The organism is Anabaena subtropica FACHB-260 (assembly GCF_014697105.1).
In the GTDB taxonomy this organism is placed as follows: domain Bacteria; phylum Cyanobacteriota; class Cyanobacteriia; order Cyanobacteriales; family Nostocaceae; genus Trichormus; species Trichormus subtropicus.
This window is the reverse complement of sequence record NZ_JACJRF010000008.1, coordinates 115,344-159,324: the sequence shown is the minus strand read 5'-3', so window position 1 is coordinate 159,324 and position 43,981 is coordinate 115,344. Positions and strand designations below refer to the sequence as shown.

At 41.1% G+C, this 43,981-nt stretch carries 45 protein-coding genes and 1 tRNA gene (1 of these 46 running past the window's edge); 27 read left to right on the top strand and 19 right to left on the bottom strand.

Annotation, left to right across the window (positions count from 1 at the left end; translation table 11 throughout):
• On the top strand, window positions 1-370 hold a 370-nt coding region (locus H6G18_RS07300), incomplete at its 5' end, for a transposase (protein ID WP_190406425.1).
• Between the two features lie 19 nt (window positions 371-389).
• Here the strand turns inward: H6G18_RS07300 and pyrE are convergent.
• Window positions 390-1,010, bottom strand: a complete 621-nt coding sequence (pyrE, locus tag H6G18_RS07295) for an orotate phosphoribosyltransferase (RefSeq protein ID WP_190406424.1) — start codon at window positions 1,008-1,010, stop codon at window positions 390-392.
• Between the two features lie 101 nt (window positions 1,011-1,111).
• On the opposite strand from pyrE, the gene H6G18_RS07290 reads away from it, so the two are divergent.
• A complete protein-coding gene (locus H6G18_RS07290; RefSeq protein WP_190406423.1) occupies window positions 1,112-1,546 on the top strand; it encodes a hypothetical protein in 435 nt (144 codons plus the stop codon).
• Window positions 1,547-1,610: 64 nt separating this feature from the next.
• Here H6G18_RS07290 and H6G18_RS07285 read toward each other — a convergent pair.
• Window positions 1,611-1,683: transfer RNA gene (locus tag H6G18_RS07285), tRNA-Ile, on the bottom strand.
• 204 nt (window positions 1,684-1,887) lie between these two features.
• Between H6G18_RS07285 and H6G18_RS07280 the strand changes: the two genes are divergently transcribed.
• Together H6G18_RS07280 and H6G18_RS07275 are read left to right on the top strand one after the other, a co-directional pair.
• Window positions 1,888-2,592: a hypothetical protein gene (locus H6G18_RS07280; protein ID WP_190406422.1), complete on the top strand. Its 705-nt coding sequence runs from the start codon at window positions 1,888-1,890 to the stop codon at window positions 2,590-2,592.
• Between the two features lie 102 nt (window positions 2,593-2,694).
• Complete coding sequence (locus H6G18_RS07275) at window positions 2,695-4,044, top strand: hemolysin family protein (RefSeq protein WP_190406421.1); 1,350 nt, start codon at window positions 2,695-2,697, stop codon at window positions 4,042-4,044.
• A 16-nt stretch (window positions 4,045-4,060) separates the two neighbouring features.
• Here H6G18_RS07275 and queC read toward each other — a convergent pair whose 3' ends face one another.
• Window positions 4,061-4,735: a 7-cyano-7-deazaguanine synthase QueC gene (queC, locus tag H6G18_RS07270; RefSeq protein ID WP_190406420.1), complete on the bottom strand. Its 675-nt coding sequence runs from the start codon at window positions 4,733-4,735 to the stop codon at window positions 4,061-4,063.
• Window positions 4,736-5,313: 578 nt separating this feature from the next.
• Here queC and H6G18_RS07265 point away from each other — a divergent pair.
• From H6G18_RS07265 to H6G18_RS07235, 7 genes are all read left to right on the top strand, one after another.
• Window positions 5,314-6,390, top strand: coding sequence for a Gfo/Idh/MocA family oxidoreductase (locus tag H6G18_RS07265; protein WP_190406419.1), 1,077 nt, complete (start codon window positions 5,314-5,316; stop codon window positions 6,388-6,390).
• Between the two features lie 142 nt (window positions 6,391-6,532).
• On the top strand, window positions 6,533-7,150 hold the full coding sequence (locus H6G18_RS07260; RefSeq protein ID WP_190406418.1) for a DedA family protein: 618 nt from the start codon (window positions 6,533-6,535) through the stop codon (window positions 7,148-7,150).
• Between the two features lie 244 nt (window positions 7,151-7,394).
• Window positions 7,395-8,543 (top strand): ParM/StbA family protein, encoded by a 1,149-nt coding sequence (locus tag H6G18_RS07255; RefSeq protein ID WP_190406417.1) that lies wholly within the window; start codon window positions 7,395-7,397, stop codon window positions 8,541-8,543.
• Window positions 8,544-8,548: 5 nt separating this feature from the next.
• Window positions 8,549-9,046: a plasmid segregation centromere-binding protein ParR gene (locus tag H6G18_RS07250; RefSeq protein ID WP_190406416.1), complete on the top strand. Its 498-nt coding sequence runs from the start codon at window positions 8,549-8,551 to the stop codon at window positions 9,044-9,046.
• Between the two features lie 428 nt (window positions 9,047-9,474).
• Window positions 9,475-10,911 (top strand): phosphoglucomutase/phosphomannomutase family protein, encoded by a 1,437-nt coding sequence (locus H6G18_RS07245; RefSeq protein WP_190406415.1) that lies wholly within the window; start codon window positions 9,475-9,477, stop codon window positions 10,909-10,911.
• A 73-nt stretch (window positions 10,912-10,984) separates the two neighbouring features.
• Window positions 10,985-11,566, top strand: a complete 582-nt coding sequence (gene rdgB / locus H6G18_RS07240) for an RdgB/HAM1 family non-canonical purine NTP pyrophosphatase (protein ID WP_190406414.1) — start codon at window positions 10,985-10,987, stop codon at window positions 11,564-11,566.
• Window positions 11,567-12,080: 514 nt separating this feature from the next.
• Window positions 12,081-13,253, top strand: a complete 1,173-nt coding sequence (locus tag H6G18_RS07235; RefSeq protein WP_190406413.1) for a homospermidine biosynthesis protein — start codon at window positions 12,081-12,083, stop codon at window positions 13,251-13,253.
• Between the two features lie 79 nt (window positions 13,254-13,332).
• On the opposite strand, the gene H6G18_RS07230 is transcribed toward H6G18_RS07235, so the two are convergent.
• The 4 genes from H6G18_RS07230 to H6G18_RS07215 all read right to left on the bottom strand — a co-directional run bounded on the left by H6G18_RS07230 (window position 13,333) and on the right by H6G18_RS07215 (window position 17,651).
• Window positions 13,333-13,692 (bottom strand): VOC family protein, encoded by a 360-nt coding sequence (locus tag H6G18_RS07230; RefSeq protein ID WP_190406412.1) that lies wholly within the window; start codon window positions 13,690-13,692, stop codon window positions 13,333-13,335.
• 221 nt (window positions 13,693-13,913) lie between these two features.
• Window positions 13,914-14,882, bottom strand: a complete 969-nt coding sequence (locus tag H6G18_RS07225) for a PrsW family intramembrane metalloprotease (protein WP_190406411.1) — start codon at window positions 14,880-14,882, stop codon at window positions 13,914-13,916.
• Window positions 14,875-15,795, bottom strand: a complete 921-nt coding sequence (locus H6G18_RS07220) for a class I SAM-dependent methyltransferase (RefSeq protein ID WP_190406410.1) — start codon at window positions 15,793-15,795, stop codon at window positions 14,875-14,877. Before H6G18_RS07220 ends, H6G18_RS07225 begins: the two co-directional genes overlap by 8 nt.
• Before the next feature lie 161 nt (window positions 15,796-15,956).
• Window positions 15,957-17,651, bottom strand: a complete 1,695-nt coding sequence (locus tag H6G18_RS07215; protein ID WP_190406409.1) for a DUF3352 domain-containing protein — start codon at window positions 17,649-17,651, stop codon at window positions 15,957-15,959.
• A 581-nt stretch (window positions 17,652-18,232) separates the two neighbouring features.
• Between H6G18_RS07215 and H6G18_RS07210 the strand changes: the two genes are divergently transcribed.
• The 3 genes from H6G18_RS07210 (at window position 18,233) to H6G18_RS07200 (ending at window position 19,480) form a co-directional block, all read left to right on the top strand.
• On the top strand, window positions 18,233-18,532 hold the full coding sequence (locus H6G18_RS07210) for an RNA recognition motif domain-containing protein (RefSeq protein WP_190406408.1): 300 nt from the start codon (window positions 18,233-18,235) through the stop codon (window positions 18,530-18,532).
• Window positions 18,533-18,692: 160 nt separating this feature from the next.
• A complete protein-coding gene (locus tag H6G18_RS07205; RefSeq protein ID WP_190406407.1) occupies window positions 18,693-18,998 on the top strand; it encodes a P-II family nitrogen regulator in 306 nt (101 codons plus the stop codon).
• A 179-nt stretch (window positions 18,999-19,177) separates the two neighbouring features.
• Window positions 19,178-19,480 (top strand): hypothetical protein, encoded by a 303-nt coding sequence (locus tag H6G18_RS07200; protein ID WP_190406406.1) that lies wholly within the window; start codon window positions 19,178-19,180, stop codon window positions 19,478-19,480.
• 148 nt (window positions 19,481-19,628) lie between these two features.
• On the opposite strand, the gene trxA is transcribed toward H6G18_RS07200, so the two are convergent.
• Together trxA and infC are read right to left on the bottom strand one after the other, a co-directional pair.
• The gene (gene trxA, locus H6G18_RS07195; protein ID WP_190406405.1) at window positions 19,629-19,955 is read right to left on the bottom strand and encodes a thioredoxin; all 327 of its coding nucleotides are present in this window, start codon (window positions 19,953-19,955) and stop codon (window positions 19,629-19,631) included.
• A gap of 204 nt (window positions 19,956-20,159) precedes the next feature.
• The gene (infC, locus tag H6G18_RS07190; protein ID WP_190406404.1) at window positions 20,160-20,654 is read right to left on the bottom strand and encodes a translation initiation factor IF-3; all 495 of its coding nucleotides are present in this window, start codon (window positions 20,652-20,654) and stop codon (window positions 20,160-20,162) included.
• 237 nt (window positions 20,655-20,891) lie between these two features.
• On the opposite strand from infC, the gene H6G18_RS07185 reads away from it, so the two are divergent.
• Entirely contained in the window at window positions 20,892-21,155 is a 264-nt protein-coding gene (locus tag H6G18_RS07185; protein ID WP_190406403.1) for a hypothetical protein, read from the top strand.
• A 110-nt stretch (window positions 21,156-21,265) separates the two neighbouring features.
• Here the strand turns inward: H6G18_RS07185 and H6G18_RS07180 are convergent, their stop codons facing one another.
• The 5 genes from H6G18_RS07180 to H6G18_RS07160 all read right to left on the bottom strand — a co-directional run bounded on the left by H6G18_RS07180 (window position 21,266) and on the right by H6G18_RS07160 (window position 26,252).
• The gene (locus H6G18_RS07180; RefSeq protein WP_190406434.1) at window positions 21,266-21,448 is read right to left on the bottom strand and encodes a hypothetical protein; all 183 of its coding nucleotides are present in this window, start codon (window positions 21,446-21,448) and stop codon (window positions 21,266-21,268) included.
• A gap of 297 nt (window positions 21,449-21,745) precedes the next feature.
• Window positions 21,746-22,159, bottom strand: coding sequence for a hypothetical protein (locus tag H6G18_RS07175; RefSeq protein WP_190406402.1), 414 nt, complete (start codon window positions 22,157-22,159; stop codon window positions 21,746-21,748).
• Between the two features lie 419 nt (window positions 22,160-22,578).
• Complete coding sequence (gene rpsU / locus H6G18_RS07170; RefSeq protein ID WP_190406401.1) at window positions 22,579-22,767, bottom strand: 30S ribosomal protein S21; 189 nt, start codon at window positions 22,765-22,767, stop codon at window positions 22,579-22,581.
• 118 nt (window positions 22,768-22,885) lie between these two features.
• On the bottom strand, window positions 22,886-23,185 hold the full coding sequence (locus H6G18_RS07165) for an RNA recognition motif domain-containing protein (RefSeq protein ID WP_190406400.1): 300 nt from the start codon (window positions 23,183-23,185) through the stop codon (window positions 22,886-22,888).
• 700 nt (window positions 23,186-23,885) lie between these two features.
• Window positions 23,886-26,252: an ATP-dependent helicase gene (locus H6G18_RS07160; protein ID WP_190406399.1), complete on the bottom strand. Its 2,367-nt coding sequence runs from the start codon at window positions 26,250-26,252 to the stop codon at window positions 23,886-23,888.
• A 65-nt stretch (window positions 26,253-26,317) separates the two neighbouring features.
• On the opposite strand from H6G18_RS07160, the gene H6G18_RS07155 reads away from it, so the two are divergent.
• On the top strand, window positions 26,318-26,857 hold the full coding sequence (locus H6G18_RS07155) for a hypothetical protein (RefSeq protein WP_190406398.1): 540 nt from the start codon (window positions 26,318-26,320) through the stop codon (window positions 26,855-26,857).
• 77 nt (window positions 26,858-26,934) lie between these two features.
• Here the strand turns inward: H6G18_RS07155 and H6G18_RS07150 are convergent, their stop codons facing one another.
• Entirely contained in the window at window positions 26,935-28,020 is a 1,086-nt protein-coding gene (locus H6G18_RS07150; protein ID WP_190406397.1) for a RuBisCO accumulation factor 1, read from the bottom strand.
• A 363-nt stretch (window positions 28,021-28,383) separates the two neighbouring features.
• Between H6G18_RS07150 and H6G18_RS07145 the strand changes: the two genes are divergently transcribed.
• The 4 genes from H6G18_RS07145 to H6G18_RS07130 all read left to right on the top strand — a co-directional run bounded on the left by H6G18_RS07145 (window position 28,384) and on the right by H6G18_RS07130 (window position 32,592).
• Window positions 28,384-29,331 carry a response regulator gene (locus H6G18_RS07145; protein WP_190406396.1) on the top strand — a complete coding sequence of 316 codons (948 nt, stop codon included), beginning with the start codon at window positions 28,384-28,386 and terminating at the stop codon, window positions 29,329-29,331.
• 147 nt (window positions 29,332-29,478) lie between these two features.
• On the top strand, window positions 29,479-30,168 hold the full coding sequence (gene ubiE / locus H6G18_RS07140) for a bifunctional demethylmenaquinone methyltransferase/2-methoxy-6-polyprenyl-1,4-benzoquinol methylase UbiE (RefSeq protein ID WP_190406395.1): 690 nt from the start codon (window positions 29,479-29,481) through the stop codon (window positions 30,166-30,168).
• A 111-nt stretch (window positions 30,169-30,279) separates the two neighbouring features.
• Window positions 30,280-31,515 (top strand): DUF445 domain-containing protein, encoded by a 1,236-nt coding sequence (locus H6G18_RS07135; RefSeq protein WP_190406394.1) that lies wholly within the window; start codon window positions 30,280-30,282, stop codon window positions 31,513-31,515.
• Between the two features lie 180 nt (window positions 31,516-31,695).
• Window positions 31,696-32,592: a bile acid:sodium symporter family protein gene (locus H6G18_RS07130; protein WP_190406393.1), complete on the top strand. Its 897-nt coding sequence runs from the start codon at window positions 31,696-31,698 to the stop codon at window positions 32,590-32,592.
• A 13-nt stretch (window positions 32,593-32,605) separates the two neighbouring features.
• Here H6G18_RS07130 and pgeF read toward each other — a convergent pair whose 3' ends face one another.
• Window positions 32,606-33,385, bottom strand: coding sequence for a peptidoglycan editing factor PgeF (pgeF, locus tag H6G18_RS07125; RefSeq protein ID WP_190406392.1), 780 nt, complete (start codon window positions 33,383-33,385; stop codon window positions 32,606-32,608).
• 72 nt (window positions 33,386-33,457) lie between these two features.
• Between pgeF and H6G18_RS07120 the strand changes: the two genes are divergently transcribed.
• Window positions 33,458-34,282, top strand: coding sequence for a biotin--[acetyl-CoA-carboxylase] ligase (locus H6G18_RS07120; protein WP_190406391.1), 825 nt, complete (start codon window positions 33,458-33,460; stop codon window positions 34,280-34,282).
• Between the two features lie 83 nt (window positions 34,283-34,365).
• Window positions 34,366-36,048: a M23 family metallopeptidase gene (locus tag H6G18_RS07115; RefSeq protein ID WP_190406390.1), complete on the top strand. Its 1,683-nt coding sequence runs from the start codon at window positions 34,366-34,368 to the stop codon at window positions 36,046-36,048.
• Between the two features lie 48 nt (window positions 36,049-36,096).
• On the opposite strand, the gene H6G18_RS07110 is transcribed toward H6G18_RS07115, so the two are convergent.
• Complete coding sequence (locus H6G18_RS07110) at window positions 36,097-36,759, bottom strand: riboflavin synthase (RefSeq protein ID WP_190406389.1); 663 nt, start codon at window positions 36,757-36,759, stop codon at window positions 36,097-36,099.
• 337 nt (window positions 36,760-37,096) lie between these two features.
• On the opposite strand from H6G18_RS07110, the gene H6G18_RS07105 reads away from it, so the two are divergent.
• Complete coding sequence (locus tag H6G18_RS07105; protein WP_011318239.1) at window positions 37,097-37,594, top strand: bifunctional nuclease family protein; 498 nt, start codon at window positions 37,097-37,099, stop codon at window positions 37,592-37,594.
• A gap of 165 nt (window positions 37,595-37,759) precedes the next feature.
• Window positions 37,760-38,890 carry an aldo/keto reductase gene (locus H6G18_RS07100; RefSeq protein WP_190406388.1) on the top strand — a complete coding sequence of 377 codons (1,131 nt, stop codon included), beginning with the start codon at window positions 37,760-37,762 and terminating at the stop codon, window positions 38,888-38,890.
• A gap of 189 nt (window positions 38,891-39,079) precedes the next feature.
• On the opposite strand, the gene H6G18_RS07095 is transcribed toward H6G18_RS07100, so the two are convergent.
• Window positions 39,080-40,162, bottom strand: a complete 1,083-nt coding sequence (locus H6G18_RS07095; protein ID WP_190406387.1) for a class I fructose-bisphosphate aldolase — start codon at window positions 40,160-40,162, stop codon at window positions 39,080-39,082.
• A 66-nt stretch (window positions 40,163-40,228) separates the two neighbouring features.
• On the bottom strand, window positions 40,229-41,557 hold the full coding sequence (locus tag H6G18_RS07090) for a hypothetical protein (protein ID WP_190406386.1): 1,329 nt from the start codon (window positions 41,555-41,557) through the stop codon (window positions 40,229-40,231).
• Window positions 41,558-41,712: 155 nt separating this feature from the next.
• Here H6G18_RS07090 and H6G18_RS07085 point away from each other — a divergent pair, with 155 nt between their 5' ends.
• The 3 genes from H6G18_RS07085 to obgE all read left to right on the top strand — a co-directional run.
• Window positions 41,713-42,297, top strand: a complete 585-nt coding sequence (locus tag H6G18_RS07085) for a Uma2 family endonuclease (protein ID WP_190406385.1) — start codon at window positions 41,713-41,715, stop codon at window positions 42,295-42,297.
• 100 nt (window positions 42,298-42,397) lie between these two features.
• Window positions 42,398-43,075, top strand: coding sequence for a Mo-dependent nitrogenase C-terminal domain-containing protein (locus tag H6G18_RS07080; RefSeq protein WP_190406384.1), 678 nt, complete (start codon window positions 42,398-42,400; stop codon window positions 43,073-43,075).
• 102 nt (window positions 43,076-43,177) lie between these two features.
• Window positions 43,178-43,981, top strand: partial view of a GTPase ObgE gene (obgE, locus tag H6G18_RS07075; protein WP_190406383.1) — the 5' portion only. It continues 225 nt past the right edge of the window; only the first 804 of its 1,029 coding nucleotides appear in the window; its start codon is at window positions 43,178-43,180; its stop codon lies off the right edge, out of view.

Below are 43,981 nucleotides of genomic sequence, written 5' to 3'. Positions count from 1 at the left end.
ATTGTCATCTGAGAAAATAATTGACTACTACAAACTACGCTTTCAAATCGAGTTTAGCTTCCGTGATGCCAAGCAATTTTGGGGATTGGAAGACTTTATGAACCTCGGTCAAACTGCGGTGACTAATGCTGCTAATCTAGCATTCTTTATGGTTAATTTATCTCATCATCTTCTCGCTGATTTCCGCATCCTTAATCCTGAATCTGGCATTATTGACCTTAAGGCTCATTATCGTGGTTTTCGATATGTCCATGAAATCTTAAAAATGCTTCCAGAAATTCCTGAGCCTATTTTATTAAACCAGATTTTTGCCAAGCTTACTTCTTTAGGACGTATTCATCCCGTTTCTACGGGCGTTGAACCCTCGTAATTTGGCAAAGGTATTGTCGTTAACTACCCAATTCTTGATATCTTTCCTGAAGATTCTCAATCGTAAATACCGCTTCAAACTTCAAACCGACAGATTGGTAAAACTCAGCCCCCCCTTGTTGTCTATCTATTAGGGAAATTACTTCATTGACGACATAACCAGCCGCCCTGAGTCTATCAACCGCTTTCATCGCAGATTGTCCAGTAGTAACCACGTCTTCCAAAACTACTACTTTTGCACCTTCTGGTAAATTGGGGCCTTCAATATACGCTTTAGTTCCATGACCTTTAGCTTCTTTGCGAATAATCAAAGCTGGTATCGGGCAATTTTCATACGCAGAAACCACACTCACTGCTGTCACAATTGGATCAGCCCCTAATGTTAAACCAGCTACCGCTTGGGTATCTGATGGTATCAGAGATAAAAGAATGCGACCAATTGCCAAAGCGCCTTGGGGGTGCAGGGTCACCTGTTTGCCATTTATATAGTAAGAACTCGGTTGTCCAGAAGAGAGGACAAAATCACCCTCCTGATAAGCGAGTTGACAAAATAAATCCAGTAGTTTTTGGCGCAGGGTGGTGACATCGGCACTAGCTGCCCAAATATCTGACTGGGTAAGGGTTTCAGTAGAATACGTCATTACAAAACAGTAAAAGTTGTGCTACACCAAAGGTTGAACTCTTTGGAGTTCTAAAATTAAGCATAAGTTAAGATTTGCCCAAAAGTTGAGGAGTAAAAAAGATGGGTATAAAATTTCCACCCCTCAGTGGTTTATTAGTGCTGTTAGCTACAGCTATAGCTTTTCCGACGGTGGCGACAGCCGAATCAGTAGCCCCCAACTATGAAAGCACAAATGATGTATTTGAACGAGCTTATTTTCGTCACGATCGCAACTTTTATGAAAACACCACTCCCAAACGCCAGCTAGACTCGTTATTGGGTTCTGGTTCCGGTTTCCGCAATTCCTTTCCAGAAAATGAAATTGCCCGTGATGCCGAGTTAGTTAACACACTCTACCGGGATGTCCTCACCCAACAGTCTATGAATGACCCCTATCTTCGTACACCAGATTTACCTAACCCTTATGGTACATCTTTGCTTATGTCCCCTCGCATGAATGCCAATAAGTTGAGGACGGGGACAGAATTCCGGTTTGAAACTTCAGTGTCTCGATAATTCGTTAAATTTTATCATCAGTAGTCAAAAGTCAAACCTCTATTGACTTTTGACTAATTTTTAATCCAGGGTGCAGGAGTTGAACCTGCCTTGGGCGAATTATGAGTTCGCTGCCTCAACCGCTCGGCCAACCCTGGTCAAGTTTCAATTGTATCCTACAGTATAAGACTTGTATACCATCTAAAATAGATTATTAGATTTTTATACTACATAATTTAATTATGGAATAGTGGAGACTATGATTAGTTAAGTCATATCAAGGATTGATGTATACAGCTTCAACACTCTTCACATATGCCAGTTAATATAGACCAGCATTCTTCTGCAATAGCTTGTCAGCAATGAGAATAAATTCTACTGTACTTCTTACTTTGGTTTTGTTATTCCTAATGTTAGGCGCAGGCTCTGTGAGTGCGTTTTTAGGATTTGAGTTGGGAAGTTCCGCGCTCAAAGGCGTGACTACACCAGATGCTCGTCCCACAACAGGCAAGTTTGCCAGCAGTAAAGCAAATAGCTCGCAACCAAGCGCCGTAACCTTATTAAAAGAAGAAGAAATATTAAAAATTGTTAAGTCACGCATCGAAGGTAAGGCCAAAGCTGCTAAATCGGAAAAGCTAGATGAAGATGATGAGGATATCAACGGCAAAAAACAGAAGCCAGAAGTAAAACCCCAAGAAGTAGTACAGGAAAAACTCCAACCAGGGTTTCCTGTTAACGCTGAAAATCAAGGGGTATCGTTGGCGGTGCAATCAGCTCGTTACTCTGGTGGTGATTTACTCCTAAGAGTGAAAATGCAGAACAAAGGTGCTGATTCTGTGCGCTTTTTGTATAGCTTTTTGGATGTTACCGATGATAAAGGTAGAACTCTGAGTGCCAGTACAGAGGGTTTACCAGCAGATTTACCTGCAAATGGGCCAGCATTTACTGGTACAATCAGCATCCCCACAGCTTTATTAGATGATGTGAAAAAAGTCTCTCTCGCGCTTACAGATTATCCCGATCAAAAACTGAAGCTAGAGGTGTTGAATATTCCGGTAGATAAGTAGGGTTAAATCAATTCAAAATTCCAGAATTTCTGGGGATGGGAAGGGAGATTAGGGCAAAAATGTCCAATTCCCACAATTATAAGTGTTGTAATAACTTTGGCGGTGAATGGATTTCCTAATTTGAGCTTGACAGATGTAGGGCTGCGGTTGTTATCAGTGCTGCTGCTGATTGTGATCAATGCTTTTTTTGTAACAGCAGAGTTTTCCATAATGACAGTCAGGCGATCGCGTATTCATCAGCTAGTTCAATCTGGTGATATTCAGGCGATCGCTGTTGAGTCACTACAACGCAACATTGATCGAGTGTTATCAACAACCCAATTAGGTATTACCCTTTCTAGCTTGGCTGTGGGTTGGATTGGCGAAAGTTCGATTGCTGTAGTTATACGTTGGTGGGTCAAATCCTGGCCATTACCAACAAATGTCAATAATTTTGTTGCTCATTCTCTATCAATTTCCATTGCCTTTTTCTTAATTGCCTATCTGCAAATCGTTTTAGGAGAACTGTGTCCTAAATCAGTCGCCATGCTGTACCCAGAACAACTAGCTCGTTTTTTGGGGCCTTCAGTAAAAGCGATCGTCCGTTTTTTTCGTCCCTTTATCTGGATTCTCAACCAATCCACCAGTTACCTGCTGCGACTATTTGGCGTTGAGTACACTGGTCAAAGTTGGCGACCACCAGTCACACCAGAAGAGTTACAGTTAATTATCTCTACAGAGAGGGAATCTACTGGTTTACAAATGGCAGAGAGAGAACTGCTAAATAACATCTTTGAGTTTGGGGAAGTGACAGCCCAAGATGTGATGATTCCCCGCAATGGAATTATCGCCTTACCCAAAGATGCCACTTTCCAAATCCTGCTTGAACAAATGACAGTAACTGGACACTCTCGTTATCCCGTCATCGGCGAATCTTTAGATGATATTCGGGGTATCGTTTATTTTAGAGATTTAGCCAAACCCTTAGCAGTTGGTAAGCTATCTCCAGAAACACAAATTCAACCTTGGATGCGTCCGGCGCGATTTGTCCCAGAACATACACCCTTAAGTGAACTATTGCCAATGATGCAGCAAGAAAAGCCAGCAATGGTCATTGTGGTGGATGAATTTGGCGGTACTGTAGGGCTAGTGACAATCCAAGATGTGATTGCAGAAATTATTGGTAACGCAGGCGAACCCTCAACTAGCGAAGACTTATTGATTCAGATGCTAGACCAGGAGACCTTTTTAGTGCAAGCCCAGGTGAATTTAGAAGACCTAAACGAAGTCTTACATCTCAATCTGCCCTTAACAAGACAATATCAAACCCTGGCTGGTTTCTTGCTTTATCAATTGCAGAAAATGCCCATAAAAGGTGAAACGTTTTGCTATGAAAATATCGAATTCACCGTAGTCTCAGTAGACGGGCCAAGGCTGCATCAGATTCAACTACGGCGCTTGAGTGCAACTTAGACACAAGTCATACCATCTAAGCATAGGGAAGTGGGTCTTCTAAGCCTAATTCCGCAAAAGCTGCTAGGCGCAAGCGGCAAGAATCACAGACACCACAGGCTACCTCAGCGCCTGCATAACATGACCAAGTTAGATCCCAGGGAACGCCTAATTGGTTGCCTAGTTGGATGATTTCGGTTTTTTTCAAATTAATCAAGGGGGCCACGATGTTAATCGGTTGTCCCTCTCGTCCTTGTTTGGTTCCTAAGCGGAAAACTTCTTGCATTGCCTCGATATAATCAGGGCGACAGTCAGGATATCCTGAATAATCTAAGGCGTTGACTCCAATGTAAACTCGTTGTGCAGCGATCGCTTCAGCATAAGCCAAAGCAAAACTCAAAAAAATTGTATTCCGTGCTGGTACGTAGGTAATAGGAATATTTTGTGACATTTCCTCCAAGGAACGTTCTTGGGGTAAATCAATCTTTTCGTCTGTTAATGCTGAACCACCCCATAGTCGTAAGTCAAAATTGACAACCTGATGTTGGACTATTCCTGCTGTTTGTGCCACCAGAAAAGCTGACTGCAACTCTCGTCGATGTCGCTGCTGGTAATCAAAGGAAATAGAATAACACTCACAACCATCCGCTTTGGCTTGGTACAGAATTGTGGAAGAGTCTAATCCGCCAGATAATAAAATTACAGCCTTCATTTCAGTTCTAATTTTTGGATAGTTAATCACCAAATCACTCTTCTAGCAACAACTAGACACCCACTGGCAAAAGCCCATCAAAATGGCATAAAAATTTATTTCCCCTACTCCTTACTCTCTACTTACCACTTGCTATTCTCAAGACAATTATTATGCAAAAATTATCCGAGTAAATCTGTTGTGGCAATTTCACATAAATATTTTTTTATTTGTTCATCTCCGTGTATTATTTATATTAATTAGTGATTTTACTAACAATAAAATTATTAATCCCGCATCTAGTTATTTTGATTACCTAGCAGACTTTCGAGCATAGTTATTTAAGTATTGGCGGTTATTTATGAGTAAATAGTAATACATAGCTTATCTTGGATAAAGCCCAGAAAACCGAGAAATTTAGTAATGTCTATACAAAAGACAGCTAGATTACGGGAACTGATTACAAACTTTGAAATTCTTCATAAACAAGCCCTCTATGTTACCATCTGGATGGTTTTAGACGGATCATAACTGGCTGTTCAGTATAAACGCCAACGGCCATAGCGTCTCTAAATTTGGTGGTTGAGGAGAGAACAATAGTGCAAAATAGCATGTCAGTGGCAGAACCAAATTCATATACACAGCGCAATCAGCCACGACCGATTCGCATAGGCGTAATCGGCGTAGGTAACATGGGACAACATCATGCCCGTGTCTTGAGTTCAATGAAAGATGTTGAACTAGTTGGAGTGGCAGATATCAATGTCGAACGAGGCTTAGAAACCGCCAGTAAATACAAGGTGCGTTTTTTTGAAGACTACTGTGACCTGCTTCCTCATGTGGAAGCTGTGTGCGTAGCCGTTCCCACTCGCTTACACTATGCTGTAGGCATCAACTGTCTGTTAGCGGGAATTCACGTTTTAATTGAAAAACCAATCGCTGCTAGCATTTCAGAAGCGGAATCCCTCGTCAACGCTGCCGCCGAGTCTCAATGTATCCTCCAAGTAGGTCATATTGAGCGCTTCAACCCAGCCTTTCGAGAACTGAGCAAAGTACTGAAAACGGAAGAAGTTCTCGCACTAGAAGCTCACCGCATGAGTCCTTACTCAGACAGAGCCAATGATGTTTCTGTGGTGCTGGATTTAATGATCCATGACATTGATTTGCTGTTAGAATTGGCTGCTTCACCAGTAACAAAGTTAACTGCCAGTGGGACTCGCTCTTTAGATTCCGGTTATTTGGATTACGTGACTGCTACCTTAGGGTTTGCCAATGGAATTGTGGCAACTCTAACCGCTAGTAAAGTCACTCACCGAAAAATCCGTCGCATTGTTTCCCACTGTAAAAACTCCTTTACTGAAGCAGATTTTCTCAAAAATGAAATTTTGATTCATCGCCAAACCTCTGCTAGCGCACTGACTGACCATCGCCATTACAGACAAGATGGCTTGATTGAGAAAGTTTACACCACTAACATTCAACCACTGAGTGCAGAACTTGAGCATTTTGTCAACTGCGTACACGGTGGTAATCAACCCTCAGTAGGTGGTGAACAGGCGCTCAAAGCCCTCAGATTAGCAAGTTTAATTGAACAGATGGCTTTGGAAGAACGGGTATGGAACCCGTTAGACTGGCAATCTGAATCGAGAGTGCAATCACTGACTCCAAGCGTCTAAAAGAAGCCACGGAGCAGAGGAACCGGGGAGCAGGGGGTAATACTTAATACAAGTATTTACCCTCTGCTTTTTTAATTTTATTCAGTAAGAGAGAATTATTAATTTTCGTTAAAAATAGAATTAAACAACACAGTGTTCAAAAATGTCATCCGACTGGATAAAAAATATTATCGAATCCCTTGGCTATTGGGGAATTGCTCTACTGATGTTTGTAGAAAATCTTTTTCCGCCAATTCCTTCAGAATTAATCATGCCATTGGCAGGCTATACAGCAAATCTGCCAGACTCAAAGCTAAATATCGTGGGTGTTTTTGTTGCCGGACTTTTGGGTTCTGCAATTGGCGCACTTATCTGGTATTATCCAGGGAAGTTTTTGGGTGAAAGGCGTTTACGAGATTTAGCGGATAGATATGGCAAGTGGATTAATGTATCTAGCAAAGATATCAGCAAAGCCAAGTTTTGGTTTGATTCTCAAGGTAACAAGGCTGTTTTAATTGGTCGTCTGATTCCGGGTGTTCGGACTTTAATTTCCGTACCCGCAGGGATTAGCAATATGCCTTTGTTACCGTTTTTGTTTTATACAACTTTAGGTAGCGCCGCTTGGGTTGGTTTGCTAACATACTCAGGATATCTTTTAGGTAGTCAGTATGAACTTGTGGATAAGTACCTTGCCCCTGTATCCAAAATTGTACTAGGGACTTTGGTTCTGGTATTTGTAGTCTGGGTACTCAAACGTAAGCGTAGAAACACCAGATTTTGAAACAAAGTTCTTTTTTCTTTACAACTGGGGGTTACATCTGGTAAAAATTCGCCTACACTATGCCAAAATAATGCTGAATTTGCGTTGGCAAAGCCCACCGAAAGGTATCGCCTAAATTTTACTAAAATTTTAAAATTTGGCGTATTTGTAGCTACACTTGACGGAACTAAGAATTTCTGGTATCCCCCATGTTTGTACAACGGGCATGATAACTTTTTACAGGTAAGTAAGCACGAGGATTTTTATGACAGACCAACCTTCCGCCGCTACCCCAATGAATGCTGCTGCCATCCCTCTAAACAGAGTGTCAGCATCTACCCCAATCAATTCTGCTCCAGTTAACAAACCAAGCAATGGTTCGAGCAAATCCATTCTCAGTGTTGACTTAGGCAGAACTTCCACAAAAACCTGTGTTAGCCGCGAACCCAATAACGTTGTGTTCGTACCCGCCAACGTCAAGCAAATGTCCATAGAACAAGTACGCGGCGGCGTTTTTGAAGCCCGTGCTACTGACCCATTAATGGATTTGTGGTTGGAGTATCAAGGCAAAGGCTATGCCGTTGGTCAATTAGCAGCAGACTTTGGGGCTAATTTGGGAGTCGGTCAATCTAAAGTAGAGGATGCACTAATAAAAGTACTGGCAAGTGCTGGCTACTTCAAACTCAAAGACGAAATTTCTGTAGTACTTGGTCTACCTTTTCTCTCGTTAGAGCAATTTGAACGGGAAAAAGCACAACTAACAAGCCAAGTCACAGGACCTCATGTTCTCAATTTCCGAGGCGAAGCTGTATCGTTAAATATCACCAAGGTTTGGGTAATGCCAGAAGGCTACGGTAGTCTCCTCTGGTCAGAAGCTCAACCCAAAAAAGGCGGTACTAGCCCCGATTTTACAAAAATCTCCACGGCAATTGTCGATATTGGCCATCAGACCATCGATTTATTGATGGTGGATAACTTCCGCTTTGCACGAGGTGCTTCTAAGAGTGAAGATTTCGGCATGAATAAGTTCTATGAACTAGTAGCTGCTGAAATTGAGGGTGCAGATAGTCAGTCTTTAGCATTAATTTCTGCTGTCAACAAACCCAAAGGCGAACGCTATTATCGTCCGAAAGGCGCAAGCAAACCAACTAACTTGGATGACTCTCTGCCTAACTTGATAGAGCAATTTTCACGGGAAATTTGCAGTCGAGTGTTGGCTTGGCTGCCAGAACGTGTCACCGACGTGATTATCACTGGTGGTGGCGGTGAATTCTTCTGGGAAGATGTGCAACGTCTACTCAAAGAAGCCAAGATTAATGCCCACTTAGCTGCTCCTTCTAGACAAGCGAACGCCTTGGGGCAGTATATTTATGGAGAGGCCCAATTATCTTCCAATCGTGCTGCTAGGGCTTAAAACGAATGTTCCAATGGTCAAAAAAAGTAGTTAAATCGGTTACGTTCAACCCAGAGGTTGCTGATGAAAGCTTGTTAGCGGTTGTAGAAAACTATCTAGAAAAACAGCCGGATAAGACTTTCAGCGATCTCTGTAAAGAAGCTTTATGGCAAGCTTTATGCGTACCGGAATCTGTCAAACCTGCTCTTAGAACAGCTGCAACAGAGTCGGTTGAACAAAAAATCGGTGAACTGCAACGTCAAGTGTCTGACCTTGAGGAACGTTTTTTTGCCAAGGAATCTAATCGCTTGGAAGCATTGGAGCGCCAGATTTTGCAATTGACGCAACAACTGGCGCATCTCGCAATTATGGTGACAGAGCGACCTGTGGTATACTCTGCGCCCCCATCAGCGCCAGCGTCAGCAGTAGAAGTAGTCAACCCTACTCCTACTTATGTTGTTGAACCACCTGAAGAGGTTGACCCCGTTATTAGTCGTTTAAGTCAATATCTTGATGATTTTTAACGAATAGCCATAATTGTGAGAAATTTATACTCTTAACTATTAGTCCTTAATAGAATTACTATTAAGGCTTATTAATATTTTTCTTGGATCTGATACTTGTATCATAAATTTTTCGTTGAGGCTGTCATTAGTCAAGCTCTCCTAGCTCCTGCCCCTGAGCGAAGAAAAAAAATACAACCTCCTAAGTTTATTTATGGGGATTGTAATTTACGCCTGATGTGAATTAGCAACGCCTCTTATCCCACAAGAGTTTCAAGACTCACTCAAAATCACAGTTTTGTGAATACGTACAGAATTACAAGGGTTTCAAGACTCATTCACATTAAACGTAATTTTGAATTTTGAATTCCCTGAAGGGGCTGCCTCTTTTGTTACTTGGGTGACTGTACAAATGCTAGAATCCTCATGTGTAGACTGAGGATAATCTGATGCCAGTTATAGCTAGCTCTATCAAGTTTGGTACAGACGGCTGGCGGGGTGTGATTGGTGATGAGTTCACCTTTGAACGCCTAGCTTTAGTCGCGCCAGTTGCAGCAAAAGTATTATATGATACCTATTACTCGACAGTGGGTAGCCGGACAATTATCGTTGGTTACGATCGCCGATTTATGGCAGAAGATTTTGCTCGTGCTGTCGCCAATGCTGTGACGGCTGTTGGGTTTGATGTTTTACTTAGTGAAAGCTATGCACCAACCCCAGCCTTTAGTTGGGCTGCAAAGCAACTGAATGCTTTGGGGGCGCTAGTGATTACCGCCAGTCATAATCCAGGCGCATATTTAGGACTAAAAGTTAAAGGTTATTTTGGTGGCTCTGTATCGCCAGAAGTCACAAAAAATATAGAAGCATTATTATCACAAGGGGTACCACCCGCCGCTACTCCTGGCAAATTAGAAAATTTTGACCCTTGGCCTAGTTATACTCAGGGTTTAGAAGGTAAAGTTGATATCGCCAAAATTCGCGGGGCGATCGCCTCTGGTAAACTCACAGTATTTGCTGATGTCATGCACGGTGCAGCAGCAACAGGTTTGGGGCGATTATTAGGTGAACGGGTTCAAGAAATCAATAGTAACCGCGATCCATTATTTGGTGGTGGTGCGCCGGAACCTTTGCCAAAATACCTTTCTCTGCTATTTGAAACTATCCGTAATCACCGAGAAACGAATCAGTCAAGTTTATCTGTAGGGTTAGTATTTGATGGTGATTGCGATCGCATCGCCGCCGTAGATGGAAATGCTAACTTTTTGAGTTCTCAAATCTTAATCCCCATATTAATTGACCACCTGACCCAAAGACGTAACTTTACAGGCGAAATCGTCAAAACTGTCAGTGGTTCTGATTTAATTCCCAAAGTAGCAGCGCTACATAACTTGTCATTACATGAAACAGCAGTTGGTTATAAATATATAGCTGACAGAATGTTAGCGGCCCCAGTGTTGTTAGGTGGCGAAGAATCGGGGGGAATTGGTTACGGTAGTCATATACCAGAACGGGATGCCTTGTTATCAGCATTGTATGTCTTAGAGGCGATCGTAGAATCTGGGCTAGATTTAAGTGAGTATTACCACCAATTGCAAGAGCAAACAGGCTTTACCTCTGCTTATGATCGCATCGATTTACCCCTAGCCAGCATGGATGTCAGAGCGCGACTTTTGCAACAACTACAAAGCCAACCCCTAACCGAAATCGCAGGTAAAGCAGTAATTGACTGTAACACCATCGACGGCTATAAATTCCGCCTAGCCGATCATAGCTGGTTAATGATTCGCTTCAGTGGCACAGAACCAGTTTTACGCCTCTACTGTGAAGCCGCCACCCTCGAACAAGTCCATCAAACCCTCGCTTGGGCGAAACACTGGGCAGAGTGAAATTTAGTCCAAAGTCAATAGTCCATAGTTAAACACTGATGACTGTTGACTAATCACCAATGACTAATAACAAATGACAAAACTCCTCGTAGTAGCTACAAGTAATCCGGGTAAGTTGCGAGAAATGCAAGCTTACCTCGCAAATACCAACTGGGAATTAACTCTGAAGCCGGAAGAATTAGAAGTTGAAGAAACAGGCGATACCTTTGCGGCTAATGCTTGTCTCAAAGCCTCAGAAGTTGCCAAGGCTACAGGTAACTGGGCGATCGCTGATGACTCTGGTTTACAAGTCGATGCCCTGAATGGTGTTCCTGGGGTATATTCTGCCCGTTATGGTACAACCGACTCAGAACGCATCTCTAGGTTACTGAATGAATTAGGTAGCGAAGTTAACCGACAAGCGCAGTTTGTGTGTGTAGTGGCGATCGCCTCTCCTGATGGAGCGATCGCACTACAAGCAGAAGGTATTTGTCGTGGCGAAATTCTCCATGCACCCCGTGGTAATGGCGGTTTTGGCTACGATCCAATTTTTTATGTTCCAGAAAAGCAATTAACTTTTGCACAGATGACACCAGAGTTGAAGAAATCAGTCAGCCATCGGGGTCAAGCTTTTGCAGCTTTACTTCCTCAACTGGCAAACAGTACTGAGTGCTGAGTAAAAATAAAATTACTGTAGTAGTGCAACAATACTAAAATAACGTGTGCCTTCCTTGGAGACTCACGTTATTTTGATTTAATCAAAACTTGCTAGTTGTTTCTCAACCCAATTAATATCGAAAACAGTTTGATATATCCGGTTATATACTTTTAACTTACCATGCTGTTTACTAACCAGTTGTCCAAACCTAATGCAGACATAGCACAATGACCAGAAGTGAGGGATAACCGGACTTGTTTTAAGACAACGATGATAAATAACAAGGGATTAGTGACATAGTGCTAGTTTGGTAAATTTGACCAATGATTTGATAACCAGCAATTGTCACCATTTTATGGTTTCCCAAGGGAATGTGTCTGCAAAAATTTTTACATCATTCTAACTCGCCAGAGCAAGTAGTTTTCGTAGTTTGAGACAAAGCACCTACAATTCTTACAGTTAAGTGATGTGAGAAATTGCTGAAACATAGTTAACATTAGATTCGGCGTGTTTACTATTTAGGGGTCTCAACATGGCAAAACATTTGGGTAAGAGAATTGCACCTATACCGATGTCAACTGATATCAATGTGGTGGATTTGATTGATAATTATTTTACCGCCTACAACTCAGCTCGTTTGCGGGAAGTCTGTCAACTATTGGCTCGTGATGTGTTAAAAGATGGTGTCACCGTGGGGGTGAGCCTTTCCGGTGCGATGACACCGGCTGGTTTTGGGGTATCTGCACTTGCACCCCTAATTCGCAACGGTTTTATTGACTGGATGATTAGTACTGGTGCAAATCTTTACCATGATATGCACTACGGTTTGGGTTTTGAGTTGTTTGCAGGGAACCCGTTTTTAGATGATGTCAAGTTGCGTCAAGAAGGGACTATCAGAATCTATGACATTATCTTTGGCTACGATGTCTTGTTAGAAACCGACGCATTTATCCGTAAGATTTTGCAAGCAGAACCGTTTCAAAAGCGGATGGGAACTGCTGAATTTCATCATCTTTTGGGCAAATATGTCAGGGAAGTGGAAAAGCAATTGGGAGTGAAAAATTCTTGTTTGCTAGCGACAGCTTACGAGTATGGTGTACCTATTTACACATCTTCTCCTGGTGACAGTTCCATTGGGATGAATGTAGCAGCTTTGGCGTTAGAAGGTTCCCAGTTGATACTAGATCCATCAATTGATGTGAATGAAACAGCAGCGATCGCCTACAATGCTAGAGAAGGAGAAGGTAGAAGTGCAGCTGTAATTCTTGGTGGTGGTAGTCCCAAGAACTTTTTACTACAAACTCAACCGCAAATTCACGAAGTTCTAGGATTAGAAGAACGGGGACATGATTTCTTTGTTCAGTTCACCGATGCGCGTCCTGATACTGGTGGCTTGTCTGGGGCAACACCATCAGAGGCTGTAAGTTGGGGTAAGATTGACCCAGAGGAATTACCCAGCACCATTGTTTGTTATACAGATAGCACGATCGCTCTACCTTTGGTAACAGCTTATGTTCTCAATCAGTGTCCACCCCGTCCTGTAAAACGGTTATATGACAGGCGCGAAGAATTATACGATAAACTCCGCACAGACTACCTAGCAACGAAGAATCAACCAGTAGATCAGATTCCGGCTGCTGTAGCTGAAGATGCTTCCCAAGGCGCAGCAACTTATCCTTGTGGTAGGTTGATTCCGAATACGTAGTCAAAAAAGAGATGATGTAGAGACGTAGCAATGCTGCGTCTCTACCAAGGGTGTTGGGCTTTTGTGTACCCCAACTTCATCAAGAGAATTCAACATATTCAATAATTGTGCCATCAGGATGTATAGCCTGCATATTCATCCCAGTGAGAACTTGCTCCGGTTCCGTCATAATTACTGCGCCTTGTTCAGTCAGTAATTCCCGAAAATCATTGAGTGAGTCAACTAAGAAAGTAGCCTGAGTATTCTTAAATGGAGAGAGTACTTCAGCCGAACCAGCGATTAAAAGTACAGAACCAACACCAGCTAGTTCCAATCCTGTTTCCGAGTATTGAAACCATAGCCAACATTTTTCTGTAAACAGATTTTCATAGAACGCGATCGCATCATCTAATTCTGTAGGATTCAAATAAACTCTGGTGAGTACTTTAATAATTTGCATTCCAACTGGACTGTGAGGTAGCTATGATATTTACTGTATTCCGCAAATCAACGAGAGGCTAGAAAAAAGAGATTTTTATGCTCTTGTTGTCTGCTTTTGCTTGTGAGCTTCTAGATTTTAAATACTTTGTATTGATACTTACCTACGAAAACTCCGCAAATGTCAAATGTGACTGACAGGTAAAAAAATATCTAACCACAAAAGTAATTTTCCCCGGAAAATTAAAGATAGCGATCGCTATCTTTATAGCTTAAATATAAATAAATTAACCAAGCGAGAATTCCGAAAACAAAATTAGCTAAAAATCGACTAACTATAAACCCAAAAATATCAGGCGAAAAAATCTGTGATGGACTTAAAGGACTCAGAAGTCTAGCTAAAAGAAAAATCCCAAAAATAGCATTACCACCCAACATGAGGGCAAATAACACTAAACCTCTTTGCCAGTAACGATGCTGAGATGTACGACCAGATATTAAATTAAGAGGACGCTGGCCTCGCACTCTCCGCAACAACTGTTCCATACGCCAAAACATCCACACAAATAAGGGAAATAAGCCATAACTGAGAAAACGTAGAGGCGGTGAGTAACGCCAAGCACTAGAAAGGACATTTACAAGAGCGTGAAAGATAACAGAATTAATCCCAGCCCGAACAAATAAATTCTTGTAATGATTTAATCGCTCATGAGCATGAAGGTATCTCCCTAGAGCATATCCCCAAGGCGCAGAGAACATAGCGTGTACTGGTGTACCGATACTTCTATCAAAAACCGTTGCTGTACCGTGATAAAGATAAATCCAATTCTCTTCTGCTGTGAATCCCAAAGCAGCCGCTATGGTAAACAGGAAAACACTACTAGAAGGTAAACGATAGCGACGTTGAAAATAATAATTGGGGACAACCACACCCAATAACTTGCAACCTTCCTCAATAGGGCCAATTTCTATCAGTTGTCGCAAAGCAATTCCCAGCAGGGAACGCTGCATTCTTTGCCAGTTTACAACCCAGTTAGCTACAGTATCAAACACATATTCTAAGCCGAGGGCAACAAAACCAGATACTGCCCCAACCAGAAATAACCACAACAATAAGGATAAAGGCGGGGCTAGGGGTACACGATAATAGTAGTACCCCAGAAATATTAATGGTGGAATCGCTGCCCACAATAGCAGTAACAAATCAGTCACGCACTTGAGCGATAACAGTGCGATGACGAGGGCTATTTTTGGTGATTGTGGGAGTTTGGAAACCAGCCTCTACTAAAGCTTGTTCAATATCTAAAGCAAAATATTGATCCAAATAAGGCTCAGTACTTTTGAGCAACGTCAAAATGTAGGGCGGCATTTTTTTGTAAGCTTCCGATTGGGGATTCATGTCCATGATAGATATGTGACCACCGGGACGCAATACACGCCGCACCTCTGCAAAAATCTTGCGGGTGGCTGATTCGGGTAATTCATGGCAAATCAAAAACAGGGAAACTAAATCAAAAGCCCCGTTTGGTAATCCTGTAGACTCAGCTGAGGCGTGAACCCAATTAATTTGAGCTTGATTCTGTTGGGCGCGATATTTAGCCACAGCTAAAAAATAGGGAGACAAATCTAAGCCTGTAACTTTAGCGTGGGGATAGAGTTCTTGTAGGGTAAATGTACTCAGTCCGATGCTACAACCCAAGTCGAGGATGTCTTGCGGTGGCTGGGAAATTTGTACTTTCACTATGTCGTGGTAACTTTGGCGCAGTTTCCCATCACCTTGCACCCCAGCATCCTGCCAAATTCCTGCATGGACAGTAAGAGCAGCAACTTCTAGTTCAAAAGCTGCTTGCCAACTTAGGTCTCCTTCATCATAGCCGTGGAAGGAAGTCAGATAGTAGTCTGGGTAGGTGATTTGTGGATTTTGTACTTGAGCTAAGTCTTGTGTCCAATCACGCGCCTCTAGTGTCTTGACTTCCTTTCTCCAAGGTACGCCAATTCTCTCAGCCCGCTTAATCATCATTTGCCGAGCTTGGTGTTTGGCGAGGTTAGCTAAAGGCTTAATTGCCAGGATCCCATTTACCAAGCGAGAAGCTAAACCAGGAGGATTGTTTACAGCAGCAGTCATAAGTTAATTTGCATTGAACAGCCTTTTTTACTTATGACATATTTGCTGACTAATTCGTAACAGTGTCAGTGGTCAATTGTCCGTTGTCAGTTGTTTTTTTGTAAGGATGAAGTTTTTAATCAAACTTTTGACTTCCGCAAAGCGGTACTAGTCCCTAAGCGTTACTTTGCAGCACTAGGTTTGAGAGCTAACAACATCTCTACTTGGCTCAAAGATTTATCGGGGCTATTAGCAGTGATACTCAACCCACGAATGGAACTGATCACCGCGTTAGCTTCTGGGGGAATGGGTTGCTGGGTCTGAGCTGCAAAACGATTAACTAAGGTCATGGTTCTATCCATATCTAGATAGAAGTAACCGCCGTTGGGTTTTTGTAAAGAACCTGCGATCGCTTTAAAATTATCGCTGTTCTCTAGGGTTTGATTTTTGTTGTTTGCCAAACTTTCCGCAACAGGGCCACCGACCGCGAGAAATACTGTATCTTGGTCTAACCAACCGTGAGCGAATAAAGCTCCTTGTTGGGGGATTTGCCATTCAGTAATGTCTTTACCACCAATGTTTCTTTTGGTGATGTTGATTTGTTGGGTTTTGGCGAGGGTATCCAATTTAGTCAAGGTGGCTTCTGCGGTTTTGCGATCGCTTGTATCAAATACCCAAGCCCCACCAAAACCTATACTAGCCAATACACCTTGGTTAGATGGAATAGCACCAAAGGCAAATTCTTGATCCATCCACCCAAAAATTTCTTTATCTAGGTCGAGATTAACTAATTTCATTTGTCCCCGAACCTGTTCCAGGGCTTGCTTAAATTCTGGATATTCTTGTGATTGTTCCACAACTGCTGACCAAGTACGACTGATTCCCTGTCCACTGATGAGTGCAAAAGTTTCCGATGGGAATTGTCCTAAGATTTTCGATTGTGTGCTTTGATATGGGAATTTATTCAGTTGGGGATCTAAATTAGCGATCGCCTTCAATCTTACCCCTGCATCATCAACTCCCACACCCGCAACCATTGATTTTACTTGTTCGAGTTGTTTTAATGTCTGCGGATTTACCTGATTTCCTTGGGGACTTGCAGCCACCAGTTGTCTCACCATCCCCGGATAATCGGGAATGTAGATTTGGGCTAGAGAATTTTTTACATCCACACCCTTGCTGAGAATACTGCTAGCACCTTCTTTACTGGCAAAGGATGATTGACCTTTATAAGTATCTATCGCTTTTTCTACAGAGTTTTTTTCTGGAGAAAACACTAAATAACTATTATTTAAAACAGCACTGTATGTTGTTTGCCCAGTTTGGGGTTTTGTTTGTGTAATTTTTTCACCTTTATAATCAACTTCTTGGGATGTGACACCTTTTTGTCCTTTTAATTTGTTAGCAAAATTTAAGGCGCTCAGTCTATCTTTAATCCCAACTACCATTAAAACTTGTGGTTCTTGCCGTAGAGCGATCGGTGAATTGGCTCCAGGTGTAGGTGCTTGAAATTGGGCAGGTTTGGCTGCATTTGGCGGTAGCACAGCCAACATCACACCACCAACCCAAGGTTTGATATCTTTTTCATAAGAAATGTTGCCATCTTTCAACATTTGCTGATTAAAATCTTCCAAACCTTTGGTAACTAACTTTTGTGCTTCAGGTGTACCAAATTGCTGTAGCTTTTCCCAGGCTTGCTGATCAGTAGTGATATAAGTAGCCATTAATGCTGTCGAAGGCACTAGTTTAGCACTGCCTAAAGCACCTGAGCTATCCCCAGAAGGCCCTTTGAGATACATATAGGCGGCTAAACTTCCCACTACAACTACAGCCGCACCAACAACAGGAATTAAAAGTTTTGACTTAGTTTCAGGCATTATTTATTCCTCTTTTGCTTAAATTTTCCACAAGGGTAGTAAAAAAGTCACTGTAGACTTGACGGAATTATTCCCAATTTGTACGCATTTCTTAGAATTTATCTGTAAAAATTCGCAATTTTCCGACGATCAGTAGAAAGATACTCCAAAAAATACTTCAAAAGCATCAAGAGCGAATCCGTAAATGAGGATGAAAAGAAGAACAGACCAGCATGGGAGGAAATTTTGCAAGCTGCCAAATCATCTCGCAAATATACATCACTGAAACAAGAACTAAAGACCCTTTAAACAGCCATAACTGTTTTGAATTTTGGATTGTTCATGTTACTACTTACTTATAAAGTTAAGATAGAATTAACAAAAAGTTTCGTACTTACGTAGTTATAAATTGCTCTCATAACTTTATGTAACGGTTTATGTAACTCCCCCCAGATATTTGGTTGCTATGTCATACTAGGAGGTGAGAGTTAATTCGGTGGACCGCGTTTGTTTTTAGTATTGACGGGCTTTTTCCTTTTGGTATTTACAGACTTTTCTCCGAAACCTAAATCTCTACGTACCTATGATTTCGGAGACAATCTATGTCAGTTTATGTAGGCAATCTTTCTTACGACGTTACAGAAGATAGTTTGAATGCAGTTTTTGCAGAATATGGTTCTGTAAAGCGTGTCCAGCTACCTACCGACCGTGAAACAGGCCGGATGCGTGGCTTTGGTTTTGTGGAAATGGGTTCAGATGCTGAAGAAACAGCAGCTATTGATGCACTTGATGGTGCTGAATGGATGGGACGTGACCTCAAAGTTAACAAGGCTAAGCCTAAAGAAGACAGAGGTTCTTTTGGTGGTAATCGGGGAAGCTACGGCGGACGTAACCGCTACTAAGCCTTATTTAGCACCTTAAGCTAATCCATTAATTACAGCACATTCATTGCATTTAGTACTGGCTCAGGCAGAAATGCTTGAGCCTTTTTAATACAAAGCTTGGACTGGGTAGTAAAAAAATCAGCTTTTTAAGCTAAAAATTATTCTTGTGGAGTTATCTATGTCAAACCCAGCAAGTCCCGTTGAGGCTGCTGTTTTAATCACCATCATTGGTGAAACGGTTTTAAAAGACCGTATTGTGAAGCTGCTCAAAAGCCATAATGTAAGCGGCTACACCATTAGTCAAGTACAAGGTGAGGGAGGTCACGGAAGAAGATTGTCAGACTTGGCAGGTTACAATACTAATATTGAAATCAAGACGATAGTTTCATTAGAAGCATCTGATGCGATCCTTTTGGGGCTGAAAGAAGAGCAGGGTAAGCACGCCTTAATTGCCTTCCGACATAATATAGAAGCTTTCTATTGATTAACTTTTTTTTACTTGGGTAGTTCTGATAGATATTTTGTAACGACAAGTGTTATGAAGTGCCAAGTAGCTGAAAATTTGATATGACTAAGTTTAATCTAAGGTAACTAAAAGTGTCATACTTAGTAGTATCAAAAGATAATGTTTGTCCTAATAATACGTTTCGACGTGTATAAAGTATGGAAACTACTTCAACAATAATTCCAGCATTTGAAAAATTATTTAGACAAAAATTACAACTAAATAATTGTAAGCTTAAAAAGAAAAAACAAGAGAATAATTATGAAATTATTACTCCTGCCAAAGATATTTTCTTAATGTATTGGTGTGAATTTCCCGAAGTTAAGTTGGTATATCAGCCTGTAGGAGTACGCACAAAGCAAACTATAGTTTATGAGCAGGCTATCCGCTCTCATATTAATTTCTGCGTGAGTAGTATTCAAGAAAGCATGATGATTACTGCCAACAACACTCAACAATAGCTATGGCAGACACTGCGTCTTACGCCATAGAGCTATCATTTAACCAGAATAATCCCTAAGTTTTTATTTACCCGTTTTAAGTAATACATGGAAAATCTTATGTGTCCATGTATTACTTTTTCTATAATTATAAATTACCAAAAAATAGCTAAAGAAGCTTCTCAACAGCAGTGCTGAACTGCTCATAAGGAGAAAGTCCTACAATTTTCTCTGCCAACTCACCATCTTTAAAAATTAACACGGCTGGAATACTCCGAAGCCCAAATTTTTTGAATAGTGGTTTGTTGTTGTCCACATCTACCTTAACAACCTTAACTCGACTTTTGTATTCATCGGCAAGTTGATCCATTAAGGGACTGACAAGACGACATGGACCACACCAAGTAGCAGTAAAGTCAACAACAACAACCTTCTCTTCGCTTAAAAGAATATCAAATTCATTTTCCTGAACGTAAGCAACTGTATCAGTAGACATTATTTTATTTTCCAGAATTAAACTAAAATTTTAGTAAACAGATGATGATAAAACTATACTTGGTTTTGTGTTGTGAAATTTATTTATTTGGCACGCAAAAATAATTAAAAACTACTTACAAGTTTTCTAATTGTAAATAAATATACGTTGATGAATTAATTAAGTAGTTAGCGCTCTAAACAAAGTCTAGAGCGCTAAAAGTATTTAAGCAGGCATAATTTGAACAATCAGTGAGCGTTTATCAAGCGACTGGACTTTACCTACTTGACCTAAATCAGTCACAATGCGCTCTAGCATTTGTCCTGCTTGCTCTCGATATTGATGTTCTCGACCTCGCAAACGAATAGCAAACTTAACTGAATCACCTTTACTCAACCACTGAAGCGCTTGCTCAATACGTAAATTATAATCAGCAGCACCGACATTAGGACGGAATCGGACTTCTTTTACAGTTGGTCTAGCACTCTGTCCTTGACGTTTTTTCTTTTGATATTGAAGCTTGCCATAGTTAAGGATCTTCGCTACTGGAGTGTCTTTGCTTTGGGAGACTATAACTAGGTCAAGTTCTAAGCTCTGTGCTAATTGTAAAGCTTCATTGGTGTCGATTAGACCACGATTGTTATTTTCGTGATCAATCAAGAAGACCTGAGGTGACTTAATTTGTGAATTAATCAACTGTTTTTGGACTACGATAATCATTTCCTCCTAATTTTTCAATACTTTGCTTTGCAAGTATTACTAAGGTAACACAGTACTATCTATTTGTTTACTATGAATTATTACTTCATCATTTCCTTGGATTGATTGACCAAAAGGTTCATTGTCAAAAAGGTAAAATGACTTACGTTTTTGTCAAGTATTCATTAATATTTACATTTAAGTCTTGCTTGATTTTGATTGTTAAAATGTGGTTAAGGCAACTTGAGAAATAAAATCATGGTTACGAAAGAATTTGAAAATACATTAGCTGCCATAGAGTTAAATGTAGCTAGAAAATTAAACTGGGATTATCAGCAATTGAAAGACTGTTTCAGCTTTACAGTAAATAAAGGAGCTATTGAGATAATGTCCCCAAAAAATATGCTCAAAGAATTTGAATTACAAAATTTAAAGGACGCTTTGTTAGATTATGGTTTTCAGTATAAAAAAACCGTAAATGATTGTATTTTTGTTTTTGAGCAAGGTGTTGAAAGAAGATAGAGCAAAATCAATGCAGTGACCGTTGAGAAGCAATCTCTGGTGTGTTAAATCCTGATTTTGCTAGTAATAGTGTTAGGGTCTAACTTTTTCCACAATTGGTCATCAACAACCTACTCATCTTCGTCTCCTGGTGGTCTTTCGCTCTTGCTTTGTTGTGCGTTCCACTCCAAAACAATGCGCTCCAACATCTCAGCCTCAGTACACTCATTAACAGTAGCGTACATCTTGATCAACTGTTTTACTTGAAGACTAAGGTGACTTATTTCTAGTTCGTAATTTTCTGTCATATTCATTAGCTGTTGCTATGTATTGCCTATACTGCACTAGTACATCATGTCTGTTGCAATAAGGAAAAAAAAGTTCAAATTTAGATAATTTTTACTCCATCAGTCTCAACAATTAATACTTGAATTAATTATCAAATTCCCAATAAGTGATGAGTGTAAAGGCATGAATAGTCAAAGCCTTGTCGTGAGGGCTTCAGTCCTCACGAAGAAATAATATCCATCGTATTTACATTATTCAATATACTTTGATTCATCTTTACTTATTGACTTAGCGATCGCTAGGACAATTTGGCAAAATATTTCTTACTGCAAATTATCTGTATTTAACTCTTTAATAACATCTATTGAACGATTTACATCGCTACTTAATACTTCTTTAGTAAAATATTTTAAAGTTGAAGCTAAAGCCAGTTGAGAGGCTATTTGATAAGTAATTTCTTTGGAAATTCCTTCTTGTTGATTTAATAACTCAACAAAGCTGTCAAAATCACGCATGACACAATATCTATGTAATGCAGATTTTTTATCTATCAGATTGAACTTTTCGTCAATCTTATCTTTAGCTTCTTGTTCTGCTTCATAAATTGAGTCAACAAATCCTGTATCATGGCATAATTCCCCAGAAATCTTATAATAATAAGCTTTTCCGCTTAATGCTTCCTCTTCAATGCTGATTGAATGAAACTTGTAATCCATTTTGTACTTATTAGATTCCATAAACAGAAAACATCATATAATTAATTAAGCAACATCTTGGCTTTGTCAGTTTTTTTGGTTCAGAGATTCTCTGTATTATTGTTTACAATTGGCTTAGGAATCACTAATTAACAAATTCCTTGAGCAAAAGGATTGTAAAAAAGCAACGCTAAAATTTGTAAACCACAAGGTCTATGATCATCATTCTAATTCGATGTTTCACATACTCAATCTAGCAAATTTTTGAGATTTCCAGAGATATTTACAATAAATAGTTTTTGTACGAAAAGTAGCTTGAATATCTAAGAATCAAGAGTTTATTTTTCTGTAAAAGAGTGGTAAACACCCCCACAATTGTAGTGCGGGTGATTGATTTAAATCTACTCCCATTTTTTGTGGAAATACTGATAAGACTAAAAAGATCGTACAAATGCTGAGATTTAATTGCGGAAACTTCTCTTACGCTGTCTGTGCCTAGCAACTTCTTTACGTTTACGTTTTTGCTCTGGGGTTTCAAAATAACGACATTTTTTCATATCTGGAAAAATGCCTGCGTGAGAAACTTTTCGCTTAAAACGACGCAAAGCAGACTCGATTCCTTCATTATCGTCTAATATTATTTGAGTCATTCTATGTCCTTACTTAATTAGTATTGCTTAGTGTTAAGCCATCCAGTAAAGTCGAGAAAAATGACGGACTCTTCTTTTGCTCTTAAGACGTTAGAGGATCAATTTTTGAGCGCAAAGTTTAGTAGCGGTTACGTCCACCGTAATTGCTCTGGTTCCCACCAAAGGAACCTCTGTCTTCTCTGGGTTTAGCTTTATTCACTTTCAGGTTACGTCCCATCCACTCAGCACCGTCAAGAGCTTCAATGGCAGATGCTTCTTCAGCGTCTGAACCCATTTCTACAAAAGCAAAGCCACGCACACGACCTGTTTCACGGTCTGTGGGGAGCGTAACTTGTTTGACAGAACCATATTCTGCAAACACACTATTTAAAGTGTCTTGTGTAACATCATAAGAAAGGTTGCCTACATAAAGTGACATAGATTGTCTCCGAAATTGAAACTGTGTAGAGATTTAGGTTTCGGAAACAAGCCTGTCAATACCAAAAGGTAAAAGCCTGTTAATAGTAAAAACAAAAGTTGCGACCGAATTTTATCCTTACCTTCACCTTAACACAACGTTGCAACAACTCTACATAATCTCTCTCTAAAGCATGAGTCGTAGATGCAATGAAGATACAAATATTCCATTTTTATATATAAAGCACCTGGAAAAAGACAAAATTAATCATTATTGACAGACAAGGAGAAAATAAGTGGTAAGTCGAAACATTTACTACTACAAAATTCTTTAGGAAATTGCTAATTGAGAAAATGATTTTTTCTCACCTATATTGCACAGAAAAACTCTTAGCATAGACACATAACACTAAGGTGGAAACCAAACGGAAAAACCCAAATTTAACTTTGATCAAATATCTTAATTTATTCCCCAAATATAAAACATATTATTTTATTTTTCCATACTTTATAAAATATGATGTCTCTAATTAATAGGATTATTGCAAAAATCGATGAGTCTGGTTTTTCTAACTTATTTCGTTATAAATTGCACAGTCTCACGACCAATTTTCGTAACGATACTCCGCACTTTGATCTCGTCTACCAATAACTTCATTGTCCAACGAGTCCTGCCATCTGGCAGTAGTGAACATCTGGGATTGCTATCTAAACTTGAATACCTACAGAGAAACCACACATTCAGAAAACTGGCGCTTTAAGGCAGAAAAAACTGGGCAGGGGGCTTGTTCTTGTAAATTATCGGGTTTACTCCAAGTAAATGGGGCTTTTTGTGCCGCAGACATCCACAATAGTTGTTTTGCTCGTGTCATCGCCACGTAGAGTAAACGATATTCTTCAGCAGTTTTGAGGTGTTTTGCCTGTTCCCAAGCTGTTGTTACTTCTGGTATCCCAGTTTCACCGTGGAGGGCAGCACGGATTTGGGCGCGAGCCACTTCTGATAAGGTAAAGTCACCCAAAAACTGACTTTGGGGCGGAACCCAAAACCGACCAGGAATTAAGTTTTCATGCAAAAAAGGAATGAAAACATAGTTCCAATCCAGTCCTTTGGCTTTGTGCATAGTGATAATTGTCAATTGACCATTGCGGGTGTAACGGGCTTCTGCGTCATCTGTTTCCACTGGTTCAAAACGTTCGGAATTGACGATTTCACTTAAGGTGGAAAGCATAGCCCCCATTGAGTTATTACCAGCTATTTGCTTGTTTACTCGTTCCGCAAGTTTATCAGCCGTTGCTAGTTCTGCTTGGTCGTAATTTAAAGTTAAGGCGAGGAAGGAAATAATCTGATACAAAGGTAATTCCAAACGAGCGCGGAGTAGACTACGACATAGGTGAGAAGCTTTTTGTACTGATTCTGGCTGGGGTGCAGCGAGTGGGCCAGGATACAAAAATTCTTCTGGTAGACTAGCTAAGGCGTTGAGGTCTTGTGTAGGAATTAATTGACGCTGTACTAATACTTCTAAAGCCGCTTTGAGGTAGTCGGGAGAATGAGGGCGATCGCAAAATTGTAACAATCCCAAAATTTCCTGAGGGACATGAGAACGGCGATCGCGCTCTCCCACATCAAATAACGTAATATCATGCTCTTTACATATAGATGCCAGCATTTCCCCCAACCAACGTCCTTGGCGATTTTCCCGCACCAAAATCGCTGCACTCTTTGTCATATCTTCGGTGAATAACTCAACTACCCTTTGAGAAAGCAATTCTACAGTGTGATGGATATCACGAGGTGTATGCAGTTCCAATCCCTTTCCTACGGATGCTGGATTGACATCGGCTTGGTGGACAGGAAGAATTTTTTGCAGACTAAAGGGAGTGGAGAGAGGAGAATGGGGAGACTTTTTATTTTTATTGTAAGAATCATTTACCCATTCCAGTGCAAAGTTAGCAGCTGCAATAATCATGGCAGTACTACGACCAGCTTGATCCATTGTTGCTAGTTTGTGAGAGCGATCGCACTCTTTGCAAAATTCCCGAAAATAAATCGGATCTGCCGGGGTAAAAGTCGAGTTAATTGCTTGATTAGGATCGCCGACACGAACTAGGTTGATGGGAGAATGGGTAAATTCTCTCTCCCCGGCCCCCTGCCCCCTGCTCCCTGCCTCCCAACCACTCGCCAAAATCTCTAACAGTTGCGTTTGTAAGGGACTAGAATCTTGGGCTTCGTCTTCAAAGACAGCAAAGACTTGGTTTTGCTCAATCCGTCGGGCGCTGTCGTTTTCGAGGACACGCAAGGCGGCTAGAATCATGTCATCGTAATCGATGAAGTCACGCGATCGCATGAGGTTTTGATACTGTTCGTATAATCCCGCAGCTATAGTTAAAATCTCATAAGCGTCTGTGGTTTGTTGACTCCATTCCCGTAGTTGCGTTGGGGATATACCAGAACTTTTGGCTTCATGAATGACAATAGTTGCTAAATCTGGTAAAACTTCTGTTCGCAATACTGACTGACGACGCAACCTTTCTGTCTCTTCACCGTCAAATTGCTGTCCTTCCAATAACTGCAAATAAAGCCGGGGATGATTATTCACCCATTGTTCAACTGCTGTACGAATAAAGCGATGGCTTTGATTAGGTGTGATCAGGGTGACATTTTCTAACTCTAACCCTGATAAATTTGGATGACGACTGGCAATATTCAAAGCCAAACCATGCAGAGTATAGACAGCAAAACCAGTTTGAGGTAGAGATAATTGCTTGAGGTAGTTACGAATTTTTAATTTAATATTCGCCGCCGCAGAACGAGTAAAAGTCACGACCACTAACTGACGACGGGAAGACGTGCGTGACTCAGCCGCCATCTGATACTGACGAGCAATAGCGATCGCCGCCGCCGCCGCCATCCCTGTAGATTTACCCGCACCCGGTACAGCAGACACCGCCAAAGGCCCTGATTCCCAGTCAGCCATTTGTTGTTGTCCTGGGCGTAGAGTACTGCGAATTAGGGCAATTTTTTCTTGTAAAAGAGTAACAAATGACGGTTCAGACACTGACACAGTAGCAGTAACATTAGTCTCTGACATAATAAATAAGAGTATAATAAAAGTCTTAAAATATTGCTATTAGCCTTAATAAGAGTAATTTACTTATGAGAGAATTCCTTATACAAATTGAGTCTGCATTGAATTTAAATTTTTACTATTTGGCACTTATGTCAACATTAGTAGTACCCGATATTGCAGGAGCAATAACATATTCAAGTAAAGGTTCATCACATGAGCAACATTATTGTAAATGGTTTAACGAATATGTACACGATAAGACAATAACATCACAAGAATGCTATCTCTTTAGACACAAAATACTCCATCAAGGAACTTCAGTTATTCCTGGAACCCGCTCTTTTAAAGAAATAGCGTTTATTTATACAAATTTTTTGCCTAAGAATAAAAAAATATATATCCATAATGTAGCCAATGAAATGAACAGAAATAAAATTCTATATATTGATATAGATATATTCTGTAATTCAGTTATTAAAGGAGCTTATGAATGGTTGAATGAATTTGAAAATACTGAACAATTTAGGAAAAACTATTCTAAATTCATTAAATTTCATCCTGAAGGTTTGTATCCCTATGCGGGATTACCAGTCATAGCATCTGCATCTTCAGATGAAGATACATAGAATTATAGATTCCATTAAATTATGAGTTTTGCGTGGGAGCGAACATCTATAAGCCCCCACCAATAACCTCAGTGTAGTTATTCGTCAATTTGCCAAGAGTCTTTAGTTACTTCCTCATCCAAAATCCTCCGAGGACGAACTAGAATAATCACTTTTCCTAATATGGGAAATTCTGGTTCAGTTTCAAACCACTGAAAATCTAATTCGCCGCCATTGTCTACCACAAAATAACTAAAGTCATTCCATTCGCGTTGAGAACGATCTACAACCACTAACACAGGCCCAGGCTCAGTTTGATTCTGTTTAGGAAAGCGATCGCTAGTTGCTAAAATCGTTACTGGGTCTTCTGCTGCTAACAATACTTGCCAACCGGGTAAGGCTACCCAAGCTTGTTCACCAGCAAATTTCACTAGGCGGAATGGTTCAATTTCTGTCACCAGGGGAACAGCTTTTAGTTCTTGTGCTGTTAAAGGTAACTCACCGACTACAGGAACAATGCGGGGTAACTCATCTTCCGTATCGAAGCGGAAAAAGGGAGGTATGGGAGCCGGACGCTTGGAAACGACTGAAAAATCTACTAGTAACTGTTCAATTTGTTTCCTAGCGGTTTCGCTGTGAGCAAAACGTAACCCTTTGGCAATGAGACGCGATCGCTCTTGCAAATCTGAGTATTGCCGTGCTAACTTCCAAGCTTGATAGGCGACTGCATCCCCAGGATGGTTAGAGAATCCTTCTGGTAAGGTGCGGAAGCGAGAAAAGTCTTTAATTGCTTTGGCTACTTCTCGCGCCTCATCCACATCCACTTTATGAGTAAAAGTCAACTCACCCGCCGCCGCCCGTTCTTCATGGGTGAGTAAACGTAGTTCATATAAAACATCACTCCCGCGTGTAGCATAGTGCGCCAGTGTGGCTGCTGATGCTCCCGCTTTTTCTAAGGAATTATAAACTTGAGAGCCAACAATTACCTGATTTTGTTGCACTGGTTCAAATCCAGTCGCTTCAAAAATATCTTGAGGATTGTAACCTGATTTTTGTAGAGAAGCGATCGCCTGGCCCCATTCCACCCAATTACCTTGTTTTTGTCTTAATTTTCGCAGTAGTTCTTGTGCCAATTCATTAGCGGTATTCTCAGGATTGGGAGCGTTGGGTGGTAGTTCAGTCATATTGCAATTTAAAATTCAAAATACAAAATTCAAAATGTTTTTGTAGAGTCTCTGAGAGAGGAAATGCCAGCAGCGCTGGGATTATAGCTTTTAAATAAGACACAATTTAAACGCTCATCAGCCGAATATATAGTTTAGGCTCTGGTTGACGCGACTAACTTTATACTGCATCAGCAAATCTTATTCTAATCTTTAACAGCCAACTATCTCTACACCCTACTGCCAAATAAATTTTTCAGTTATGAATGTTACTCATCAAAGTAGGGAAAACTATATCAGCAAATTCCCGCAAGGCTTGGCAGGAATAATCTACTAAGCTTGTATGGAATATAACAATATACAAATATTTACAGGTAGAATCTTATGGCTGATGCTGTTACTGACATTCAAACTGGTCGTCGTCAATCGGCAACTTTGGAACGAGCAAAAAAACTGAAAATCTTGGTGGTTGACGATGAGCCAGATAATCTAGATTTGCTTTATCGCACTTTTCGCCGAGATTTTCATGTCTTAAAGGCTGATAGTGGAGTAAATGCCTTAGAAGTCTTGTCAGTAGAGGGAGAAGTAGCCGTAATTATTTCCGATCAGCGAATGCCAGAAATGAAGGGAACTGAGTTTTTGAGTAAAACTGTACCTCAGTTTCCCGATACGGTAAGAATAATTCTGACTGGTTTTACTGATATTGAAGACTTGGTGGAAGCAATTAACGCTGGGCAAGTCTACAAATATATTACTAAGCCTTGGGACCCTGGCGAACTGAAAGCCGTTGTGCAGAGAGCAGCCGAAACCTATGATTTGCTCAAGCAACGGACAGAAGAATTGCGCCGCGCCAACGCCCAAATGTCACTGTTAACGGTTTTAGTACAGGTGACACAAGCATCAAAGAGTTTAGAGGAAACCTTGACACCTATTGCCACTGCATTTGCTGAAAGCTTTGCCGCCGATACCTGTATTTTACAGATGCTTGAAGGAAACACACTCAGCGCAACACAAGGGTTTTATAGCAGTGAAGGAACTGTCAACAACTGGCTAAATCAAGACACCATGACAAATGAGGCGATCGCCACTGGTCAAATTCAAGTGACAATTAATGTTGCCAAAGATGCCAAACTATCTAATGTCAGCCACTATCAAGATAACGGTATCCAAGCCCATGTACTCATCCCAATTACCTACCGCAATGATATGTTGGGTGTGTTGTCCCTCCAGTGGAAACAACCAGTCTCTTTACGAGAAGATGAATTAACACTGATTCATTTATCTGCCCAACTAGTAGCGATCGCTCTAACTAGCAGTCTTTGTAGTCAATAGTCAACAGTCAATAGTCAAGACTGTTGACTGTTAACCAGACGTTAATTAGAGGGTAAAACATAATTGTTCCATTGCGTTTAGACAACGCTAATTTGGCTATCCCTAATTATGGCTGACTATTGACTAATGACCATTGACCATTGACCAATGACAAACGAAATTCGTACCATTTTTAACCGTATCGCCCCCGTTTATGACCAATTGAATGATTGGTTAAGTCTAGGACAACACCGCATCTGGAAAGAGATGGCTATTAAATGGACTGCGGCTAAACCAGGCGATACTTGCCTAGATTTATGTTGCGGGAGTGGCGATTTAGCCTTACGTCTAGCACGGCGTGTAGGCTTAACAGGCAAGGTATACGGTGTGGATTTCTCACCCAATCTGCTAGAAAATGCCAAACAACGCTCCCAAACACAATATCCCCAACCAAGCATCTCGTGGGTAGAAGCCAATGTGCTTGATTTACCTTTTGAAAACAATCAATTTGATGCTGCGACGATGGGCTACGGCTTAAGAAATGTTACAGACATTCCCCGCAGCCTCCAAGAATTGCATCGTGTTCTCAAACCAGGAGCCAAAGCAGCAATTTTAGATTTCCATCGCCCCAATAATCAGCAATTTCGCACATTTCAGCAGTGGTATTTAGACAATATAGTTGTACCACTTGCCGATCGCCTGGGTGTTAAGGAAGAATATGCTTACATCAGCCCCAGTTTAGACCGCTTCCCCATCGGAAAAGAGCAAGTAGAGATAGCCCGTCAAGTTGGTTTTGCTTCAGCCACACACTACCCCATTGCGAACGGTATGATGGGAGTATTAATAGTTAGTAAATAGGTAATTGGCGATTGGTAATTGGTAATTGGTAATCGGTGATTGGTAAGCTAGACGAACTATTCCCATTCCCTATTCTCCAGCCCCCAGTCCCCATTCCTAATCCAAAAAACAGTGGATTGGTCTCATCTTTGGCTGTATGTATCTCCCCCAATACTGGGTGCAATTATTGGCTATTTCACGAATGATATAGCCATCAAAATGCTGTTTCGTCCCTACCGAGCAATCTATATTGGCGGACGAAGAGTGCCATTCACGCCCGGATTGATTCCTCGCAACCAGGAACGTTTGGCAAAGAATATTTCCAATACAATCATGGGGTCACTATTGACACCCGATGAATTGCAAAAGTTGGCGCGGCGTTTATTAGAAACCGAACGGGTACAAAGCGCAATTCTCTGGTTGTTGCAACTTGCTATAGATCAAATTAAAACCGATACAAACAAGAAAAGCGCCAAAATTGTAGCTGGAATCCTGCGTGATTTGTTGGGTGAATCATTGCCACGACTACTGAAAGTGTTGGCAAGACGAGAAGACTTTTTAGAAGCACAAATCAACCAAATTTTTGACCAGATACTACTGGAATTACAACTAAGCGAAGAACAATCTACCAGACTAGCCGATTGGTTTTTAGAAGTAGTTTTACCGCCAGATGTTTTACGGCAAACAATTATAGATTTTTTAACTGACCGCACAATTCAAATCATTGATGAAAGCTTTCGGGAAAAAACTAGTGGTACTTATTGGGTAGTAGCAAATCTGTTTGGTTTACGGAATACCCTCACACGGTTACGGACTTTTTGTTTAGATGAAAAAGAGGCTACTAATAATCGCTTAAAGGAATTAATTCTAGATTTACAGATGCGCGATCGCTTCAAGAAAATCTTGCAAAATTTAACATTGCAAAATTTACCAATCGGCACAGTTAGACAACTACGAAAAACCACACGAGAAACCGTCCGTCAATATGTGCAAACTAGTGGAAGTGATTTACTACAAGGATTAACAGACTCTATAAACTGGGAAAATATCGCCGAATTGCTTTTAAATCGTCTGAGCAATTCACCTGTGGTCATGAGTTCTTTAGAGGTCGTCAGTCAAGAATTAGCTCTAATTTTAGAACGATATTTAGAAAAGGATTTAGAGGTAATTGTTGCACAAGTAATTCCGATTCTATCAATAGACCAAGTAATAGTTGACCGTGTAAAATCAACTTCTCCTGCGGATTTAGAGGCGGCAATTGAGGGAATTGTCAAAAATGAATTACAGGCAATTGTAACTTTAGGTGGTATTTTAGGGTTTTTTGTCGGCTTAATGCAAACAGGATTTTTTATTTTTAACCAACAGTAAATATTCAGAAGAGATTAGAGGCTAGAAGTTAGGAACTAGGAAAAGGTGGGGATGAGGGAGATAATTATGAATTCCTACCCCATGCTCTAGATTCCCTTTTCCAGCTATCTGGATTCAAAACTAATGTAAACTGCTGATGTATCTCTCATATTGCAGTTCTTAGAGTTTTAATTCAGATTTATGCAGGCAAATTTGTTTACTAATGTGATTTTACCTCTAGCCCTAGCGATTATCATGCTGGGGATGGGGCTATCTTTACAGTTAGAAGACTTTAAACGTGTCACTAAATATCCTAAAGCAGTCTCTATTGGCTCGGCAACCCAGCTAATTATTTTACCGATTATTGGTTTTTTAGTTGCTAAAATTGTGCCAATGCAGCCAGAAATTGCGGTGGGATTAATTATATTGTCCCTATGTCCAGGTGGCCCTTCATCGAATATGATTACATACCTGGCTAATGGTGATGTGGCACTGTCTGTGACGCTCACAGTGTTGAGTAGCATTATTACAATATTTACAATTCCCCTATTTGCTAATCTCGCACTCCAGCATTTTTTGGGACAAACAGCCGCGATCGCTCTACCGATTGGTTCCACAATGCTACAAATATTTTTAATTACAATTGTGCCGATTGGTTTGGGAATGTATATAAAACGCATCTTTCCCGAAACAGCTTTACGTTTAGAAAAAGTTGCTAATCGGTTGGCGATCGCTTTTTTGGCTTTAATTATTTTGCTCATCTTGATTCGGGAATGGAACCGTCTCCCCGAATTTATTGTGCAAGTTGGCGTGGGAGTAGTAATTTTGAACATCCTCGCCATGCTTACAGGATTGTTAATCACCAAGTTATTTAAACTCAATATCCCTCAGCAAATTTGTGTTGCCATTGAAGTTGGGATTCAAAATGGTACCCTAGCGATCGCCATTACTGCTGGACTAATCAAAAACGAAGATATGGCAATTCCTGCGGCGATTTATAGCTTATTCATGTACATCACAGGTTTCGCCGCCATTTACTATGGTAGAAAATTATCCGCCACTAATTGTGTTAGCAATAATTTAGCAGGTAAAGTTTAAATCAGTCTGTTGACTATTGACTAACAATCCCTGACCACTGCACTTTCTTCTGCTGCTCACGGCGGTAAGAAAAGAAATGCTCAGGGGTTTGGTATGTACAATAGGGTGCGATCGCTATTTGCTCTACACTAATACCTAAATTTTCCAACTGCAAAACATTAACTCTTCTGACATCAACCCTTACCCTTCCTGGTTCTGGGTCTGCTAATAAGGGTGAATGGGGTAGTTCGTGTAATGAGTTGATGATTTTATGAGTATCATTATGCGGTATGATACTAACCCCGATTTCGGCAGCTACTTCTACAGAGACTTGGTAAACCTCACCGGCGATCGCTGGCCCCATTGCAACACGTAAATCTTCCAACTGGCTACCGTGGGATTGCATCCGGGCGATCGCTTGGGGAACAATCTTCTTAGCTGTACCCCGCCAACCTGCATGGAGTGCCGCTACTTGTCCAGTTTTCACATCCCCAATCAACACGGGTGTACAATCGGCGCTGGCTACCCACACAGCTTGTAGAGGTTGCTGACTCACCAAACCATCGGCCGAGGCTAAAGCAGAATCATCCGTATCGGCATCAATTTGACTGTCAACTTCTTGCGGCGTGAGAACAGTATTGCCATGAACCTGTTTCAAGCGATATGCTGATGCTTCTGGGTGCAGCACCTTTGTTAATTCGTGGGGCGATCGCGGCCAAAATTGCTGGGTAAAAAAGCCGTGCTGCCAATCTTCTAAGAGACTACAACTCAGGTAAGGTAGTCCTTCCCAATTGTGCCAGTGCCAAGTGTGCATCTTGAACCAAACCTAAACAGAAAATCACTCATCAGCCAATTAATGCTAACTTGAACAACGGGATTTCGGTTAATGGCTGAGGAATTTAATCAACAAAAATTAGAATCTGCTCTCCAAGCAGGGCGGAAGTATGCGTATTTACCATTTTCTCTGCATATTTTTTCTAGTGTCGCCTCAACTAACCGCACCCTGTGGGAGTTAATCGACCAAGGCGCAGGTATCGGCTCCGTAGTCATTGCCACACAGCAGACAGCCGGACGAGGACAATGGGGTCGTCAATGGGTTTCTCCAACTGGGGGATTATATGTGTCTGTAGCAATTACCCCCAAACTCGCAGCGAATGCCAGCTATCAGCTAACCTTGGCTAGTGCATGGGGTATTGCTGCTCAATTACGCGCATCTGGTGTCAATGTGGGAATTAAATGGCCGAATGATTTAGTTTTAGATGGTCGTAAATTAGGTGGGATTTTAACAGAAACAAAAGTAAATCAAGGATATATTTCGCAAGCGGTGGTTGGCGTTGGCATTAACTGGAGTAATCCAGTACCGGAGACGGGAATTAACTTAAAATCCTGGCAATCTCACCAAGAAAATCAACCAATCTCTTGTCTGGAAACCCTAACTAGTAAGGTTTTACTAGGAATAGAGTCCGGTATGACTTGCCTTTTCCAAGAAGGAATAAGCATACTCTTGTCTCGATATTCAGAATTGTTAGTTAATATGGGCGATCGCGTACACGTCAATGATGTTTCAGGCATTGTGGTTGGAGTTACGCCCCAGGGAGATTTGCGCGTGTCTTTAGAAACAGATTGCGTAACTGACATCAAAACACCAGAACTTTATTTAGAACCCGGTACAATTAGTTTGGGTTATCGTAGGTCTTTAGGTACATATTAGGTTTGTTTAAAATACCGCTCTTTGGGCTAGACAAACCACTGTCATCATCTGTTTAGCAAAATTAAACATAAACGAGACAACAAATGACGCAGCGCCATAAATCTGCCCATAACCGTTTGCACCAACCACAGCAACAAAGTCTGACGACCAGACGTTTAGCTTATACTTTACCAGCACAAGGCTTGTGTTTGTTGAGTAGCGTTAGCCTCCTTAGTGGCGGCTTGGTGGTTGCTCAAACGGAAGCATCAATAGATAACATCGTTCCTACTATTGAAAATGCCCAGCCAACAGCAGGCAAAGTTACTGTCAAAAGAGATATTGTTATACCGGAAGCATCACCAACTCAGCCAAAATTTTCTCAAAGACAAGCCACACTTAAACAAAGACTACGTAAACCAGAAGTTGTCCAATCAAAACAGCCGACTCAGTCTAAACCTAAAACTGAGTCTACAGAACCTGTTTTTAGCGTTAGACAGCCAAAATCACAGGTAGAAACTTCCCGTGTTACGCCGGCGAAGAATCCAGAAGTTAAACCCAAAGTTGCGGAAACTCCACGAGTAACTCCTACTGAAGTTAAACCCAAAGTTGCGGAAACTCCACGAGTAACCCCTACTGAAGTCAAACCCAAAATTGCGGAAACTCCACGAGTAACCCCTACCAAAGACCCAGAAGTAGCAACTCCTGCACCTTCCCTCACAGATAAACTACCAGCTTTTGCCAAACCCACAAACAACTCCAATAGTGGCCTAGCGGCAGAAAAAACCAGGGATTTTAACAACGCCTATATTGACCCAACTAATTACGGTGATAAAACTGCTGGTACCTATCAAGCACCAAATTCTGTAATTATTACAGAACGCTCTAGTGGTTGTCGCACGGTTTTATCTTCAGGACAAGGGATTGGCAACGCCTGCGCCAAACCCTCAGATAATCAGCGTGTAGCTAATTCTAGTGGCAAATCATCCCCCGCTTGGCTCAAAAGAAGTCAAACTGCTCAGTTAGCTACTGTACCTCCAGCGCGACGGCTACAGGCTGCTGCTAATAACAACACCAGATGGCGCGCTCCCGAAGCTGGTGCTGGTAGCGCCACTAAAAGCGCATATCGCCCTAATAGATTTATTCCTAACCCCAACGATTTTGTTGGCACTACAAGAGTCAGTGCAACACCCATTGCCCCTAGTGGTGGTACACTACCCCCACCAATGGCACAAGGTAACATTGCACCTCGTGTCAGCACCGTAGCTTACGACATCCCCTTGGCATCGGTATTGCCACAAATTCCTTACGCCAATACCATCGCCTATCGTGGTACAGGCATGGTTTATCCTCTAGCTGTAGCTTCTCCCATCACTTCTTTGTTTGGCTGGCGCATTCACCCCATCACAGGCGATCGCCGCTTCCATGCTGGTACTGATTTAGGTGCGCCTACAGGTACACCCGTTTTGGCAGCCGCCAGAGGTCAAGTAACAACTTCTAATTGGCTCGGTGGTTATGGTTTAACCGTGATTCTCAATCACGGTTCTGCTCAACAAACCCTCTACGGGCATTTGTCAGAATTGTTAGTCCAACCAGGACAATGGGTAGAACCGGGAACTGTGATTGGACGAGTCGGTAACACCGGCAACTCCACAGGCCCTCACCTACACTTTGAAGTCCGTCACCTGACACAAAACGGATGGGTTGCAGTTGACCCTGGTGTACAGTTACAAATTGCCCTCAGCCAATTACTGAACAACTCACGGACAGCGCGAGCTATTAGGGATTAGGGATGGTTGCTAGATCCGCGACTTCTTCAAGAAGTCGCGGATCTGAACCTAAGATAAATACCCGTGTTCTAAGAGAAAAGCAGGCGTAATATCTGTATCTGTGGTGTGACGTTGACCGGGTTGCAGAAATTTTTCCACGTACTTGCCTAAGATATCCCCTTCCAAATTTACCAAGCTGCCAGGGACGAGATATCGGAGATTAGTCTCTGCGTAAGTAAGGGGGATAACTGCCACGGTGAATTGAGATAATTCGGGATCGTAGGCAGCTACAGTTAAACTAATGCCATTGACAGTAATGCTACCCTTGGGGACAATGTAACGTGCGATCGCCTCTGGTGCAGTAAAGGTCATTTCCCAAGAACTGGCTGTCTGTTCCAAGCTTACTAATTGACCCACGCCATCTACATGACCCATGACAAAGTGACCGCCGACTTTACCACCAACTCTTAACGAAGTTTCTAGGTTGACGTATCCTTGTTGTGCTTCCTCAGTTCCTAGAGTGGTGCGGCGAAGAGTTTCCGGGGAAGCTGAGGCGATAAACCCATCTTTTAAAATTTCTTCCACTGTTAGGCAAACACCATCAACAGCAACACTGTCACCGTAAGCCAGATCCTGCATAATTGATAATGACTGACTCACACAAGTAATTTGCCAAGAATCGCCCCCTAAAGGCTTGATTGTTCCTAAGGCTTGTACTAATCCTGTAAACACGGCTTTTTTGTAAAACTAACTCTATTTATTACTTAATTTTGCCGAAAATCCACTGGTAATTCTTACAAGAATGGCAAAAATTCTGAGTATATTTTCTGACTTTATCTATTATAAGGTTATTAACACAATTACATCTTTCACAAGGCATACTTGGTTAATAAGGTTATTGTTTATAAAGACCCATTTGAATTACTCTGGTGTTCACCACCAGTTCGGAGTTTAATAGAGGCAATTATAGAAAACAGTGCCTATGTTTATTCCTGCTTTTACTTACCCAAAAAAGTGTATTTTTTATCACTTAGCCTTAATAACTCAAAGGATGATAGAGGCTTAGTCAATGATTGAAATGAAAGTCGCTGGCATAGCATTAGATGCCATAACCCGCAGCCCAATCGTCTTGTTGAAAGACGCTTCCGATCGCCGAGCGTTACCAATTTATATTGGTCAGGAACAGGCCAGGGCAATTATGGGAGCGTTGGAGAATCAAAAGCCTCCCCGTCCCTTAACTCACGATCTGATGGTAAATATTCTGGAGGCGTGGAACATGACTCTAGAAAAGGTGATTATTCATTCCTTGCAAAAAGATACATTTTATGCGGCATTGATAGTACAGCAAGGCGAAGTCAAAAAAGAAATTGACGCGCGTCCTAGTGATGCGATCGCAGTTGCTCTCCGTACAAATACTCCCATTTGGGTCATGGAAGAAGTAATTGCTGATGCTTCTATTCCTGTAGACCGTGACGCTGATGAAGCCGAACAAGAAGCCTTTCGGGAATTTATTTCCAATCTTCGTCCTGAGGATTTAATTAAGCGCTTTGGTAATGGTGACAGTTAGAAAAGTATCGAGTAATCAGTTGTTGAGTTTTGAGGAAAAAAGAAGCAAAAATTAGCAAGAAAAGGCAATTTTTTGCACTACTTCTTTTTTACGCTTCACTCTTTTAGAGAGATAATTTATCGTATTTTTACTCAGGACTCAGCACCTACTACTCAAGCTTTAGTTATGCAATACCGACGCTTTGGAAAAACGAATCTAAATCTCTCAATTTTTTCTTTAGGGACAATGCGCTACTTGGCTAATAGCGAAAATGTGCAGCAGACTATTGTCAAGGCCTTAGAACTAGGGATTAATCACATAGAAACAGCCAGAGGTTACGGTAAAAGTGAGGAGTATTTTGGCGAAGCAATCAAAGTTGGGTTGTCTGTACCTCGTTCCCAACTTTACATAACCACTAAAATCCCACCGTCATCTGATGCTGACAGTATGCGTCGGTACATCGATGAATCCCTAGAACGGTTGAACTTAGATTATCTGGATTGTCTAGGAATTCACGGCTTAAATACTTGGGAGCATCTGGAGTGGGTGCAAGCCAAAGGTGGCTGCATGAAAGCCGTTGAGGAGGCTATTAACGACGGTCGAGTTAGACACGTCGGCTTTTCTACTCACGGGGTATTAGAGGTGATTCAAGCAGCCATCAACACAGATTTTTTTGAATTTGTCAATCTGCATTATTACTATTTCTTTCAAAGAAACGCCCCAGCAATTGCATTAGCTGCTGAGAAAGACATGGGTATCTTTATCATCTCCCCAGCCGATAAGGGAGGAAAACTGTATACGCCACCCCAAACCCTCAAAGATTTGTGTCAGCCGTTTTCGCCTTTAGAATTAAATTATAGATTTTTGTTAAGTGATCAACGGATTACTACCTTGAGTGTAGGGCCAGCCACTCCAGAAGAATTAGTAGAACCCTTACAATTTGCTAATAGTGACTGTGAGTTAACGCCAGCAGAAATTTCCACTTTCGAGCGTTTAAAAAAGCATCAAAAAACAGTTTTAGGAACTGAACAGTGTAGCCAATGCTATGCTTGTTTACCATGTCCAGAAAGCATCAATATTCCTGAAGTTTTTAGGTTACGTAACTTGGCAGTAGCATACAATATGACAGATTACGGACAATACCGCTATGGAATGTTTGAAAATGCCGGTCACTGGTTCCCTGGAATGAAAGCTAACCGTTGTAGAGAATGCGGTGATTGTTTACCTCGATGTCCAGAAAATTTAGATATTCCTACCTTATTAGAAGATGCTCACAATCGATTAAATGGCAAATCGGGAAGAAGATTGTGGGGATAATCAAATCCAATTCCTATAGTTTCCACTAAGTGAAGAAAAGGAAATAAGGCTAAAACTTTGTGCTGAGTTAATATGCTATGTTCCTCGGTTCGGAGAAGTAGAACTTAATGGCGACAATAGTCTAGAGTGGTGTACTTCATCCACCAGAAAAACGCTATTTTCACTCAAAACTCAGCACTCAGCAAGAACTTAAGCTATGGTCACATCTGGTGACAAATAAACATCCTGAATGGCATGAAACAGCTTCACCCCTTCCTCAAAAGGACGCTGAAAAGCCTTTCTTCCAGAAATTAATCCTGTACCTCCAGCCCGTTTATTAATAACTGCGGTACGGACTGCTTCTGCAAAGTCATTTTTGCCAGATGCACCTCCAGAATTAATTAAACCCGCACGTCCGCAGTAACAATTGAGGACTTGGTAACGAGTCAAATCGATGGGGTGATCGGTTGTTAACTCGGTGTAAACTTTTTCATGAGTTTTGCCATAACTCTGACCAGTTGCTTTGACTACTGCACCATAACCATGATTATTTTCAGGTAATTTTTGTTTAATGATGTCGGCTTCAATTGTCACACCCAAATGATTTGCTTGTCCGGTGAGGTCAGCCGCAACATGATAATCTTTGTCTTGTTTAAAAGCGTTGTTCCGCAAATAACACCAAAGAATTGTCACCATCCCTAGTTCATGGGCGCGTTTAAAAGCGTAACTGATTTCTTGAATTTGTCTGGTGGACTGTTCCGAACCAAAATAAATTGTCGCGCCGACAGCCACAGCACCCAAATTCCAAGCTTGTTCTACATCACCAAACAACACTTGGTCAAATTGATTGGGAAAGGTTAACAATTCATTATGGTTGAGTTTGGCAATGAAAGGAATTTTGTGGGCATATTTACGTGAGACACTCCCCAATACTCCTAAAGTTGTAGCTACAGCATTACAACCACCGGCTATTGCTAAACGGATGATATTTTCTGGATCGAAGTAGATAGGATTAGGAGCAAAAGATGCTCCGGCTGAATGTTCAATACCTTGGTCTACTGGCAGAATTGAAAGATAGCCAGTATATGCCAAACGGCCTGTAGAATAGAGTTGTTGGAGATTTCGCAAGACTTGAGGATGGCGATCGCTATTTAACCAAATTCGATCAACGAAATCAGGCCCCGGTAAATGTAGTAAATCTTGAGAGACTTTCGCTTTGTAGGTAAGCAAGTCTTCGGCTTCATTTCCTAGCAATGACTCGATAGAATTAGATTCTAAGAGTGTTGTAGTCATAAAGGGTTCCTCAAATCTGAGAAAATGATTTTGCTCTTAAGATAGCATCTTGCTCAAAATAAATGTCTATTTAAAACCTTTACTTACTTTTTTTTGTCCCTTGCCTTTTGGTTTAGATTTATGGACTTCGGCAACTGCATCTTGAAATAATTCATGCAGATGTATGGGTACACTAGCAATATCAGGTAAGTTTGGCTCCAGAGGTTTATGGAATTCTTGTAAAAGTGTGTTTAAATCACTGCTGAGTTCAAATTCTGGACGTTCCAGCACACTTTGCAACACTTTTTCTAATGAATTTGGATAATGTTCAGCTAAACGATACCAAATAAAAGCATTAATACTTTTATCTTCCAGATAATAGCGAATTAATTTCTCAGCCCCATCCACACTTTGCCAATCTTCTGCTGATAGCAAAGTTTGCATCTTACTATATGTTGGTAAAAACATTTGTCCCCAACGAGGATGAGAAATAGCTGTTAGTTGCTCGGCTTTTTTCAATTCCGCAGGTAAATCAACTTTTGGTGTCACCATTTTGCTGTTACCGCTTTTATTATTAAATATCTGCGAAACTAATTTGGCATCTGCACCAGTTTCTTCGACTGCGGCTTGAATTTCTGCTTCTTCAACTCCGGCTTCTGCTGCTAATTCATTCAGAGATTTTGTCTGATCAATGCCTAATGCTGCTAAACGTTTTTCGGTAATTAATTCTTGAAATTCAGCGATTTTTTTATTTAGTTGATATCCAGGTAAGGTAATTTCATCACTGTCAAAGAAGTTAACAAAATCCTGGTGATATTGATATACCGAATCCCAAGCTGCTTCTAGTAAATCAGGTGCATCACTGTAAAGATGATTCTTATGGTTCTCCTTGAAATTACCAATAGCTACAGCCAGTTTTGGTTTACCTAATTTACCCATCATTGTATATGGTCCAGAAAATGTCCAATAATTATCAGTAATAGGGGAAATACGAGTTAGTAAGATTTCTCCTAGTTTTAACCGAGAAATTGCTTGTAATGTTTGAGAATTATTCGGTTTGACAAGATAAGATTTATTGGTTAACCAGTTTAGTAACTCTAAGCCATCTGGTAAAATTTGAGTAATAGTAAATAAACCGATAAAAGTACGGTGCCAACTTTTGAGAAGATGGCGATCGCTGTCTGATAAATCTGGATGACTGGTAATAAATAAATCTATTGGCGACTCATCACCAACTTTTCCTTCTGTCAGAAAAGTGTCAATGGTTAAATCTTGCTGTGTAGTATCCCCACTACCACGACGTAATTGTTCTGCTGCATAGGTTTCTAGGGCTTGGGCTAGTGTTCCTTCTGCATCTAGAACAAAATCTACTAAGGCTTGCTTGAGTTGGTGCGATCGCTCTAATATTTCATCCACAGGTCTATTTCTACGGTGTCAACAGTTGTAGATTAAGACTTATAAGGGAATTACGGCATCTGGCAATGGCTAGATTTGTGACAATGTATATTTAGCCAGTTGACTAATTAAGTGCATTTATACTAAACACAAAGCATAACAAAAGGTGGTAACAAATGGTTGCAGCTTCTAACTCTAGCTATATTTCCCCCGAAGACTATCTCAAAGGCGAAGAAACCAGCCCCATTAAGCACGAATATCGCCAGGGAGAGGTTTACGCAATGGCAGGGGCGAGTAATACTCATGTAGTTATTTCTCTGAATACGGCTTCTATGCTGAGAAATCATTTGCGGGGAAGCGGATGTCAAGCTTACATCTCAGACACCAAAGCCCATATCGAATCACTAGACATCTACTACTACCCCGATATTATCGTTAGTTGCGACCAGCGAGATCGAGCATTTGATAACTTTCTGCGTCATCCTTGCTTAATTATCGAAGTGTTATCTCCCAGCACCGAAGCCTTTGACAGAGGCGAGAAATTTGCTGACTACAGAGAAATGAAATCATTGCAAGAATATGTCTTAGTGAGTCAAAATCGCCAGAGTGTAGAGTGTTTTCGCCGTAACCCAGAGGGACAATGGGTACTTTATCCCTACGGACAAGGAGATGAGATACACCTAGCTAGTATAGATTTTCGGTGTGCGATCGCTAGTGTATATGAAGATGTAAATTTTGAAGTACCCCAAACAGCTAATTAAAGGAAATCGCAAAACAAAGCTTAAGACTTGGGAAGTTAGCGCGGTAACGGTTTAGCCTCAGGAAAGCTAACTTACTATTAAATCGGTGAAGCGTAAGTTTATGACAAGTGTCGTTCATTCTCCCTACAGTAGCGAACAAATTGCCGCTTGGTTACGTGGATTGCTGACAATAGCTTGGGCTGACGGTAACTTTGATGAGCAAGAAAAAGCATCAATCGCCAGTATTACAGAAAATGAATTAGCCCCTAGTATAGAGTGGGATTCCCTAGAAGTAATCACACCAGAAGAATTAGCTGTGGTGTTAGGTAAGAATACACCAATAGCAGAAAACTTTTTACGTACAGCTGTCATGGTAGCGATCGCTGATGGTACATATTCCCCCAGCGAAGATCAAGTCCTACACCAATTATGTCAAGCACTAGGACAACCAGAAGACATCCTAGAAGCCTTACGCCAAACCTTAATAGACCAAGAACCAGCAGATATTCCTCCTGGGCTAATTGCACCCCAAGCCCCCCCACTAGAAGTACTTGACCCCCTCCGCGACTGGCTAGATGGGTTAGACATTGAAGACCCCAGAGTTGCCCGTTTTTTGTGTAAAATGATTCCCTCTCAGTGTCCCTTTGAACGGGATGTCACCCTATTTGGACGCAAAATTGTACATATTCCCCCATTATGTAAAATCAACCCACTATATGAACAACTTGTGGGTTTACGTTTCCGCGCCCTCTCATATTTAGCAGACGAATGTAAAGAGGATATTTCACCATATATATAGAGTAGTGAGTGCTGAGTCAAGAGTTAAAAGTAGAGAATAAGGAATGAAGAGTTGATTAAAAACTTATAATTGATAACTCACCTAACTCAGGACTCCCGACTCATGCAATTTATCGACCAAGCACAAATCGAAGTAGAAGCTGGTAAAGGTGGCGATGGTATCGTCGCCTTCCGGCGAGAGAAATATGTCCCTGCCGGCGGCCCTTCTGGGGGAAACGGTGGACGGGGTGGTTCAGTAATTTTCGTTGCTGTAGAAAACCTGCAAACCCTGTTAGACTTCCGCTACAAGCATATATTTAAAGCAGATAATGGTGGTCGTGGCGGCCCCAATAACTGTACTGGTGCTTCAGGAAAAGATTTAGTTGTGGAAGTTCCCTGTGGAACTACTATCTATGATGCAGAAACAGGTGATTTACTTGGTGATTTAACTCAGCCAAACCAACAGCTACTCATTGCACAAGGTGGTAAAGGTGGTTTGGGAAATCAATACTTTTTAAGTAACCGTAACCGCGCCCCAGAATATTCTCTCCCTGGATTACCTGGAGAAAGAAAACTGCTACGTTTAGAGTTGAAACTGTTGGCGGAAGTGGGAATCATTGGTTTACCCAACGCAGGTAAATCAACTTTAATCTCATCTTTGTCAGCTGCGCGTCCCAAAATTGCTGACTATCCCTTTACAACTCTCATTCCCAATTTGGGTGTAGTGCGGAAACCCACAGGCGATGGTACAGTATTCGCCGATATCCCCGGATTAATTGAGGGTGCGGCTGATGGTGCGGGTTTAGGACATGATTTCTTACGTCACATCGAAAGGACGCGAGTACTTCTGCATTTAATTGATGCTACTAGTGATGATGTCATCAGAGACTACAACACAATTCAGCAAGAATTACAAGCTTATGGACGG

What these genes read in the sequence shown, in the direction of transcription:
- H6G18_RS07120 (WP_190406391.1), top strand. Translation starts at nt 33,458, where the DNA reads ATGGCTGAGGAATTTAATCAACAAAAATTAGAATCTGCTCTCCAAGCA.
- queC (WP_190406420.1), bottom strand. Translation starts at nt 4,735, where the DNA reads ATGAAGGCTGTAATTTTATTATCTGGCGGATTAGACTCTTCCACAATT.
- H6G18_RS07100 (WP_190406388.1), top strand. Translation starts at nt 37,760, where the DNA reads ATGCAATACCGACGCTTTGGAAAAACGAATCTAAATCTCTCAATTTTT.
- H6G18_RS07185 (WP_190406403.1), top strand. Translation starts at nt 20,892, where the DNA reads ATGGTTACGAAAGAATTTGAAAATACATTAGCTGCCATAGAGTTAAAT.
- H6G18_RS07080 (WP_190406384.1), top strand. Translation starts at nt 42,398, where the DNA reads ATGACAAGTGTCGTTCATTCTCCCTACAGTAGCGAACAAATTGCCGCT.
- H6G18_RS07095 (WP_190406387.1), bottom strand. Translation starts at nt 40,162, where the DNA reads ATGACTACAACACTCTTAGAATCTAATTCTATCGAGTCATTGCTAGGA.
- H6G18_RS07235 (WP_190406413.1), top strand. Translation starts at nt 12,081, where the DNA reads ATGGCAAAACATTTGGGTAAGAGAATTGCACCTATACCGATGTCAACT.
- H6G18_RS07245 (WP_190406415.1), top strand. Translation starts at nt 9,475, where the DNA reads ATGCCAGTTATAGCTAGCTCTATCAAGTTTGGTACAGACGGCTGGCGG.
- H6G18_RS07260 (WP_190406418.1), top strand. Translation starts at nt 6,533, where the DNA reads ATGTCATCCGACTGGATAAAAAATATTATCGAATCCCTTGGCTATTGG.
- H6G18_RS07180 (WP_190406434.1), bottom strand. Translation starts at nt 21,448, where the DNA reads ATGAATATGACAGAAAATTACGAACTAGAAATAAGTCACCTTAGTCTT.
- H6G18_RS07085 (WP_190406385.1), top strand. Translation starts at nt 41,713, where the DNA reads ATGGTTGCAGCTTCTAACTCTAGCTATATTTCCCCCGAAGACTATCTC.
- H6G18_RS07230 (WP_190406412.1), bottom strand. Translation starts at nt 13,692, where the DNA reads ATGCAAATTATTAAAGTACTCACCAGAGTTTATTTGAATCCTACAGAA.
- H6G18_RS07115 (WP_190406390.1), top strand. Translation starts at nt 34,366, where the DNA reads ATGACGCAGCGCCATAAATCTGCCCATAACCGTTTGCACCAACCACAG.
- H6G18_RS07155 (WP_190406398.1), top strand. Translation starts at nt 26,318, where the DNA reads ATGAGAGAATTCCTTATACAAATTGAGTCTGCATTGAATTTAAATTTT.
- H6G18_RS07250 (WP_190406416.1), top strand. Translation starts at nt 8,549, where the DNA reads ATGTTCCAATGGTCAAAAAAAGTAGTTAAATCGGTTACGTTCAACCCA.
- infC (WP_190406404.1), bottom strand. Translation starts at nt 20,654, where the DNA reads ATGATTATCGTAGTCCAAAAACAGTTGATTAATTCACAAATTAAGTCA.
- rdgB (WP_190406414.1), top strand. Translation starts at nt 10,985, where the DNA reads ATGACAAAACTCCTCGTAGTAGCTACAAGTAATCCGGGTAAGTTGCGA.
- H6G18_RS07160 (WP_190406399.1), bottom strand. Translation starts at nt 26,252, where the DNA reads ATGTCAGAGACTAATGTTACTGCTACTGTGTCAGTGTCTGAACCGTCA.
- H6G18_RS07175 (WP_190406402.1), bottom strand. Translation starts at nt 22,159, where the DNA reads ATGGAATCTAATAAGTACAAAATGGATTACAAGTTTCATTCAATCAGC.
- H6G18_RS07145 (WP_190406396.1), top strand. Translation starts at nt 28,384, where the DNA reads ATGGCTGATGCTGTTACTGACATTCAAACTGGTCGTCGTCAATCGGCA.
- H6G18_RS07205 (WP_190406407.1), top strand. Translation starts at nt 18,693, where the DNA reads ATGTCAAACCCAGCAAGTCCCGTTGAGGCTGCTGTTTTAATCACCATC.
- H6G18_RS07165 (WP_190406400.1), bottom strand. Translation starts at nt 23,185, where the DNA reads ATGTCACTTTATGTAGGCAACCTTTCTTATGATGTTACACAAGACACT.
- H6G18_RS07200 (WP_190406406.1), top strand. Translation starts at nt 19,178, where the DNA reads ATGGAAACTACTTCAACAATAATTCCAGCATTTGAAAAATTATTTAGA.
- H6G18_RS07290 (WP_190406423.1), top strand. Translation starts at nt 1,112, where the DNA reads ATGGGTATAAAATTTCCACCCCTCAGTGGTTTATTAGTGCTGTTAGCT.
- H6G18_RS07215 (WP_190406409.1), bottom strand. Translation starts at nt 17,651, where the DNA reads ATGCCTGAAACTAAGTCAAAACTTTTAATTCCTGTTGTTGGTGCGGCT.
- H6G18_RS07255 (WP_190406417.1), top strand. Translation starts at nt 7,395, where the DNA reads ATGACAGACCAACCTTCCGCCGCTACCCCAATGAATGCTGCTGCCATC.
- H6G18_RS07210 (WP_190406408.1), top strand. Translation starts at nt 18,233, where the DNA reads ATGTCAGTTTATGTAGGCAATCTTTCTTACGACGTTACAGAAGATAGT.
- H6G18_RS07105 (WP_011318239.1), top strand. Translation starts at nt 37,097, where the DNA reads ATGATTGAAATGAAAGTCGCTGGCATAGCATTAGATGCCATAACCCGC.
- H6G18_RS07150 (WP_190406397.1), bottom strand. Translation starts at nt 28,020, where the DNA reads ATGACTGAACTACCACCCAACGCTCCCAATCCTGAGAATACCGCTAAT.
- H6G18_RS07280 (WP_190406422.1), top strand. Translation starts at nt 1,888, where the DNA reads ATGAGAATAAATTCTACTGTACTTCTTACTTTGGTTTTGTTATTCCTA.
- rpsU (WP_190406401.1), bottom strand. Translation starts at nt 22,767, where the DNA reads ATGACTCAAATAATATTAGACGATAATGAAGGAATCGAGTCTGCTTTG.
- H6G18_RS07220 (WP_190406410.1), bottom strand. Translation starts at nt 15,795, where the DNA reads ATGACTGCTGCTGTAAACAATCCTCCTGGTTTAGCTTCTCGCTTGGTA.
- pyrE (WP_190406424.1), bottom strand. Translation starts at nt 1,010, where the DNA reads ATGACGTATTCTACTGAAACCCTTACCCAGTCAGATATTTGGGCAGCT.
- H6G18_RS07130 (WP_190406393.1), top strand. Translation starts at nt 31,696, where the DNA reads ATGCAGGCAAATTTGTTTACTAATGTGATTTTACCTCTAGCCCTAGCG.
- ubiE (WP_190406395.1), top strand. Translation starts at nt 29,479, where the DNA reads ATGACAAACGAAATTCGTACCATTTTTAACCGTATCGCCCCCGTTTAT.
- pgeF (WP_190406392.1), bottom strand. Translation starts at nt 33,385, where the DNA reads ATGCACACTTGGCACTGGCACAATTGGGAAGGACTACCTTACCTGAGT.
- trxA (WP_190406405.1), bottom strand. Translation starts at nt 19,955, where the DNA reads ATGTCTACTGATACAGTTGCTTACGTTCAGGAAAATGAATTTGATATT.